Below are 56,125 nucleotides of genomic sequence, written 5' to 3'. Positions count from 1 at the left end.
GGCGCGGCGGGCATCACCATCGGCACCGGCGGCTACGTCGACACCGGCAGCATCGCGGCCTTCGCCGACATCAACCTGGACCTGACGGAGCGTCTGCACCTGGGTCTCGGCGCCCGCTATACGCAGGACACCAAGACCGGCCACGTCAATCGCGCCACCTTCCTCGGCGTCGGCCGGACGCCGCTGACCGGAGGTCCCGACGCCACGCCGCTGGTGCAGAACACCCTCTATACCAACGAGAAGGACTTCACCGACTTCTCGCCGCGGGTCGCCGTGTCGTACGACCTGTCGGACGACGTGACCGGCTACGTCTCGTGGTCGAACGGCTTCAAGTCGGGCGGCTTCGACATGCGCGGCGACGCCAGACTGACCCCGGACACGGTCAACGGTTATGACCCGGAAACGGTGGAGTCGTGGGAAGTCGGCCTGAAGGGCTCGGTGTTCGACAACCGCCTGTCGTTCAGTTCGGCCCTGTTCCACAACACCTATGAGGACCAGCAGGTCACCACCCAGGTGCCCGCCGGCGCCAACGTGGCCAGCTTCGTCGACAACGTCGGCCAGTCGACCCTGTCCGGGGCCGAGTTCGAAGGCGCGCTGTTCCTGACCGAAAACCTGACCGCCAACCTGGCGGTCGGCTATCTCGAGGCCGAGTTCGACGAGTTCATCCGCTACAATCTGGCCACCGCCACCTACGAGGACATCTCCGACCAGGTGGTGCTGCAGAACGCGCCGAAGTGGACGGGTTATTTCGGCCTGACGTGGCGCGGCGACCTGGGCGGCGGCGAGCTGGCGGTGACGCCGTCGGTTTCCTACCGGGACGACTACAGCCAGTTCGAGTTCCCGAACCCGATTCTCGACCAGGAGGCCTATTCGCTGGTCGACCTGTCGATCGTCTGGACCGATCCGACCGACCGCTACACGCTCGGCCTGTACGGCAAGAACCTGACCGACGAGGAGTACCGCGTGGGCGCCTACGCCTTCCCGGGCGCGCTCTTCAACAACTCGCTGATCGGCTACTACGGCCCGCCGCAGACCGTGACCGCCTCGGTGCAGGTCAAGTTCTGACCCCGAAGACTCCTGAAGCCTGATCGCATCTGATCATGGGCGGCGGTTCACCTGGGCCGCCGCCCTTTTTCTTTTACGGCGGGCCACGGCGTCGCTACCGTCCCGCCAACGAACAAGACCAAGTCGAGGGAAACGCCATGAGAGCCACGGCCGCCGAGCCCGTCCGCCCGGGCTATCGCTACTATGTGCTGGCCGTGCTGGTGCTGATCTATGCGCTGAACTTCCTCGACCGGCAGATCATCGGCATCCTGGCGGCACCGCTGAAGGCGCATTTCCAGCTCAGCGACTCTGAGTTCGGCCTGCTCGGCGGCATCGCCTTCGCCTCGGTCTACTCGACGCTGGCCATTCCGCTGGCGTGGCTCGCCGATCGCTTCAGCCGGGTGTGGATCATGACCGGGGCGCTGGCGGTTTGGAGCGGCTTCACCGCCCTGTGCGGGGTGGCCACCTCATTTACCCAGCTGTTCCTGTTCCGGATGGGGGTGGGCGTCGGCGAGGCCGGCGGGGTCGCCCCGGCCTATTCGCTGATCTCGGACTATTTCCCGCCCTCGCAGCGGGCCCGGGCGCTGGCGGTGTTCGCCTTCGGCATCCCGATCGGCACGGCGGCGGGTACCTTGGTCGGCGGCCTGCTCGCGGCGGCCTACGACTGGCGCGTCGCCTTCGTCGTGGTGGGCCTGCTGGGCCTGCTGCTCGCGCCGTTGCTGCGCCTGACAGTGCGGGACCCCAAGCGGGGCGGGACCGATGCGGCGGCCGCGGCCGAGGCGGCGGCCCGGGTCGCGCCTGAGGCGGCTGCCGCGGCGGCCGCTCCCGCAACGCCTGCCTCGAAGCGGGTCGGCGCCATCGCCTCCATGGTCATGCTGCTGGTCGGCGCCGGGGCGCTGTCGGTCGGCGCGGTGCTGTATCTGGTCACGGGCGAGCCGGATCCCGCCCGGACCTGGGCCTTCGCCGGCCTGCTGGCGACGGTCATCGGCATCTCGCTGTGGATCGCCCGCATCACCGCCTCGGCGGTGATCCCGAAGAAGAGCTTCTGGCTTCTGGCGCTGGGCGCCGCCTCGTCGTCGATCTGCGGTTACGGCGTGGCCGGCTGGCTTCCCCTGTTCTTCATGCGCAGCTTCGGGCTCAGCCTCGGCCAGACCGCCTGGTACTACGCCGGGATCGCGCTCGTCGGCGGCACGCTCGGCATCTGGCTGGGCGGCTTCTTCGCCGACAAGCTGTCGAAACGCGGCAAGGGGGCCTATCCCTTGACCCCGGCCGTGGCCTTCCTGATCTCGGCGCCGCTGTTCATCGCGGCGATGAACTCGCCGTGGCTGATCGGCCTGGTGCTGCCGGGTGGCGGCACCAACGCCCAGCAGCTGATCCTCGCCTTCCTGATCTTCCTGGTCCCGACCGGCCTGAACCTGGCCTGGCTGGGGCCGATCACGGCGGCGGTGCAGCACCTCGTTCCGGCGGCGATGCGCTCGACCGCTTCGGCGCTGTTCCTGCTGATCAACAACCTGCTCGGCCTGGCCGTGGGCTTCTATTATTTCGGCTGGATGAGCGACCTGCTGGCCCCGCGCTTCGGCGACGAGAGCCTGCGCTGGGCGATCTATACCGGCATGGGCTTCTACCTGCTGGCCTCGGCCCTGCTGTTCGGGGCGTCGCGGACGCTGAAGCGGGACTGGGTCGCCTGAAGCCGGGCGCGTCCCGGCCTTATTGACGCTGCTTTTCGAGTCAGATTGACCTCGATCGCGGGCCGCCGTGTGCGCCCCGCTCTCCTCCCCCACGCCACCAAGAGAGTTCGTATTGATGATCGCCACGCTTCTGTTCGCCGCCGCCGTGACCGCCGCCCCGGCGCCGGCTGACGACTTCAAGTCGCTGTGCGTCGCCACCAAGGGCGACGTCGCCGCCGTGACCGCCGCCGCCGCGGCCCAGGGCACCTGGTCCGAGCCGGCCCAGCAGGACGGCATGACCGTCTGGACCCACACCGGGGAAGGCGTGGCCCGCAACCTGGTGGTCGGCGAACAGGCCGCGCCGGACGGCAAGCGCCAGGCCTGCATGCTGACCAGCCAGCCGGCCCAGCCGGACCTGACGGCCGGGATCACCGGCGTGCTGGGCGGCGTGTCACTGCCGGTCGACGCCGGCGCCGGGCTCTACGCCTACGCCCCGAGCGAGGACGCCTACCGCGCCGGCGACGTGACCTTCGTCCAGGTCACCACCGAGGCGGACAGCACCAGCCTGACCGCCATCCGCCCGATCAGGTAGCCGGGCCCGGACGGCCGCGTCCGTCCGACCGAACACAGAGCGCTCTCCGCCCCGAAGGCGGGGAGCGTTTCGCTGTCCGCCGCGTCCCGGTCGAGACAGGCTGTTGCACCTGCGAAGGCGCGGGTCCTATAAGCACGGCCGACTCTCCCCCCGAAGGCGGCATCCATGAACATTCACGAGTATCAGGCCAAGCAGGTCCTGAAGGGTTTCGGCGCACCGGTCGCGGCCGGCGTGGCCATCACCTCGGCCGATGAGGCCGAAGCGGCGGCGAAGCAACTGCCCGGGCCCCTGTACGTCGTGAAGTCGCAGATCCACGCCGGCGGACGCGGCAAGGGCAAGTTCAAGGAACTGCCGGCCGACGCCAAGGGCGGCGTGCGCCTGGCCTTCTCGATCGAGGACGTGGTCAAGAACGCGAAAGAGATGCTGGGCAACACCCTGGTGACCGCCCAGACCGGCCCGGCCGGCAAGCAGGTCAACAGGCTCTATATCGAGGACGGCGCCGACATCGACCGCGAACTGTACTGCTCGCTGCTGGTCGACCGTTCGACCGGCCGGGTGTCGTTCGTGGTCTCGACCGAGGGCGGCATGGACATCGAGGCCGTTGCCCACGACACGCCGGAGAAGATCGTCACCATCGACATCGACCCGGAAGCCGGCGTGACGCCCGCCAATGTGGCCGAGATCAACACCGCCTACGGCCTGACCGGCGCGGCGGCCCAGGACGGCGAGACCCTGTTCCCGACCCTGTACCGGGCCTTCGTCGAGAAGGACATGTCGATGCTGGAGGTCAATCCTCTGATCGTCATGGAGAACGGCCGCCTGCGGGTGCTGGACGCCAAGGTCAGCTTCGACGGCAACGCCCTGTTCCGCCACGAGGACATGAAGGCGCTGCGCGACGAGACCGAGGAAGACGCCAAGGAGATCGAGGCCTCGGAATGGGACCTCGCCTATGTCGCGCTGGACGGCAACATCGGCTGCATGGTCAACGGCGCCGGCCTGGCCATGGCGACGATGGACATCATCAAGCTGTACGGCAAGGAGCCCGCCAACTTCTGCGACGTCGGCGGCGGCGCCTCCAAGGAAAAGGTCGCGGCGGCCTTCAAGATCATCACCGCCGACCCCGCCGTCCAAGGCATCCTGGTCAACATCTTCGGCGGCATCATGCGCTGCGACGTCATCGCCGAGGGCGTGGTCGCCGCGGTGAAGGAAGTCGGGCTGAAGGTGCCGCTGGTCGTGCGCCTGGAAGGCACCAATGTCGCCGAGGGCAAGAAGATCCTCAACGAGTCGGGCCTGGCCATCACCGCCGCCGACGACCTCGACGACGCCGCCCAGAAGATCGTCGCGGCGGTCGGCTGAGCCGTCGAGCTCGCCACCGACCGTCCCGCTGACCGAACAATCAGAGCAAACCCATGTCCATCCTCGTCGACAAGAACACCAAGGTCATCGTCCAGGGCCTGACCGGCAAGACCGGGACCTTCCACACCGAGCAGGCGCTCCGTTACTACGGGACGAAGATGGTCGGGGGCGTGCACCCGAAGAAGGGCGGCGAGCTGTGGCACGGGTCCGAGGGCGAGACCCTGCCGATCTTCGCCACCGTCGCGGAAGCGAAAGAGGCCACCGGCGCCGACGCCTCGGTGATCTATGTCCCGCCGGCGGGCGCTGCGGACGCCATCATCGAGGCGATCGACGCCGAGGTGCCATTCATCACCTGCATCACCGAGGGCATCCCGGTGCTGGACATGGTGCGGGTCAAGGCGCGGCTGGACCGCTCCAAGTCCCGGCTGCTGGGCCCCAACTGCCCGGGCGTCCTGACCCCGGAAGAGTGCAAGATCGGCATCATGCCGGGCTCCATCTTCAAGAAGGGCAATGTCGGCATCGTGTCGCGCTCGGGCACCCTGACCTATGAGGCGGTGTTCCAGACTACCAACGAGGGCCTGGGCCAGACCACCGCCGTCGGCATCGGCGGCGACCCGGTCAAGGGCACGGAATTCATCGACGTGCTGGAGCTGTTCCTGGCCGACGACGAGACCACCTCGATCATCATGATCGGCGAGATCGGCGGCGGCGCCGAGGAAGACGCCGCCCAGTTCCTGATCGACGAGGCGAAGAAGGGCCGCAAGAAGCCGATGGTCGGCTTCATCGCCGGCCGCACCGCGCCCAAAGGCCGCACCATGGGCCACGCCGGCGCCGTCGTCTCGGGCGGCAAGGGCGATGCGGAATCCAAGATCGCCGCCATGGAAGCCGCAGGCATCAGGGTTTCCCCGTCGCCGGCGCGCCTCGGGACGACCCTGGTCGAGGTGCTCAAGGGCTGAGACTATGTCCCGGTAGTGGGGCAGGCCGGGGGCGAAATTCCCGGAATTAGGGACAAATTCACCCCTCTTGCCTCCATTCGGTCATGACCGAACAGGAAACAGCGCCTATATCAGCGGCGCCGGTTCGCGCAGGCGTGCGCGCACCGTTCAAGGGACGTGACGAGAACCATGGCGGACGATGCGGGTCGGCTGAATCAGGTCTTTGCCGAGACCAGCTTCCTGTATGGCGCGAATGCCTCGTTCATCGAGGATCTGCACGAGAAATGGGCCGCCGATCCGGCGTCCGTTCCGGGCGAGTGGCGGGCCTTCTTCGACCAGCTTCGGGACAACGCCGAAACGGTGAAGGCGGCCAGCGGCGCCGGGGCCTGGGGCCGCTCGCCGGTGTCGGAGCCGACCGAGGACGCTGCGGTGTTCGACGGCCGCTGGCCCGCGCCGAAGCCGGATCCGAAGAAGGCTGCGCCCGGGCCGGCGAAGGCTGTCGAGGCCGTGACCCCCGCGGGCGTCTCGAGCGAAGCCATCCGCGCCGCCGCCCACGACTCCATCCGCGCCCTGATGCTGATCCGCACCTATCGCGTGCGCGGCCACCTGCAGGCGACGCTGGATCCGCTGGGCATTGAGCAGCCGACCGAGAACCCGGAGCTGACCCCGGAATTCTACGGCTTCAGCGAGGCCGACCTCGACCGGCCGATCTATCTGGACGGGGTGCTGGGGCTGCAGACGGGCACCATCCGCGAGGTGCTGGCGATCCTGAGGCGCACCTACTGCGGCCACATCGGCATCCAGTTCATGCATATCGCCGAGCCGGAGGAGAAGGCCTGGTTGCAGGAACGCTTCGAGGGGCCGGACAAGTTCGAGCAGAACGCCTTCACCCCCCAAGGCAAGCTGGCCATCCTCAACAAGCTGATCGAGGCCGAGGGCTTCGAGCGCTTCCTGCACAAGCGCTTCCCGGGCACCAAGCGGTTCGGGCTGGACGGCGGCGAGGCCATGGTCCCGGCGCTGGAGCAGATCATCAAGCGCGGCGGCGCCCTGGGCGTTGACGAGATCGTGCTGGGCATGGCCCACCGCGGGCGGCTGAACACCCTGGCGGCGGTGATGGGCAAGCCCTACCGCGCCATCTTCCACGAGTTCCAGGGCGGTTCGACCGTGCCGTCGGACATCGAGGGTTCGGGCGACGTCAAATACCACATGGGCGCCTCGTCGGACCGCGAGTTCGACGGCAACACCGTCCACCTGTCGCTGACCGCCAACCCGTCGCACCTCGAAATCGTCAATCCGGTGGTGCTGGGCAAGGCGCGGGCCAAGCAGGCCTTCGACATCCGCGAGGCCAACACCGGCAAGCCGTCGGAGCAATGGGCCCTGGACCGCTCCAAGGTCGTGCCGCTGCTGATCCACGGCGACGCCGCCTTCGCCGGCCAGGGCGTGGTGGCCGAATGCTTCGCCCTGATGGGATTGAAGGGCTACCGCACCGGCGGGACGCTTCATTTCGTCATCAACAACCAGATCGGCTTCACCACCAGCCCGCGCAACAGCCGGTCGTCCCCCTATCCGTCGGACGTGGCGCTGATGGTCCAGGCGCCGATCTTCCACGTCAACGGCGACGATCCGGAAGCGGTGGTCTTCGCCGCCAAGGTGGCCACCGAATACCGCCAGAAATTCCACAAGGACGTGGTGGTGGACATGTTCTGCTACCGCCGCTTCGGCCACAACGAAGGCGACGATCCGACCTTCACCCAGCCCCTGATGTATTCGAAGATCCGGGCGTTGCAGTCGACGCGCGAAATCTACGCCGCCCGCCTGATCGCCGAGGGCGTGGTCGACCAGGCCGCGGTCGACGCCGAGGTGGCGCGGTTCGAGGCCTTCCTCGACGCCGAGTTCGAAGCGGGCAAGTCATTCGAGGCCAAAAAGGCCGACTGGCTGGACGGCCAGTGGCAGGGCATCGGCCAACCCGACGGCGAGGAGCGCCGCGGCGCGACATCGGTGTCGGCGGCCAGGCTGACCGACATCGGCCACCGGCTGACGACCATTCCGAACCAGGTCGACATGCACAAGACGCTGAAGCGCGTCATGGACGGCCGGCGCGAGATGATCGCCTCGGGCCAGAACATCGACTGGGCCACGGCCGAGAGCCTGGCCTTCGGTTCGCTGCTGGACGAGGGCTTCCCGGTCCGTCTGTCGGGCCAGGATTCGGTGCGCGGCACCTTCAGCCAGCGCCACTCGGGCATCGTCGACCAGACCACCGAAGCCCGCTACGTCCCGCTCAACAACCTGCGAGAGGGCCAGGCGGAGTTCGAGGTGATCGACTCGGCCCTGTCGGAAGAGGCCGTGCTGGGCTTCGAGTACGGCTACGCCCTGACCGACCCCAACACCCTGGTGATGTGGGAGGCCCAGTTCGGCGATTTCGTGAACGGGGCGCAGGTGGTGATCGACCAGTTCATCACCTCGGGCGAGCGAAAATGGTTGCGCATGTGCGGCCTGACCATGCTGCTGCCGCACGGTTACGAAGGGCAGGGCCCGGAGCATTCGTCGGCCCGTCTGGAGCGCTTCCTGCAGCAGTGCGCTGAGGACAACATCCAGGTCGCCAACTGCACCACGCCGGCCAACTATTTCCACATCCTTCGCCGCCAGATGCACCGGCCGTTCCGCAAGCCGCTGATCATTATGACGCCCAAGTCGCTGCTGCGGCACAAGAAGGCGGTCTCGACCCTCGCCGACATGGCCGAGGGCAGCTCCTTCCACCGCGTGCTGCACGACGACGCCCAGACGCGGCCAGAAGTCGCGGGCGTCAAGCTGAAGGCCGACAAGGCCATCCGCCGCGTCGTGCTGTGCTCGGGCAAGGTCTATTACGACCTGCTGGACCGGCGCGAGAAGGACGGGATCGACGACGTCTATCTGATGCGGCTGGAGCAATTCTATCCGTGGCCGATGAAGTCGCTGATGACCGAACTGGCCCGCTTCCCCAACGCCGAACTGGTCTGGTGCCAGGAAGAGCCGAAGAACATGGGCGGCTGGACCTTCGTCGATCCGTGGATCGAACTGACGCTCGAGAAGCTGAACGTGAAGTCGAAGCGGGCCCGCTACGTCGGCCGCCCGGCCTCGGCCTCGACCGCCGCCGGACTGATGAGCCGGCACCTGAAAGAACTCGACGCCTTCCTGACCGACGCCTTTGCCTGATAGCGTTCCGGATGACGGCGTCGCCGTTTCCGGAATGACGTTGCTGTAACGACCGACACGAAAGCCTGATCGACATGGCCGATATCCTGACCCCCGCCCTCGGCGAATCCGTCACCGAAGCCACCATCGGCAAGTGGACGAAGAAGGCCGGCGATCCGGTGAAGAAGGACGAGGTCCTGGTCGAGCTGGAGACCGACAAGGTCTCGCTGGAGGTGGTGTCGCCGGCCGACGGCGTGCTGTCCGAGATCAGGGCGCCTGATGGCGAGACGGTGACGCCGGGGGCCGTGCTGGGCGTGGTCAGCGAGGGCGCCAGCGCCGCGCCGGCGGCGCCGCAAGCCGCTCCGAAAGCTGAAGCGCCGAAAGCTGAAACGCCGAAGGCCGAACCGGCCGCGGCCGCGCCCGCTGCTCCTGCCGCGCCCGCCGCTTCGGGCGGTTCGGTCCCGATCTCCACCCCGACCATGGGCGAGAGCGTCGCCGAGGGCACGATGGGGACCTGGCTGAAGAAGTCGGGCGACACCGTCGCCAAGGACGAACTGCTGGTCGAGATCGAGACCGACAAGGTCGCCGTCGAGGTCTCCGCCCCCGCCGCCGGCGTCCTGACCATCAGCGCCGACTCGGGCGCTACCGTCACGCCCGGCCAGCAGATCGGCAGCATCGGGGCCTCGGGCGCCGCCCCGGCCAGTGCGCCCGCGCCCGCCGCATCCGCCAACGCCGGCTCGGCCCAGGTCAAGGCGGACGAGCCGCACCTGTCCCCCGCCGTGCAGCGCGTGGTCAGCGAGAACACCCTCGACCCGAAGGCCATCGCGGCCACCGGGCCCAAGGGCAACATCACCAAGGGTGACGCCCTCGCCGCCATCAACGCTGCGCCGAAGGCCGCTCCGGCCGCCGCCGCTCCCGCCGCGCCCCGCGCCGACCAGCCGCGCGAGGAGCGGGTCAAGATGACCCGGCTGCGCCAGACCATCGCCCGGCGCCTGAAGGAATCGCAGAACACCGCCGCCCAGCTGACCACCTTCAACGAGGTGGACATGACCAACGTCATGGCCCTGCGCGCGCAGTACAAGGAAGCTTTCGAGAAGCGCCACGGGGTGAAGCTCGGCTTCATGAGCTTCTTCACCAGAGCCATCGTCCAGGCCCTGCACGAGATTCCGGCGGTCAACGCCGAGATCGACGGCACGGACATCATCTACAAGAACCACTACGACATCGGTGTCGCCGTCGGCACCGAGAAGGGCCTGGTGGTGCCGGTGCTGCGCGATGCGGACACGCTGACGCTGGCGGGCATCGAGAAGGGCATCGCGGCGCTGGGCAAGGCGGCCCGCGACGGCGACCTGACCCTGGACCAGCTGCAGGGCGGCACCTTCACCATCACCAACGGCGGCACCTACGGCTCGCTGATGTCGACGCCGATCCTCAATGCGCCGCAGTCGGGCATCCTCGGCATGCACAACATCGTCCAGCGGCCGATGGCGGTGAACGGCGAGGTCAAGATCCGGCCGATGATGTACCTCGCCCTGAGCTACGATCACCGCATCGTCGACGGCAAGGAGGCGGTGACCTTCCTCGTCCGCGTCAAGGAACTGCTGGAAGACCCGGCGCGGGCGCTGCTGGACCTGTAGGCCGGTCAACGGGGGATCGGGTCATGGATCGACTGGAAGTGGCCCGGTTCTCGACCCTGCCCGAGGCCGAGCTGGCGACGGAGCTGCTGCGCAGCCACGGCGTCGATGCGCGGGTGACGGACCGCGAGATGGCCAACAACGCGGCCCATCTGCAGATCGCGATGGGCGGGGTTCGCATCACCGCGCCGGACTTCCAGATCGTTCAGGCCCGCGACCTGATCGCCCGCGCCCGCAGGGGCGAGTTCGGCGGCGTCGACGCGGAGGAAACCGACGAGTGGATGGTCGGTCATACGCCGGGCAAGGTCGGCGAGCTGGACGAGCACGAAATCCGCGGCGTCATGGGTTCGGCCAAGCGGGCCGGCATCGCGGTGGTGGTGGTCTTCTTCGTGGGCCTGCCGCTGGTCGGCTGCGTGGTCATGGCGCTGAGCGGCGGCTGATCGCGGCCGCGCGCTGAACCGGCCGTCCGCTTCTGGCGGAGCGGAACGCGCCATGCCAAGCTCGCCCGTATGAGCCTGCGCGAGATCGCTCGTTTCGCCGACGTCTATGAGGCCGAATTGGCCGGGGCTTTCCTCGCCTCGCACGGCATCGACGTCACCGTGACCGAGCGCTTCCAGACCACGGTCGATCCGCTGATGCAGAGGGCGCTGGGCATCCGGTTGATGGCCCCGGCGTCGACAGTCGAGGAGGCGCGGGCGCTGCTAGCGCGGGTCCGGGCGGGGGAGTTCGCCACCGAGGACGGGGACGACCTCGAGGAGATGGACGGCGGGACCCGGGCGGCCGGCACCGTCATGGCCCTGGCGGCCTTCGCCGCCGGCGGCTTCTGGGGCAACAGCCTGCCGCGTCGGTTCCGGCCTGTCGCCTGGCAGGGCATGTTGCTGGTATTCGCCGCGCTCGTGGCTGCGATGATCGCCATCGTGCTGGCCGCGGAACTGATCCTCAACCCGCCCTGATCCTATCGGCCCAGCCGGGTCGGCCCCAGAACCTCCTCGGTATGCTCGCCCAAGGCGGGCGGCGCCCGGTCATAGGCGACCGGCGTGGCGGACATCCGGATCGGCGAGGCTACGGTGCGGATGGGGGCGGAGAGGTCGGCGCGGGTCTGCGTCACCTCCAGCCCGCGGTGTTTCGCCTGCGGCTCTTCGAAGACCTGATCGATGGCGTTGACCGGACCGCAGGGCACGCCGGCCGCCTCCAGAGTCGCCATCAGCGCCTTCATGGTCTGTCCCGCCGTCAGGGCCGAGAGTTCGGCGGTCAGGACGGCGCGGTGCTCGATGCGCAGGGCGTTGGTGGGAAAGCGGGGATCGGCGCCGAGGCCGGGGGCTCCCAGCGCCGACGCCAATGACCGGAACTGGCCGTCATTGCCGACGGCGATGACCACCATTCCGTCCGTGCACGGAAAGGGCTGGTAGGGGGCGAGGTTGGGGTGGGCGTTGCCCATCCGCGTGGGAGCCTGACCCGAGACGAAGAAGTTGCTCGCCTGATTGGCCAGCATGGCGGCCTGGACGTCGAACAGGGCGATGTCGATATGTTGGCCCTGTCCTGTCGCCCGCGCGTGCAGCAGGGCGGCCATGATGGCGTTCGAGGCGTAGAGGCCGGTGAACAGATCGACCACGGCGACGCCGACCTTCATCGGCTCGGCGCCGGCCGCGCCGTCGGGCTGGCCGGTGATCGACATCAGCCCGCCCATGGCCTGGATCATATAGTCGTAGCCGGCCCGGTGGGCGTCCGGTCCGTCCTGGCCGAAGCCGGTGATGGAGCAGTAGACCAGCGTCGGATTGACCGCCGACAGGGCCGCATGGTCGAGGCCGTACTTCTTCAGCCCGCCGGTCTTGAAGTTCTCGACGAGGACGTCGCAGGTCTTCGTCAGTTCACGGACGATAGCGGCGCCTTCGGAGGTGGCGATGTCCAGTTCGACCGACTTCTTGCCCCGGTTGGCGCAGAGGAAATAGGCCGCGTCGCCCTTCGATCCATCGGTCCGGGTGGTGAAGGGCGGTCCCCAGTGACGGGTGTCGTCGCCGACGCCGGGCCGCTCGATCTTGATCACCTCGGCCCCGAGATCGGCCAGCGTCTGGGTCGCCCACGGGCCGGCGAGCACGCGGCTGAGGTCGAGAACGCGAACGCCGGAAAGGGGGCCTTGGGTCATGGCCCTGCTTAGCCGTTCGTCCGCGCCGGCTAAAGCCCCGGATCCCACACGCCCGCGTCGCGCATGCGGCATTCGCGGGCTTCCTTCGCCCGGCCGTCCAGTTCTTCGGCCATGCAGCAGACGGCTCGGGAAACGGTGGCCTTGTGCACGCCCGGCACCAAGGCGTGCATGAAGGCGCAGGAGGCGAGCTTCAGCAGGCGGAAGCCGAACCGCGACGACGCCGCCATGTGGTGCAAATAGCTCTCCTCGACCTCGCGCGGGTGGTCGACGAAGAGACGATTCCAGGTGCGTATCATGAGCGCAGCATAGCTTGAGACGGGCGCGGCCTCTACCCGTCGGCGCCATTCTGGCCTAAACCGCCCGCCGGAACAGGGGGCGCCCGTCACCATCGCGTGACGCTAACGGCGGCCCCGGCACGCTCAGGAAAGACCACCCATGGCCGACGGCTCCGCTTCTCCCGCCAAGACCTTCCGCTGGGACGACCCGCTGGACCTGTCGGGCCGGCTGACCGACGACGAGCGGATGATCCAGGACGCGGCCCGGTCCTACGCGCGCGAGAAGCTGCTGCCGCGCGTGGTCGAGGCCTTCCGCGACGAGGTGTTCGACAAGTCGATCATGACCGAACTGGGCGAGATGGGCTTCCTCGGCGCCACCCTGCCCGAACAGTACGGCGGCTCGGACGTCAGCCACGTGGCCTACGGCCTGATCGCGCGCGAGATCGAGGCGGTCGACAGCGGCTACCGCTCGGCCATGAGCGTGCAGTCGTCGCTGGCCATGTACCCGATCTACGCCTTCGGTTCCGAAGAGCAGAAGATGCGGTTCCTGCCGCGCATGGCCGCCGGCGAGCTGATCGGCTGCTTCGGCCTGACCGAGGCCGATGGCGGCTCCGATCCCGCTTCGATGAAGACCAAGGCGGTCGCGGTGGCCGGAGGCTACAGACTCAACGGCGCCAAATACTGGATCACCAACTCGCCGATCAGCGACCTGGCGGTGGTCTGGGCCAAGCTGGACGACGTGATCCGCGGCTTCATCGTCGAGCGCGGCATGGACGGATTCACCACCGACAAGATCGGCGACAAGCTGTCCTTGCGCGCCTCGATCACCGGCGACATCGGCCTCAACGACGTCTTCGTGCCCGAAGAGAACCTGCTGCCGGGCGTGAAGGGCCTGCGCGGGCCGTTCTCCTGCCTGAACAAGGCGCGCTACGGCATCGCCTGGGGGGCCATGGGCGCCGCCGAGGCCTGTTTCCACCTGACCCGGGACTATGTCGGCGAGCGCATGCTGTTCGGCCGGCCGCTGTCGTCGCGCCAACTGGTGCAGAAGAAGCTGGCCGACATGCAGACCGAGATATTCCTCGGCTTCGAGGGCGCGCTGGCGCTGGGCCGGCTGCTCGATCAGGGGGCCTGGGTCCCCGAGGCCATCTCGATGATGAAGCGCAACAACTGCGGCAAGGCGCTGGCCATCGCCCGCGAGGCCCGCGACATGCACGGCGGGGCCGGCATCACCGGCGAGATGCATGTCATGCGCCACGCCATGAACCTTGAGACGGTCAACACCTACGAGGGCGCCCACGACGTCCACGCCCTGATCCTCGGCCGCGCTATCACCGGCCAGAGCGCCTTCTGATGGGCGAAGCGCCCGAGAGCCCGTCCGGGCCGCAGGGCCGGCTGGTCGGCCGCGTCATCGCCATGCCGGCGGACACCAACCCCGAGGGCGACATCTTCGGCGGCTGGCTGCTGGCGCAGATGGACCTCGCGGGGGCGACCCCGGCCTTCGAGATGGCCCAGGGCCGCTGCGCCACCATCGCGGTGGACGGCATGGTCTTCCACCAGCCGGTGGCGGTCGGCGATGAGGTGTCGCTGCATGCCGAGGTCGTGAAGACCGGCCGCACCTCGATCCGGGTGCACGTCGAGGCGTGGAAACGCTCGCGCAACGAGGCCCGCAGCCAGGCCGTGCGGGTGACGGAAGGCGTCTTCACCTATGTGGCCATCGGGCCGGACAAGAAGCCCCGGGTGCTGCCGGGCGTCGCCGCATAACCGAGCGCCGCGCTGGGAAATCTTGACGTCCGGGCCCGCTCCCCCTACCTCCCGCCCATGACCGTTCGCCGCATCCTCACCATCGACAACGCCGCCGATCTGGCGGTGCTGAAGCAGGTTTCCCGTCCGGTCGAAGGGCCGGTGACGGACGAGCTGCGCGCCCTGATGGACGACATGCTGGACACAATGTACGCGGCGCCCGGCATCGGCCTGGCCGCGGTGCAGATCGGCGACACGCGACGGATCATCGTCATGGACCTGGGCGACCGCGAGGTCGCGGGCGAACTGGACGAGGACGCTTCGGACGAGGCGCGCGCCGCTGACGAACAGGCGCGCCGCAACCCGCGCTACATCGTTAATCCCGAGATCCTGTGGGCCTCGGAGGAACTGTTCCAGTACGAGGAAGGCTGCCTGTCGGTGCCGGATGTCTACGACGCGGTCGAACGCCCGGCCCGGGTGCGCATCCGCTACATGGACTATGCCGGCGAGACGATCGAGGAGGAGGCCGAAGGCCTCTACGCGGTCTGCATCCAGCACGAGATGGACCACCTCGAGGGCGTGCTGTTCATCGACCATCTGTCCCGGCTGAAGCGCGAACGCGCCGTGGCCAAGGTCAAGAAGGCGGCGAGGCTGGCCGCCTGATGGCCCGTCTCAAGCGCAACCGCGACCGCATCATCGATCCCAACGGCCGTCGCCGCCTGACCCGCAACGAGAAGGTCGGGGTGGCCAGCGTCATCGCCCTGCTGGGCGTCGCGGCCGTCGGCGTGGTGGCGGGCATGCTGCTGGACCGGCTGCTCGATTTCGACGATGTGCTCGACGCCGGCGGCGAATGGGACGAGGGCGGCGGCGTCTTCACGCGCTGGGAGTAAGTCTTTCTTGGGCGCTATTGCGCTTCGCGCTAGTTGAGCGCGGACGATCCGTCTTGCTTCCGGACCCGCTCTGATGCGCCTCGCCTTCATGGGAACTCCCGACTTCGCCGTGCCGTCGCTGGCCGAGCTGATCGCCAGCGGCCATGAGGTCGTGGCTGTCTATTCGCAGCCGCCGAAGCCGCGGGGCCGGGGCCAGAAGCTGACCCCGTCGCCGGTGCACGCCTTCGCCGAGACCATGGGCCTGCCGGTTTTCACCCCGGACTCGATGAAGGCGGGCGAGGCGATGGAGACCTTCCGGAGCCTCGACGTGGACGCGGCCTGCGTCGTCGCCTACGGCCAGATCCTGAAGCGCGAGGTGCTCGACGCGCCCCGACTGGGCTGTTTCAACCTGCACGGCTCGCTGCTGCCGCGCTGGCGCGGCGCCGCCCCGATCCAGCGCGCCATCATGGCCGGCGACAAACAGACGGGCGTGCAGATCATGCGCATGTCCGAGGGCCTCGACGAGGGCCCCGTCCTGCTGTCGGAAGTGCTCGACATCCGGCCCGACGACACCGCCGCCACCCTGTCCGAACGCATGTCGCACATCGGGGCGAGCCTGTGGCCGCGCGCCCTGGCCGCCATCGAGCGCGGTGGCGTCGAGGGCGTGCCGCAGGTCGGCGAACCCACCTACGCCCGCAAGATCACCCCCGCCGAGGCGCGCATCGACTGGACCCGCCCGGCAGGCGAGATCGACGCCCACATCCGCGGCCTGTCGCCCTTCCCCGGCGCGTGGTTCGAGGCGCCGGGCCCCGACGGGCCGGTGCGGATGAAGGCGTTGATGTCGCGGGTCTCCGGGCCCGGAACCGGCGCGCCCGGCGAGGTGCTCGACGGCGGCCTGCGCGTGGCCTGCGGAGAGGGCGTGTTGCGGCTGCTGACGGTGCAGCGGCCGGGCAAGGCGGCGCAGGCGGCCGACGAGATGCTGCGCGGGTTTCCGATTCCGGCCGGAACGGTGCTGACCTGATGCCCCGCTACCGGCTGACGCTGGAGTACGACGGCTCGGGCTACAACGGCTTCCAGGCCCAGACGGATCAGCCGACGGTGCAGGGCGCGGTCGAAACCGCCATCACCGCCTTCTGCGGCGAGACGGTGCGCATCGCCGCGGCGGGGCGCACCGACACCGGCGTGCATGCGACGGGGCAGGTGGTCGGGATCGATCTGGAGAGGGCGTGGCCCGCCGCCACCGTGATGAACGCCCTCAACGCCCATATGGTCGACGAGGCGGTGTCGGTGCTGGACTGCGTCGAGGCGGAGCCGGACTGGCACGCCCGCTTCTCGGCCACCGGGCGGCGCTACCTCTACCGCATCCTCAACCGGCCCGGCCGCCCGGCGCTGGACCGGGGCCGGGTCTGGCACGTCCGCAAGCCGCTGGACGCCGCCGCCATGCACGCGGCGGCCCAGGCGCTGGTCGGGCTGCACGACTTCACCACCTTCCGCGACATCAACTGCCAGTCGAAGTCGCCGCTGAAGACGCTGGACGTCGCCCGGGTCTCACAGGTCGGCGAGGAGGTGCATCTGGTGTTCGAGGCGCGGTCGTTCCTGCACCGGCAGGTCCGCTCGATGGCCGGCACCCTGGCCGAGGTCGGGCTGGGCCGCTGGGCCGTCGAGGATGTGGCGGCGGCGCTTGAGGCCCGCGACCGCGCGGCCTGCGGTCCCGTGGCGCCGGCCACAGGGCTCTATCTGACCGGCGTCAGCTACTGACGCCGTCCCGCTAGCGCTTCAGAAAGCCGCCGATCATGTCGCCGACGCCGCCGGGCAGCTTGTCCAGCAGGTCGTCGGCGCCGTCCGCCGTGCCGCCAGGCGTCAGCCGGTCCACCGCCTCGGGCAGCAGGCCCGCGAGGGTCTCGCTGGCCTGCTCGGGCGAGACGCCCAGCTTGCGCGCGAAGTCCGCGATCGGGCCGGAGCCCAGCACCTGGCTGATCTGCTCGGGCGAGATATTCATGTTGGCGCCCTTGCCGACCCACGAGCCGGCCACGTCGCCGAGGCCGTTCTGACCGAACTTCTCCATCAGGCCGCCGAGGCCGCCCTGACCCTTGAGGAGGTCGGCGATGCCGCCGCCCGCGTCCTTGCCGAGACCGCCCATCACGTCGTCCAGCATACCCATGGTCCGTGCCCTTTCGGCGTTGGGGGTGAAGGCCTGAGGGCCCGCCCCGGGGATGATGCGAGACCGGGGCCCGGGCCACGCGGCCCGGGGCCCCGTCGCATCAAATCAGTTCTTGGCGTCGTTGGCGGCGCCGGCGACGGCGGATCCGGCGGCCTGGACGTCGCGGCCGACGCCGGCGACGGTGTTGCAGGCCGAAACCGCGAGCGCGGCGGCCACGAGGCTGAGCGCGATGATCTTTTTCATGGGAGGTGCCCTTCGACGTTGAATGCCATCGCTCAAACGCCAAGCGTGGCCGTGGGGTTGCATGGCCAACTCTGGAGCCGTCTGCTAACCCGCCGGGATGACCCAGCAACCACAGAATACCGCCGCCCGCCGCCTCGTCGAGACCCTTGTCGTGAACGGGATCGACCGCGTCTTCTGCGTGCCGGGCGAAAGCTATCTCGCGGTGCTGGACGCTCTGGCCGACGTGCGCGACCGCATCGAGGTCATCGCCTGCCGCCACGAGGCGGGCGCAGCCAACATGGCCGAGGCGTATGGCAAGCTGACCGGTAAGCCCGGCGTATGCATGGTCACGCGCGGTCCCGGTGCGACCCACGCCTCGATCGGCGTGCACACGGCGCATCAGGACTCCACGCCGATGATCCTGTTCGTCGGCCAGATCGCCTTGGCCGACCGGGGGCGCGGCGCCTTCCAGGAGGTCGATTACCGCGAGGTGTTCGGCGGACTGGCCAAATGGGCGACCGAGATCGAAAGCCCGGAACGCACCGTCGAGGTCGTCGAGCGCGCCTTCGCCACCGCCCTTCAGGGACGGATGGGGCCTGTGGTCATCGCCCTGCCCGAGGACATCCTGCATGCCGACGGCGGCCCGGCCCCAGTCCGGCCGGTGACGCCGGCGAAGGCGGCGCTTGATCCCGCCTTCGTCAAGGCGGTGCGCGACCGGCTGGCCGGGGCCGAGCGGCCGCTGCTGGTGCTGGGTGGTTCCGGCTGGAGCGAGGAGGCCGCGGCCGCCATCGGCGACTGGGCTGAACGCATCGGCCTGCCCGTCGCCCTGTCCTTCCGCCGCAAGGACCTCCTGTCCAATGACCGCTCCAACTATGCCGGCGATCTCGGCCTGGGGCCGAACCCGAAACTGATCCAACGGGTCAAGGACGCCGACCTGATCATCGCCGTGGGCGCCCGGCTGGGGGAGAATCCGACGCTGGGCTACACCCTGCTGGACCGCGAGCGGACCGCCGGGACCCTGATCCACATCCATCCGGGACCGGAAGAGCTGGGCCGCGTCTGGCCCACGCTGATCGGGGCCACGGCCAACTGTTCGCTGGCGGCTCTCGCCCTGTCGGCCATCGAGCCGGGCCGCGACTGGAAGGCGCAGGCGCAGGCTGCCCACGCCGACTATGAAGCCTTCATCCAGCCGGTCCAGGTGACCGGTGCGGTCAACATGAGCGAGGTCATCCGCCATCTGGCCGAGGTCCTGCCCGCTGACGCCATCCTGACCAACGGCGCCGGCAATTTCGCCGCCTGGCTGCACCGTTTCCATCGTCACCGGGCCATGCACACCCAGCTGGCGCCGACGTCCGGCGCCATGGGCTACGGCTATCCCGCCGCCGTCGCCGCCAAGTCGGTTCACCCGGACCGCGATGTGATCTGCATCGCCGGCGACGGCGACTATCTGATGACCGGGCAGGAGCTGGCCACGGCGGTCCAGTACGGAATCAATACGGTGACGGTGGTCGTCGACAACGGGACCTACGGCACCATCCGCATGCACCAGGAAACGCACTACCCGGGCGCCCAGCGGACCATCGCCACCGACCTGAAGAACCCCGACTTCGTCAAATACGCCGAGGCGTTCGGGGCGTTCGGCGTGCGCTGCGAGCGGACGGAGGACTTCCCGGCCGCGCTGGCGGCGGCGCGGAACGCCGGCCGTCCGGCCCTCGTTCACCTGATCACCTCGGCCGAGGATATCGCCCCCAACCGCACCATCACCGGCCTGCGCTCGAAATAGGGAGCCGCCCATGCGCGCCTTCGCCGCCATCGCCGCCGTCCTGACCACGCTGTCGGCTTGCGCGCCCCTCGAGCCGCCGCCGCCGGAAGCGGGTGCGGAGGTAACGGTCCCCGCGGGCGAGCTCGGCAACGACTGCGCCGTCATCGCCGCCGTGGCCCGGGACCACTACCGGTTCAACACCACCGACAACCTGCCGCCCCCGCTGTGGCTGGACGGCGAGGGCTCGGACTGGGCCCCGCATTGCGACTGGAGCCGTTACGGCCTCCGCTTCCCCTCGACCTTCGACCCCGAGCACCGGCCGCAGCCGCAGCGCGTGCAGTGGGTGTCGTTCAAACAGCCCCGCTACGACAGCAGCGGCGCTATCGTCGAGACGGGCATCCTGCACGGCCCGCTGGCCGGCATGGGCTACGAGTGCCGCGTCTATTCCGGCTTCAACGGCTGGACGGCCGGCGAGTGCAAGAACACCTGGATCTCCTGACGCACGGGCGGTGACGGCGGCGGCGCGCCCGCCTATGTTCGCGCCATGACCGACGCGCCCGCTGAAACCATCGACCGCCCGTTGACCCAGGACGGCCCCGCGCTGCGGCTGTGGATGATCGACGCCTCGGCCTACATCTTCCGCGCCTATCACGCCCTGCCGCCGCTGACGCGGAAGTCGGACGGGCTGCCGGTGGGGGCGGTGCAGGGGTATTGCAACATGCTGTGGAAGCTGTTGCGGGACATGAAGGGGACGGATGGGCCGACGCATCTGGTGGCGATCTTCGATCATTCGGAGAAGACGTTCCGGAACACGCTGTATGATCAGTACAAGGCCAACCGCAGCGCGCCGCCGGAGGACCTGATCCCGCAGTTCCCGCTGGTCCGGCGGGCGACGGCGGCGTTCGGGGTGCATTGCGTCGAACTGCCCGGCTACGAGGCCGACGACCTGATCGCGACGTACGCCTGCAAGGCCCGCGACGCGGGCGGCGAGGCGGTGATCGTCTCGTCCGACAAGGACCTGATGCAGCTGATCGGCCCCTCCGTCGTCATGTGGGATCCGATGAAGGACCGCCGCCTGGCCGAGGAGGCGGTCTTCGAGAAGTTCGGGGTGACTCCGGACAAGATGATCGACCTTCAGGCCCTGATCGGCGACAGCGTCGACAACGTCCCGGGCGCCCCCGGCATCGGTCCCAAGACGGCGGCCCAGCTGCTCGACGAATACGGCGACCTCGACACCCTGCTGGCCCGCGCCGGCGAGATCAAACAGCCCAAGCGCCGCGAGACCCTGCTCAATTTCCGCGACCAGATCCTGCTCAGCCGCGAGCTGGTGACCCTGACCTGCGACGCCCCCGCGCCCGAGCCAATCGACGACTTCGCCGTCCGCGACCCCGACCCCGAAATCCTCGCCGCCTTCCTCGACGAGATGGAGTTCCGCTCGCTGCGCACCCGCGTCGGCGACGGCAAGACCCCGGCCCGCGACGGCCCCTCGGCCTTCGCGCCGAAGCCGATGACGGCGCCGGTTATCTCGCCCCGCTACGCCCCGAGCGCCCCAACCGCGCCGGTCGAGGGCCAGACCTTCGACATGGACGCCTACGTCTGCGTCCAGACGCTGGAGGAGCTGGACCGCTGGATCGACCGGGCGACGCTGGCGGGGGTCGTGGGCTTCGACTGCGAGACGGATGCGCTCAGCGCGACGCATGCGGGGCTGTGCGGGGTGTCGCTGGCGATCGGGCCGAACGACGCCTGCTACGTCCCCCTGACCCACGAGCATGCGCCGATGGCCGGGGCGGGCGGGCTGGATTTCGGCGGCGAGACCGACCAGCGGGAGCCCCTGACGCAGATCGCGAAAGCCGAGGCGCTTACACGTTTAAAGGGAATTCTGGAGAATCCGGCGGTTCTCAAGGTCGTCCAGAACGGGAAGTACGACCTGGCGGTCATGGCCCAGCGGGGCATCCGGGTCGGGCCGATCGACGACACCATGCTGATCTCGTACGTGCTGGAAGGCGGCCTGCACGGGCATGGGATGGACGAACTCGCGAGGCTGCATCTGGGGCACGAGCCGATCGCGTTCAAGAGCGTGGCCGGGACGGGCAAGGCCCAGAAGTCGTTCAAACACGTCGAGCTCAAGCCGGCCACCTGCTACGCGGCCGAGGACGCCGACGTGACCCTGCGGCTGTGGCGCATCCTCAAGCCGCGGCTGGGCGAGGCGAAGCTGACCACGGTCTACGAGACCCTGGAGCGCCCCCTGCCCGCGGTGCTGGCCGACATGGAGCGCGCCGGCGTCCGCGTCGACCCCGACCGGCTCAAGCGGCTGTCCAGCGAGTTCGGCCTGCGCATGGCCGAGCTGGAACAGCGCGCCCACGAACTGGCCGGCCGCCCGTTCAACGTCGGCTCCCCGCGCCAGATCGGCGACATCCTGTTCGGCGACATGGCCCTGCCCGGCGGCAAGAAGACCGCCAGCGGCCAGTGGGGCACCGAGGCCTCGACGCTCGAGACCCTGGCCCTGACCCACGAACTGCCGCGCGTCCTGCTGGACTGGCGCCAGCTGGCCAAGCTGAAGGGCACCTATACCGACGCCCTGATCGAGGCCGCCGACGACCGCACCGACCGCGTCCACACCTCCTACCAGCTGGCCGCCGCCACCACCGGCCGCCTCGCCAGCAGCGACCCCAACCTGCAGAACATCCCGATCCGCACCGAGACCGGCCGCCAGATCCGCCAGGCCTTCATCGCCGCCCCCGGCCATGTCCTGATCAGCGCCGACTATTCCCAGATCGAGCTGCGCCTGCTGGCCCACATCGGCGACATCCCCGAGCTGAAGCGCGCCTTCGCCGCCGGCGTCGACATCCACACCGCCACGGCCAGCGAGATGTTCGGCGTCCCCGTCGACCAGATGGATCCCGAGACCCGCCGCCGCGCCAAGGCGATCAATTTCGGCATCGTCTACGGCATCTCGGCCTTCGGCCTGGCCAACCAGCTGGGCATCGACCAGGGCGAGGCCGGGGCCTACATCAAGACCTATTTCGAGCGCTTCCCCGGCATCCGCGCCTATATGGACGCGACCCGCGCCGAGGTCCGCGAGCGCGGCATGGTGCACACGGTGTTCGGCCGCCGCATCCACATCCCGGCCATCCATTCCAAGTCGGGCGCCGAGCGCCAGTTCGGCGAACGCGCCGCCATCAACGCCCCGATCCAGGGCGCGGCGGCCGACATCATCCGCCGGGCCATGGTGCGGATGCCGGGGGCGCTGGCGGCGGCGGGCCTGTCAGAGGTGAAGATGCTGCTGCAGGTCCACGACGAACTGGTGTTCGAGGCCCCGGCAGGGATGGCGGAGGCGGCCATCGCGGTGATCAAGCGCACCATGGAAGGGGCGGCGGAACCGGCCGTGGCGCTGACCGTGCCGCTGGTGGTGGAGGCGCGGGCGGCGGGGAACTGGGACGAGGCGCATTAGGGCCGCCGTGGACACGCGGGGGGCCGCGTGCTCGGATGTCGATACAACCGGAGGGGGCTGTATGAGGCGAGCGATCACGACATTGTCTCTGGCGGCGTTGCTGGCGGCTCCCGGCGGGATTGCGGCGGCGCAGGAGCGGACGAATGCGCGTTGGTCCCGTCCGGTGCAGCCGGACGTGGCCTCCGATCTCTATCCGGGCTTCGCCGGCATGCTGGGAGAAGCCGGCCGCGTGCTCCTCATCTGTCCGATCGAGGCCGATGGTCATCCGGGACCCTGCGAGGTGGCCCGGGAGGCCCCGCATGGCATGGGTTTCGGCGCGGCGGCGCAGGCCATGGTGGCCACCGGGGAATTCACCGCGGCGCGGCGGGACGGCGAAATCGTCCCGACCCGGATCCAGACGACCGTTCGTTTCCGGCCGCCGGATCGGGAGCCCTTCGGCGGCTGGACCGGCCCCGAGCCGACGCCGGCCGCCCTGGCCCTGGCCCGCGACATGTTTGACGAATTGGCGGCGGGCAGTCAGCTGCCAGCCTCCTACCGCGACGAGATGATGGACGGCCTTGATTCCGACCGGCGCGCCGTGGTGGGGCCGTGGCTCGATGAATTGTTCCCCCGCGACGACGCGCGCGAGAAGGAAGTGACCTCCATCCAGATGGCGCGCCTGTTCGGCGAGGAGGGATTGCGCCGACTGCGGGGCCGGGGAGCCGGTCGACTGGCCGACGGAGGAAGAGGTCTATGCGGCCTGTCCCGACCCCACGCCGGCCGAAGAGGCAGCGTTTGAAGAGCTCCGGCGCCGGTACTGCGAGCGCGTGCGGGGTCGACCCGGAGGCGTAGCGGGGCGGGACACGGGAAAGGGCTACCCAAGGTCCACGACGAACTGGTCTTCGAGGCCTCGGAAGGGGGTGGCGGAGGCGGCCATCGCGGTGATCAAGCGGACCATGGAGGGGGCGGCGGAGCCGGCCGTCGCTGTCAGTGCCGCTGGTGGTGGGGCGCGGGCGAAGGGGAACTGCGACGAGGCGCATTGAGGGGGAGCTAGTCGTCTGTGTCCCCTTCGATGATCAATCCCTTCTGAAGTGCGTCCGCAATAATGGAATTTGGAGTCGCGTCGCGATTTAGGACAACGACCACTCTGTTTTTGGCTCTGGATATCGCAAGATACATTTCGCGAAGCGTTTGCTGCTCCAGCGCCGCTGAAAGCGGAGGGTTGTCGGTGACCCTTGGGGGTGTGACACCCTGCTCAAGCCCAACGATAATCACAGCATCGAACTCTTGACCTCCGACAAACGCTGGGCGGCTCAGAACAACGAGCGGTTGGTCTGGAGACAGCTTTTCGCCCCGTTGGGAAATCACGTGCAGAGGGAGTTGCGATGCCTCAAGCTCTGTGCGTATTGAATCCCAATAGCGATCCGCGTGACAAATGACGGCGATTTGGCGGACGTTTTTGGCTCTGAGCTTTTGTACTGCCTTCAGCACGAAGCGAGAAAAGCTTTTCGCTTCCTCATTGCACTTGACTAGAGCGGGCTTAAGACCAGAGGCTCGGGCTGATGCATCGGCACCCGAACTTGCGAAATCGGGGAAGTCTGCACCAAACAGGTCGGTGGTCCGCTGGATAACAAAAAACGCAAGCGCCACTACTTCCTTAGTAGATCGATGATTTGAAGGAAGAGTCTCGCTCTCGATGTCCTCAATTCCTAAAGTCGCCAACCCCGCCGTGCTAAAACCAAACGGTTCTTGAGCTTCATCAAGTGCTAACACTATCGGAACATGAGCGGTTGTTCCCTTACCTAGATATGCAAAAACCCGACGCTCGTTCTCATTGAATAATTGTGCTTCGTCCACAAAAATGAAGTCAAATCCTTCCATTTTCCTGCGAAGCTCCCAAAGTGGAGTTCTCAGTCGACCGGAAAGTGAGAGCGCCACATCATCGGAGTCCAGCATTTCGAACCCTTCAAAAACAACTTCATGATACTTTTTGAAGACTTCGAACACGAATCGACGCTCGTTCGCCGTCATGATTCCGTGCAAACGGCTGAACGGTGCTTCAGCAGCAATATATCGCTTCTCGTCGCCCACTAATCCGCGGCCCTTTATAACGGTCGATATTTCCGCCATTATGAGCGCTGCGAAGACGGTGCGAAGCGTCTCGTTGGCTACTATTTCAGAGATGAACTTACTCGTCTCAGTGAGATCAGTCCGTTTAACTGCCGTGTCCGCCAAGGCTTCGCGGATCTGATCGAACTGAAACATCTTGGTTTTGTGGGCATCCTTGTCGATCACCGATGATTCAGACACGCCAATCATGTTTCGGCCATACTCAGCAAGAGTAGTAACCTGTAGGCTATATGTCCCTGATGTTAGGTATTCTTCAGCGCCCAAGGCTCTCAAGCGATCTACTACGGCCGAGGCCATGGGGGCGTTGTGAACGACGTATAGGATTTTGGTAGGGCGTTCGTCGGCTTGGGCAGCCCGAAGATACCTTAGTGCCAAGAGTTGCATCAGCAATGTCTTCCCGGAGCCCGCCGGTCCAATGATGCGCACGGGGTGTCGGGTCAAAGAGTCGGCCTCTAGGACTCGCCGTTGGACCTCGTTGAGTTGGCCGCTCTCAACCCATTGATCGTAGCTCCAGTGGATGGTTTCGTACGGACTGACTCCGTCTGCGGCGGGCGCGTATTGTGTCGCTACGCTGACATCCTGAAGACTTGAGGAGTCTGCGTTCGAAGGAGAGAGCGCAGATCTAATGGTTTGGAAGGCGGGGGCGTCGACTAGCGGGCGGCGGCGCGTTCCTTCCGTAAGCGAGTTGGCGAGCACCAGCAGCTTGTTGAGGCCAGAGGCTTCATCCGCGACGGCTTTGGTGAGGTCTCCAAAATCGTGCTGCGGACCAAGGACCATTATAGCCCGGGCACCAGAGGAGCCGGTTCCGCCCATCTCGATGTATCCGATAGAATATTTCCTGGCTTCGGAGCCTCGCCCAGCAAGGCAGGTGTGCGTGCCGTTAGGTTGCGCCCTGTGAATCAGCTCGCTGTCGATGACCAGTCCAAGCAGCCTTTGATTCGCAACGTATATTGTCCGTTCAAATACTTGATGGCCGATTTCAGGCCTATCCAGCAGTCCGCAAGGGCTTTCGAGACGAAATACCGCCCATTCTTCAGAGCCAGTGCCGGTAAGGTGCTCGCGATTCCAGATCGCTAGTAGCCTGCCATCGGCGGAACCGACCATACGCAGCGGCCCATGCGCTAGCTCTCCTGACCGTAGCGGCCGAAGGTCTTCTTCGAGAAGTGTTGTCGCTAGTGCCGAGGCGATGCCTTTGTGGGTTAACAGCCACGCACAGGTCCGCTGGGGAAGGGCGACGTACCTCATCTAAAGGTCTACCTCTTTTGTAATCCGCACCAGCGAATGGGCGCTAAAATCGGGCGATCCTACGCGGCTATAGACCGCGCAGTACCGCGTCAGAAGGTCAGCAAGAAACTCGCTCTTCAATGACAGGACCTTGAGCGGTTGGGCCGCACGAAAAGATTCTGACGCCGGATAAATCCCTGCAAGGCTGCTACACGCCGCCGGCCAAGATTCCTGAGGGGTAGCTTGCGCCAAATCCACCACCTCCGCAGGCACCGTCAGGGGATACCGAAATAAGACCAAGGAGTGGCTGGCCAGTCCCGCAAAGCCGCTATCCTGCTCGTCTTTGGGAAGGAAATGGATGTCGGACCGATATGAGTTCGTCACAATCTCAGTCTTTATTTTCTCCCAGTCCGCGCCGAACAGGTGGGGCAACTCCGGTCCTGAAGGCGCGCTGGGACTTCCTTGGGAGATTTGCCGGAGCACCGAGAACCCAGAGACAGCTCGTTCGAGGGCCGTAGCTTCCGCCCTTCCTCTTTGCTTAACCTTGAGGTGGGCAGTAACTGCCTCGACCGCGGAATCAACGGCTTCGACGGAGGGCGGTAGGAACTTGCCCGACGGCCAGTGAAGGCCAGGGTCGCACTTGCCAGCTTTCAGGAGACCAATGATCCGGCCCCTTACGTCGGGTAAAGCGCCTGAGCTACAGAAATAGCTCCTGACAGGTATAATAGGCAGGAAGATAATCGTCTCAGTCTTCCTGTTTGCCAGATCACACGCCGGTGAAATGACCAGACCGGAAATCGGAGACTTTCCAAGCAATCCTTGGGCAGGCAGTGAAGTCCAGATGTCACCGCAGCGATGGTTCAGATCTGGTAGGTACTCGTAGTACTGCTTGGCCCCAATTTTTCGCGTTTGCAGCACGATTTATCCCCGCCCCATCACCGGAGCTTATGAGTTGCGCGGCTAGGAGCGCAAGCACTTGAGTCGCGCGAGGATCGCTTCCGGGATCTCTAAAGTGGTTCTCCCGGGCACCGCGGTCCCTCACGTCATCGCCACACCCCCGCTCGCCCCGTGCGGCCGCACCCAGAAGGTGACCCGGCCCGGGCAGCCCACCCGCCGGCAGGTCGTGCTGCGCCCCCACAGGACGAAGCCGGTCCCGCGTTCGCGGGCGATGCGTTTCAGGTCGGCGCGGATGCGCAGTTCGCACAGCTCGCACTCGGTGTAGACCAGCCAGTGGTTGGCGAGGATGGCGCCGACCGTGCGGCCCGCCACCTGCCAGTCCGCCGCCGTGTAGCGGTCGGGATTGCGTCGGGTCATTCTTGCAAAGAGGGGGCGCTAACGCTCGCCGCGCGGCGGCTCGCGGCTGGAGCGCGGCTTGGTAAGTGAGGGCGCTGCCGCTCGGCCCGCGGGGCCTCGCTGCTTGAGCGCGGATGGATGAGAGGGGCCGCTACCGTCCGGCGTGCGGGGCCTCGCTGCTTGAGCGGACGTCGTCGGGACGCGATGCGTTCCTCCTCCACCCCGCCCGCCGCAGGTCGATGCCCGCGGCCTGCTGGAGCACGGCGTCGGGGGAGAGGCGGGCGATTTCGGCGAGGAGGGTGCGCAGGCCGGCGCGGCCGTCGGCGCTGGTCAGGTCGATGCCTTGCAGCGCCTGAGCAGGCGGGGGTCGAGGGGGAGAGGGTCGGCGGCGGGGACTGGTGGCACGGGGAACTCCTTGAACGCGAACGCCGACCCGGGTCGACGTAGCCACGCCCCGGGCGGGCCGGCAAGTCGAATGTTCCCGTTTTGTTCGAGCATCCACAGGGAGCCGGCCGGCGCGCTCCGGCCCGGAAAGGCGGTCGCCTCAGTCGTTGGCGGCGGGCGCCGAAATCACGCCGTCGTTCAAGGGCGGCGTCTCGTCGTCGACGACCTCGACTTCGCGGCGACCCTGGGCCCCCTGGGTGGCGACGGCGTCGGAGATAAGCTGGAGGCCGTAGTTGATGCCGCAGTCGAGATCGTAGGAGGTCATCAGACTGACGATCGAGCTGTGGCCCCAGCGGTCGAAATCGCCATCGTGGGCGGCGTCGAGGTAACGGTCGCGCTGGGCCCGGCGGCCGTTGCGGATGGCGGCGTAGAGGACCGGATAGTCGCGGCCCGCGAACACCGTGTCGCTGAGCGACTGGCGCGCGCCCGTCGCAAGGGTGGAGAGGGCGGACAGGAGATTGGCCGAGTCCTCCGGCGTGGCGACGCCCCCGGCAGTGCCGAGGGCGAGGCCGGTCAGATCGAAGCCGGCGCGCGTGCTGTTGGCCGAGACGCTGACGCCGACGAGGTAGTTCTCGCAGCGGACGTCGGAGACGGCCAGCAGGGTGGCGACCATCTCGCGGCGCAGGTCGCGGCGCGCCTTGTCCGTCGTGGCGGCGGTCTCATCGCCGAAGCGTTTCGCGAAAGCGTGGGTGAGGGGCAGATTGATCAGGGCCGTGCCGTTCACCTTCTCGCCGATCGCGCGATAGTCCGGCGTCAGGTGCTGGCAGGCGGTCAGGCCCAGGGACGCGGCAAGCGCCAGTCCGAGTGCGGCGATCTTCATTAAATCCTCCCCCAAGGCTATGCAGCAGAGGTTGCAGCCAAGGCGAGCGTTCATCAACCAATGGTAGATGAACCTTGATCAGGGAGCGTTCTGGAGGCGCCGGCGGCGCTCCGGGCTGCGATGTGGGATCTGCCGGCTAAAACTTTATTGCCGGCGCCCGGTTTGCTGCTGTCATGGGCCTTTGCGGGGCGCGGGAGGGGTTTTGCCCGCCACAGGAAGCGGCCGGGCTAGAGTCCGCGCATGGGCAAGCCGGGCAAACATGCGGACGCGGTCTGGGACGCGGCCTTCGAGCGGGAGAAGGCGGGGGAGCGGCGGCGCGACCTGGCGGTCGAGCTGGGGGTGTCGATCAGCACCATGAACTGGCAGGCGAAGAAGCGGGGGCTGAAGCGCGGGGTGACGCCGGGATGGGTCGATCACCGGAAGCGGCCGGAGGGGGGCTGGCCGGCGGACCATGTGTTCGCCCAGAGCCGCAGCGGGATGACGCCGGGGCGCTGGGGCGGGCTGCTGACGCGCTATGTGGCCGGGGAGCCGATCGAGGCGCTGGCCGTGGAGCATGGCGTGGCCGAGGCGACGATCTCGCGCCAGGCGACGGCGCGCGGGATGCGCAAGATGGACCGGCCGGAGGCGGTCTGGCGGCCGCGCGGGCCGGCGGCGGCGGCGGCGGGGTCGGGGGCCGCGTCGGCGGGACGGGCGGGGCTGGCGTTCGACTATGATCCCGACGACCCGGAGGCCAATGCGGCGGCGCTGACGGCGCTGGAGACGGCGGCGGCGCGCGAGGGGCGGGCGTCGGACTTCCTGACCCTGCGACGGATGCGGCGGGCGGCGGGGCTGAAGCCGCCGCCGAAGGCGCTGTCGCCGGGCGCGGGGTTCCGCCTCGACTGGAACGATCCGGAGGGGACCTGTGTCGAGATCCTGAACGCCATGCTGCGGGCGATGGAGGCGGGCCGGCAGGCCGACGTCCGGCAGTTGGAGCGGATACTCGAAGAGGTCGAGCGGACGTTTCGGGGGATGGGGCAGAGGCGTGGACGCTAGCGCTCGCGGGGTTTTTTGGGCGCGTCACGCCGTCCGGATCATCCCGTCGGCGACCGTGACCGGCCAGGGCGTCAGCCGGCCGCCGGCGCAGGGGCCGCCGGTGCACAGGCCGGTGAGGGGCTCGAACACCGCGCCGTGCCAGCCGCACAGGATGCGCTCGCCGTCGGGGGTCAGGTAGCGGTCCAGCTCGAGGGCCAGGGGGTAGCCCTGATGCGGGCAGCGGTCGACGTAGCCGGCGACCCGGCCGGCCTTGCGGACCACGAAGCCGTGGAAGAAGGCCTCGCCGATCTGCAGCACGAAGCTGCGCGCGCCGGGGTCGGCGAGCTCGGCCTCGGGGCACAGGGGAACGTTGGGCGGGGTGGTCCAGACGCGCTTGCGCTCCGCTGGGGCCGGGTCGCTCAATGCCGCTCGGCCTTGAGCGGGCGGGACAGCAGGGCGTCGATCATGCCCTGCACCGTGGTCTCGCCGGCGAGCAGGGCGGCGACGGCCATGGAGATGGGCATGTCGACGCCCGTCTTCTCGGCCAGTTCGCGCACGGCGGGGGCGGACTCATAGCCCTCGGCCACCGAGCGCTTGCCGGCCAGGGCCTGTTCGACGCTCTGGCCCTGACCGAGGGCGAGGCCGAGGCTCATGTTGCGCGACTGGGGGCTGGAGCAGGTCAGGACCAGGTCGCCGAGGCCGCACAGGCCGGCCACGGTCTCGGCCTCGCCGCCGAGGGCGACGCCCAGGCGGGTCATCTCGGCGAAACCGCGGGTGATCAGGGCGGCGTGGGCGCTGCGGCCCAAGCCGCGGCCCTCGCTGATGCCGCAGGCGATGGCCAGCACGTTCTTGATCGCCCCGCCGACCTCGGCGCCGATCAGGTCGGCGGCGAGGTAGGGGCGGAAGGCGGGGGCCGACAGGGTCTCCATCAGCGCCTCGCCGAGGGTGGTGTCGGCGCAGGCCAGGGTGACGGCGCTGGGCAGGCCGCGGGCCACCTCGGCGGCGAAGCTGGGGCCGGACAGGACGGCGGCGGGGGCGGCGGGGATGGTCTCGGCCAGCACCTCGGTCATCAGCTTGAGCGAGCCGCGCTCGACGCCCTTGGAGCAGAGGACGACGGGGACGCCGGGGCGGTGGTGGGGGGCGAAGGCCTGCAGCGTCGAACGCATGTGCTGGGCCGGGGGCACGGCGAGGATGACGTCGCAGCCGGCCAGATCGGCCAGCTCGGTGGTGACGGCGACGCGGCTATCGAGGACCACCCCGGGCAGGAAGGCCTCGTTGATGCGGCGTTCGCGGATGCTCTCGGCCACCTCCGGCTCGCGCGCCTGCAGCAGGACGTCGAGGCCCGCCCAGCCGGCCACCTGGGCCAGGGCCGTGCCCCAGGCGCCCGCGCCGATCACTCCCGCCGTGCGAAATTCCATGGGTGCTCCCTAAGCCTTGGCGCCCTTGCGGCCCGGCTTGTGGGCCGGGTCGGCGAGCGCGCTCTTCTCATCCAGCGGCCAGCGCGGGCGGGCGATGGCGTCGATGTCGGAGACCCAACCCTTCTGCAACCGTTCCGCTCCCGCCAGGGCGATCATCGCCGCGTTGTCGGTGCAATAGGCCATGGGCGGGGCGAGGAAGGCGAATCCGTTCTTCGCCGCCGTCGCTTCGAGGGTGGATCGGACGGTGCGGTTGGCCGCCACACCGCCGGCCACGACGAAGAGGCGGTGGTCGTGAGCCTCGGCATAGGCCTTCATGGCGCGGTCCGAGCGGTCGCTGAGCTGGCGGGCGATGGCGGTCTGCACCGCGTCGGCGAGGTCGGCCCGGTCCTGCTCCGTCTCGCAGGCGTGGGCGAGGCGCGAGGCGGCGGTCTTCAGGCCCGAGAAGGAGAAGTCGCAGTCCTTGCGGCCCAGCAGCGCGCGCGGCAGGTCGAACCGCGCGCCGTCGCCGGTTTCCGCCAGTTTCTCCAGCGCCGGGCCGCCGGGGTAGCCGAGGCCCAGCGCCTTGGCGATCTTGTCGAAGGCCTCGCCGGCGGCGTCGTCGATGGTCGTGCCCAGCCGGGTCATGTCGCCGACCCCGCGCACCTCCAGCAGTTGGCAATGGCCGCCCGAGACCAGCAGCAGCAGGAAGGGATAGGCCACCATGGCGCCGAGCCGGGCCGACACCGCGTGGCCCTCCAGGTGGTTGACCGCCACCAGCGGCAGGTCCCGCGCCAGCGCCACCGCCTTGCCGAAGCTGAGGCCGACCATGACCCCGCCGACCAGCCCCGGCCCGGCCGTGGCGGCGACCCCGTCGAGGCCGTCGTAGCCGAGGCCGGCTTCGGCCATGGCCCGCGACGTGACGCCGGCGATCATCTCGACATGGCTGCGGGCGGCGATCTCGGGCACGACCCCGCCATAGGCCGCGTGGTCGTCGATCTGGCTGTGCACCACCGACGACAGCACCGTCGCCGCGCCGTCGGGGGTCAGCCGCACCACCGAGGCGGCGGTTTCGTCGCAGCTGGTCTCGAGGCCGAGCACCGTCAGCACGCGGCGGGGAGTCGCGGTTGCCCGGCTCCCCTGGCTGCTATAGTCGGCGGACCTGTCCATCGGGTCGAGGTAACGACCCCGACCCCCCGGCGCAACGGCTGTCTCATGGCTCCTCTCGTCCGCATCGGCACGCGCCGCTCCAAACTGGCCCTGACCCAGTCGGGCATGATGCAGCGCGCCATCGGCCGGGCCCTGGGCGTGGCCGACGCCGATCTGGCCGAGGCCGTGCCGCTGGTCGAGATCGTCACCACCGGCGACCGGGTGCAGGACCGGCGGCTGATGGAGATCGGCGGCAAGGCCCTGTTCACCAAGGAGATCGAGGAGGCGCTGCTGGAGGGCCGCGTCGACGTAGCGGTGCATTCGATGAAGGACGTGCCGGCCGAGCCGCCGCCCGGCCTGTGCATCGCCGCCGTCCCGCCGCGCGAGGATCCGCGCGACGCCTTCGTCAGCGACGCCTTCGCCAGTTTCGCCGACCTGCCCGCGGGCGCGCGGCTGGGCACCGCCTCGCTGCGCCGCCAGGCCCAGGCGCTGGCGCTGCGGCCGGACCTGACCATCGAGATGCTGCGCGGCAATGTCGACACCCGGCTGCGCAAGCTGGCCGACGGCGAGTTCGACGCCATCCTGCTGGCCGCGGCGGGTCTGAACCGGCTCGGCTTCGAGGGGGTGATCCGCGAGCGGCTGTCGCTCGACGACTTCCTGCCCGCGCCCGGACAGGGGGCGCTGGCCCTGCAGACCCGGGCCGACGACCGGGGCGCCCCGTGGGTGGCGGCGCTGGACGATCCGGCCACGGCCCTGGCGGTGGCGGCCGAGCGGGGGGCGATGACGGCGCTGGAGGGGTCGTGCCGCACGGCCATCGGGGCCCATGCCGAAATCGCCGCCGGCCGGCTGCGGCTGACCACGGAGATGCTGGCCCCCGACGGCTCGGTGCGCTGGCGACGCGCCGGCGAGATCGGCGACGTCGAGGCCGCCGACGCGACGGCGCAGGCCCGGGCTCTCGGCCTGCGCCTCGGCGCCGAGGTGCGGGCCGCCGCGGGCGAACCGGAGGGCGCGCCCTGAGGCCGATCCGCCGCGTCTGGGTCACCCGCGCCGAGCCGGGCGCGTCCCGCACCGCCGCCCGGCTGGAGGCGCTCGGCTTCGAGCCGGTGGTCGCGCCGCTGCTGGCCATCCACCCCCTTCCCCGGCCCGGTGCGGACCTGAGCGGCGTCTCGGCCCTGGCCTTCACCAGCCGCAACGGCGTCGCCGCCTTCGCCGCCCTGTCGGACGACCGGGCCCTGCCGGTGTTCACGGTCGGCGACGCCACCGCCGAGGCGGCCCGCGCCGCGGGGTTCGTCCGCGTCCGTTCGGCCGCCGGCGCCATCGACGACCTGGTCCGGCTGCTCTCGGCCGAGGCCCCGGCCGGCGGCCTCGTCCTGGCCCCCGGCGCGCTCGAACCGGCCGGCGACCTGCCGGCGCTGCTCTCCGGCCGCGTCGAGGTCCGCGCCCTGCCGGTCTACAAGGCGGTCGGGACGGGCGCCGCCGCGCCCGCGGCCTTCGACGCCGTGCTGGTCCATTCCCCTCGGGGCGGAAGGGCGCTGGCGGCGCTGCTGACGGCCGGAGGGTCGGGGGGACGCGCCGCCGTCGCCATATCGGAGGCCGCCGCCGCGCCGCTGACCGCCGTCGCCGGACTGGACATCCGCGTCGCCGCCCATCCGGATGAGGCGGCGCTGTTCGAGGCGCTTGGCAAGCCCGCGCCCCGCGTATAAAGAGCGCCTCTCGCGCGGGCGGGCATCCGCCGCCGCGCCAAGGCCGCTTTAGCTCAGCTGGTAGAGCATCGCATTCGTAATGCGGGGGTCAGGTGTTCGAGTCACCTAAGCGGCACCATTTTTCTATTGAAAAATCAGCAACCTAGAAGCCCCAGCGGGCCGAGCGTATGGTAGCGCCCAGACCCGTGGAAGCAACGTGGAAGCATGAGGCTGAAAAGCCGCTTATCCACAGCTATCAGGCGGCTGCGGCTTGGGCTGTGTTCATGAACGAGTTTCGGTCCATGAAGTCGAGCAGATCAGGGAGCCGGTAGCGAACCAATCGTCCAAGCTTCACGAAGCGCGGCCCACGGCTCGTCAGCCGCCAGTCCTCAAGCGTCCGATGCGAGATTCCAAGTTTGCGGGCGGCTTCCTTGTTGGTCAGCACGATGCGAGCGTCCGCGCTGTCGCGGCTGTTCGAGGTAGCGTAGGTCATGGGTAGGTCTCTAGGGACGGAACTCGCGTCCCCGGCGCGCCAATGGCGGGCCTAGCGGCGAACCGCTGATTTGTTAGTCGGCCTCAGCCGACGCAGGCCGTATGTCGACGATTTTGGGCGGGATTTTGACGGTGGAACAACCTTCTGCAATCTGCGGCGGGCACTTGGGCGAAATTCGCCTTGGGATGAAATGACCTCCGCCATTCAGAGGCCGAACTAGGACGCTCCGGTCGTTGTGAGAGCGACGGCTCGCCTATAGGGTGAACAGCAGGGGGGACGCTGAATGGCTGAACAGATTATCTGGGGGATTCACGCGGGTAAGACCGGGGACGCGGAGTCGCTCTTCACCCATCAGAACTGCGTGGCCGTCGGTTGGCCTGCCATGGGCGATCTTTCGGGGCTCAAACTTACCCGCGAAGCCTTCAAAGCCCGCTACTCCGAAGTCTTCCCCACCAAGAGCGCCGGGCATGTTCCGGTCGCTGCGGGCCAACTGTTCCGCTTCGTCCAAGAGATCAAGCCGGGCGATCTGGTGGTCTTTCCTGCCAAGCTCGACCGGACCGTGAGGATCGGGCGTGTGACGGGTGGCTATGCTCATCGCCCCGATGCTTCGAAGGCTTATCCGAACCAGCGATCTGTGGAGTGGCTGAAGTCTTTTCCCCGGACCAAGTTCAGCCAAGGCGCGCTTTATGAGATCGGGTCCGCCCTCTCGCTGTTTCAGGTCAAGAACTTCGCAGACGAGTTTCGCGCCGCGCTGACCGGCGAGGCCTTCGTCGCTCCGGTGAGCGAGGACGAAGCGGTCGCAGCCGTCGTCATGGAGAGCGAGCAGAGCACGGAGGATTTCGTGCTGAAGCGTCTCGCCCACGAGTTCAAAGGGCATGCGCTTGAGCACTTCGTCGCGCACCTCCTCGAAGCAATGGGCTTCCGCGCCCGGGTTACCAAGAAGTCGGGCGACGGCGGCGTGGACATCATCGCACACAAGGATGCGCTCGGCCTCGAACCCCCGATCATCAAGGTGCAGGTGAAGAGCACAGAGGGGTCGATCGGGGAGCCCGAGGTCAAACAGCTCAAGGGCAATCTGTCGGGCGGTGAAAAGGGATTGCTGGTGACACTGGGCACCATCAGCCCGAAGGCCGAGTTGTTCGCCCGGACGGTCCCGGACATTCGTCTGATCGACGGCGAGAACCTCGTGAAGCTCATCTTGGAGCACTACGAACAGTTCGACAGCCGCTACCGCGCAGCGGTTCCGTTGAAGCGCGTATATCTCCCCGCCCCGCCCGAGGGTGAGGGCGCCTGACCTCATGATCGGCACCAGAACTGTCGCGGATTTGGACGGAGGCCAGCCTTGAAGGCGAAGGAGGCGTCCGCTCGTATCAAGATCAACCGGCTCCTGGAGGCGTCAGGGTGGCGCTTCTTTGACGACGAAAGTGGTCCGGCCAACATCGTCCTGGAGCCGAACACCAAGATCACCGAAAAGCAGATCAATGCGCTCGGCGAGGACTTCGAGACCGTCAAGAACGGCTACATCGACTTCCTCCTGCTCGATCGCGGTGGTCGGCCCCTAATCGTTCTGGAGGCCAAGTCCGAGGACAAGAACCCTTTGTCCGCTAAGGAGCAGGCTCGCCGGTACGCACGCGAGCAGGACGCTCGGTTCGTCATCCTCTCCAACGGCAACGTCCACTACCTGTGGGATTTGAAGCAGGGCAATCCGAGCCTCATCACCAAGTTCCCCAGCCCCGACGACATCAAGGATCACGAGGCCTTTCAGCCTGATGCGGACAGGCTCGCGAATGAGGTCGTCGAGAAAGACTACATCGCCCTCACACAGATGCCGGCCTATGCCAGCGAGGCGGGCTGGAAGAACGAGGAAGAGCGGCCATCATTCCTCGACAAGAACAAGCTCCGCTTCCTGCGGGAGTATCAGAAGCGCGCGGTCCAATCCGTCCAGCGAGCCGCGAAGAAGGGGGCGGTTCGCTTCCTCTTCGAAATGGCTACCGGCACCGGCAAGACGCTGACATCGGCTGCGCTCATCAAGCTATTCCTGAAGACGGGCAACGCTAGGCGGGTACTGTTCCTCGTCGACCGGATCGAGTTGGAGATTCAGGCTGACAAGGCGTTCAAGGCGCTTCTGAAAAACGACTTCACCAGCGTCATCTACAAGGCGCAGAAGGATGATTGGCGGAAGGCCGACATCGTCGTCACCACCGTCCAGTCGCTTCTGTTCAATGACAAGTTCCGGCGGGCGTTCGCCCCGACCGACTTCGATCTGGTTATCTCGGACGAAGCGCATCGTTCCATCGGTGGCAATGCGCGTGCCGTGTTCGAGTATTTTGTTGGCTACAAGCTGGGCCTGACTGCCACCCCCAAGGACTATCTCAAACTGTCCAAGGGCGCGGCGCGAGACCCCCGCGAGACTGAGCGCCGGATGATGCTCGATACCTATCGCATCTTCGGCTGCGAGAGTGGGGAGCCCACGTTCCGCTACTCCTTGCTGGACGGGGTTCGCGACAAGTTCCTCATCAATCCCTACGTCGTTGATGCTCGCACTGAGATCACGACCCAGCTTCTTTCCGACGAGGGATTCGTCGTCGAGACCACCGACGAGAACGGCGTCGAGGTGAAGGAGGCGTTCGGTGGTCGGGACTTCGAGAAGAAGTTTTTCGCAGAAGCCACCAACGAGGTCTTCTGCCAGACCTTCTTGAAGCACGGCCTGCGCGACCCGGTTACCGGGGAGTTCGGCAAGGCGATCGTCTTCGCGGTCAGCCAGAACCATGCGGCGAAGCTGGCCCAGATTCTGAATGTCATGGCCGCTGTGATGTGGCCCGGCAAATATCAGTCGGACTTTGCATCCCAGGTCACCAGCGAGGTCATGAACGCGCAGAACATGACCGTGCAGTTCGCCAACAACAATCTCGGCGGGCGGAGCCCGTTCGACGAGAGCTATGTCACGAGCAAGACGCGGGTCTGCGTAACGGTGGGGATGATGACTACGGGCTACGACTGCCCGGATATCCTCAATCTCGCGCTGATGCGCCCGATCTTCAGCCCGTCCGAGTTCGTGCAGATGAAGGGGCGCGGCACGCGCAAGCATCGGTTCGCCGACGAGATGCGCGATCCGGCTCGCAAGGCCGAGCTGGCCAATGTCGAGAAGACCCAGTTCCGGCTGTTCGACTTCTTCGCGAACTGCGAGTTCTTCGAGGAACGCTTCAATTACGATGAGGAGTTGAAGCTTCCCAAGCTATCGGCCCAGCCGCTCCTGAGTCATGTCGAGTCGCCGGGGCGAACGTTTGAGGGTTTCGAGACTCCCCAGCCCGACGCCATCGCTCTCCAGACTGAGCAGCAGATCGGTGCGGAAGGAATGCGGGTCGACCGCGAGTTCTTCCAGAAGTTCGAGAGCGCGATCCGGGACGACGCCGCCCTGGCCGAAATGGTCGAGCAGCAGAACTGGGAAGCGGCGGTGCGCCGCGTGGTGGAAGAGGTATTCGACAAACCGAACGAGTTCTTCAGCCTCGACAAGCTCCGCCGCGCGGCGGGGCTGGATCGCCGCCTGAGCGTGCGAGAACTGATCGAGAAAGCGTTCGGCCAAATCCCCAAACTCAAGACTAGGGCGGAACTGATCGACGACGAGTTCCAGAAATTCCTGCTGGACCAGAAGCCGGAGCAGGCAGACCGCATAGCGCCCATGCGATACTTCTTCGCTGCTTATCTGACCGACCCCAACGTCCGCCGGATTATCGACGATGGGCGCATCGCGGACCTCAACGTCAATCCGGTGTTCAGCATGGCCGACCTGAAGGCGGTGCCGAAGGAGTGGGTCCGGGGCATCCCCGAATATGTGAAGGACTACGTGTCCCTGAACCCCTTCCTCCCCTAGAAGCGTCCGATGCTCGATTCAGATACCAAGCGCCGCATCAACACCTGTCGCGACATTCTCGTCGGAAAGGTCCCCGACCCGAAGAGCCAGGTCGAACAGATCACGATCGCCCTGATCTACAAGTTCATGGACGATATGGACCTCGAGGCGGAGGAGCTTGGAGGTGCGCGTAGTTTCTTCACCGGGGACTTCGAGCGCTATCGGTTCAGCAAGCTCGTTGCGCCGGGCGTCGGCGGGCAGGAGATGCTGAACCTCTATACCGAGGCTCTGACCAAGATGGTCGAGAACCCGGATCTTCCCGAGCTATTCCGCAGCATCTTCCGCAACGCCTATCTGCCCTATCGCGACCCGGAGACCCTTCGCAGCTTCCTGCGTGAGATCAACAGTTTCACCTACGACCACAGCGAGCGGCTGGGGGACGCCTTCGAGTATCTGCTGTCGGTTCTCGGCAGTCAGGGCGACGCCGGCCAGTTCCGCACGCCGCGCCACATCATCGACTTCATGGTTGAGATCATCGACCCGCAGAAGAACGAGGTCATCCTCGATCCGGCCTGCGGAACGGCGGGTTTCCTGATCTCAGCCTACAAACACATCCTCAAGCAGAACACGACCGGGGCCGGAAACGGCAATGGAAACGGGGTCGAGGGCGATGCGGCGGAGCAGGCCTTGGAGAGCCCCCAACGCTACAAGGGCGATCTGCTTTCTCCCGACGAACGCGCCCGGTTAGCGCGCAACATCAAGGGCTACGACATCTCGCCGGACATGGTGCGCCTCAGCCGCGTGAACATGTTCCTCCACGCTTTCAAAGAGCCGCTGGTAGAGGAATACGACACCCTGACCAGCGACGATAAGTGGGGTGAAACCGCCGACGTCATCCTCGCCAATCCGCCTTTCATGTCCCCGAAGGGCGGGATCATTCCCCACAACAAGTTTCAGGTGCCGTCGAAGCGCAGCGAGGTGCTGTTCGTCGACTACATCGCCGAGCACCTGACGCCGAATGGGCGCGCGGCAATCGTGGTGCCGGAGGGCATCATCTTTCAGAGCCAGAGCGCTTATGTGGCCCTGCGCAAGATGTTGGTGGAGGGCCACCTCGCCGCCGTCATTTCGCTACCCGCCGGCGTCTTCAACCCATACTCGGGCGTTAAGACGTCCATCCTCATCCTTGACCGGGCGTTGGCCAAGGCCAGCAAGCACGTCACCTTCTTCAGGATCGAGAACGACGGCTTCGCACTTGGCGCTCAACGTAAAGCGGTGAGGGGATCCCAGCTGGCGCAGGTGAAAGGCGAGCTTGGAGCATGGTTGCGCCTCGCTCGGGCGGGACAAGGAGAGACGCTAGAGAGCAACCTCGGAGCGGCGGTCGAGCGGTCTAAGATTGCGGAGGGTGGCGACTACAATCTGAGCGGCGATCGATACACGACCAAGCTGGAGAAAATGTCTAGCTTCCCGCTGCTTCCATTCGATCAGGTTTGCACCCTGGAGTATGGCAAAAGCCTCCCGGAGGCGGCGCGTATAGAAGGTCCCTTTCCTGTGATGGGCTCGAATGGTCGTTCGGGTTTCCACAACGAGTTCGTCGTCCGAGGACCTGGGATAGTCGTCGGGCGCAAGGGGTCTGCAGGAGAAGTCACTTGGGTCGACGAGGACTTCTTCCCGATTGACACGACCTATTACGTCAAGCTCGCGAACCCTGACGCTACTGACATCCGCTACCTCTATCGCGTGCTCCGGACGCTCGACCTCCCCAGCTTACGAGGCGGGGCTGGTATTCCTGGGCTGAATAGAAATGATGTCTATCAAAGACACAGCATTCCTCTCCCGCCGCTTGAAGTTCAGCGCGAGATAGTGGCGGAAGTCGAGGGCTACCAGCGCGTTATCGATGGCGCTCGGGCTGTAATCGACAACTACCGCCCCAATATCCCGGTAGCTCCAGACTGGCACCTCGACCAGCTGCAAAACCTTGTCGACACCATCACGCCGCCTCTCAAGCTTCAGACATCCGAATATGGCGCAGTTGGCGACATTCCAATCATCGATCAGTCTCAGGAATATATTGCGGGGTGGACGACCGACCAACGGGCGGCGATCAACCCGCAAGATGGCCTAGTTGTCTTTGGGGATCATACCTGCGCGGTGAAGTTCGTAGATCGCCCTTTCGCGCAGGGCGCCGATGGCATCAAAATCCTTCGACCGAGGCCCGGCCTACTCCCGAAATTTCTGGCCTTTTACTTGCAGGCCTATCCACTCGCGCAAGACGGTTATCGACGTCATTTCTCGAAGCTCAAAGAGCATCCCGTTCGAGTTCCGCCGTTGGAAGTTCAGCAAGGCATCATTACCGAGATCGAGGCCGAGCAGGCCCTCGTCGATGGCAATCGAAGTCTGGTGACGCGTTTCGACAGAAAGATCGACGCCGCCATTGCCAAGGTCTGGGGCGAGGCAACTGAAGTAGTGGCGAGATGATCGAAGAAGCGGCTCATCTGGAAGGATTTTTGCCCCTTTCCTACCGAACGCCGAAGGAGCGCGACTATGTCCGGTTCCTCTGGGAGACGTTCGAAACGAACGTCGAGCACGGCAAATATCAGTTCGCCTTCCTCGCCTACCACATGCTCGTAATGAGCTTCGTCTACTTTAACATCTGGCAGATCAGGCAGATCAAGCCGGAGGAGTTCGCGACCGCCTTGATCGGTTTCGGCAAGGACATGGAGAAGAGCCTCCTCGAAGCGACCAGCCCCTTCACCTTCCACGTCGTGAGCGAGAGCCACGTGATGCGCTTCCTGAAGCTCATCCAGTGCGACAACGGCAAGATCGGTGCCTACACCAAGCTGGTGAAGGATCGGAACGAGACTGCCCATTCCAACGGCAATATCTTCTTCAGCACCGAGGCGGAGCTCGTCATCAAGGTCCGCGAGATCATACGCGCCGTCACCGAAATCCAGGGGCACAGCGAGAGCATTATCGTGGAGGGCTACAGGCGCTTCCTGCTCGACTCCGCAGACCCGGAAGTCAGGGAGCATGCCGAGGTCGCGGATCAGGTCCGCGAGGTCCTTATCCACGGCAGCTACATGTCCCTCATCGATCTCGACTTCTGTGCTCAATTCGATATCGCCACCTTGGCCGACGATCCGAACTTCGCGGGAATGGAAGCCCTCCACGCCGAAGTGCGGAAATGGGTGGATGGGGATGACGCACTCGCTGCCTGACCACCGAGACGACCCAACGACTGGGCGTGATAGCCCTGACCCGACTGCAAAGAAGGTCTAACGGAGCGCGCTTGTGGCAACGATATTTCAGGGGCTCGGCTTCAACGTCCACGGCTACGACTATGGTCGGAGCCTGATGGTTCTCGAAGACACTCTCGTTGAAGCGGAACGAGGGCTAACTCAAAAGCGCGAACGAACCCTCGCTGAAGCCGCCGAATACGAAGCCAAGGGAGAACGCATCGGCGAGTGGGCGGACGACGGACGAAAGATTTGGGACCAGTCCGATGCCTACAACTTCGATCTGGAGCTCATCGACGAAGGTCTCGCCAATATCCGCAAAGCCTTCGTGATCGCGCTCTATCATTCGTGGGAGCGAATGGTGGGTCGGTGGGCCGAAGTCGGAGCCAAGGCCGATCATGCAGAGCTTCGGAGAGGGGTGGAGAAGAAGGGGGTCGCTCCGCACGTCCGGCTAGATGCGGTGAGAGACCTGAACAACGCCCTCAAGCACAACAGCCGCAAGTATGGTGCCGATCTGCTGAACTCGTGGCCGGAGCTGACGCCTGAGGGGTTTGCCCTTCCTGACGGCTACGAAGGCGGCAACGGGTGGGTGGACTGGTTTTCTGTCATCACAATCGACGACAAGCAGATGCGCGAGATTATCTCCGCCCTCAGAGCTTCCGGTCCGGAAGCGTTTCCGCGCACGGCGGAACCGGTCGTGCAGGAGACGGGACAGGCCTAATCGCCACGCCGTTTCTAATTGACGAGATAGTCGACGGATTCCAGGCGGCGCTTCGCGGCCTCCACCACCTCGGGTGCAAACTTGCCTGGGTGCCGCAGGACGATGGCCTCTCCGGAGAGATCAAGCATGTCGCGCTCCTGGAGCATCTGGAAGCCCTCCGTCACCTGATTGCTGGTCGCCCAGCCCGCAAGTGTCGCGACGACGCCGTCCTTGAGCGCCTTGGGCCGCGTCCGTCCAAGCCGCGTTGTCTTGCCCCTCTCTTCGGTCAGGACATACTCGAAGGCCTGCACCATGCTCCAGAAGTCATGTTCGATGCTGCCCGGCTCGCATTCCGGGTGAAGCGAAATCAACCGGCGGAACGCCGCCTCTTCGACCTTCGGATACCCGAGGCGCTTCGCGTTCTGGATCAGTCTCTCCAGCCCCTTCTTGTCGTCAGTCCTATCCACGTAGGCCAAGGCAGTCTCTTCGCGGGTCATGATCGTCTTTCCTGTTCGGCGATGGATGGATGTTCAGGCGAGGGGCTGCTTCTGGCGGTCCGGGCCGCCCACTTTCTCCCATGCGGACTGTCGATGGGTCGCGGCGCCGTAGGAGATGTCCATCGCCTCGGATACGGCGTAGCGGGTCTTTCCAGCGTCGAAGAGCCGGTAGCAGACTTCGACACCCCGAGCGGTGAGCTTGCCATCTGGCAGCTTGTTCCGGGGGTCTTTTGGATCGGGTGTCGCCTGACTGGTTTGCACAAGAGCCTTGAGGCGATCCAGCTGTCCCTGAATGTTGGTGATCAGCGCGATGGCCGGGGCGGGGTCGTACGGGGTCATGGCTTTTGTCCTTGGGTAGAGGGTTGCCTATATAGATTATCCTCTACCCAAGATGCAAGAGCCTTATGTAGATATTTGCCGAAGATGGACTCTGGGCTCGTGTGGGCAGACTCCATTGGACGCCCCCAACCCCGTAGGCATGCGGCCCGGCCAACCCGTTGAAACCGCACTGGCGGGGAGGTCAGGCGTCAAGGTCGGGGGCGACCAAAATGCCGAAGAGAGCCCAACGACGTTTTTAGCGGCTATCTCGCGCCCGCCGCCTTCTTCCTGATCTTTCCGCTGGGCGTCGGACCACCGGGCCGAGGGGGTCGAGGTGCATCGTGCGGGTCATCGACGTTCATGTCGGGGCCGGACGGAGAGCGACGCCGCGTTTTCCACGACTGGCCGATGACCCCATCGACTTCCTCAATTACGCAGCGTCCAAACTCACTCGCGTCGTCGAACACGCCATTTTCCGGTGTCGCGTCCAGACGCCATTCCGAGCCGAGATAAGCGGCCCGGTCACGCCCGATAGACCCTTCGATAAAACCCCTCGCGAACCAGAGCGCGTCGTGATCGGACGGGGCCGCAAAGGGCTGCGGCATTGGAACGCCGAAAGTGATTATGGACAGAACGTATTGCTTCATTGTCGAACTCCTGTTGTCCGACTTTGATAGTTTCTCGCTCCGGATTTTAACAATGGGAAATATACATCCGCGATAATATGTCACGAAATACATTCACCCGTGATTATTTATTTAGGCACACTTAAACATTGGAGGCCGGCCCCTGAAGCCAACCTCCAATGCTCTGGTGTACTCTGCACTGGTGATCAGCCAGTTCCCATGCCCGTTTCGGCTTTTACCCACGTCGGGCCGGGGCTGTGCGCGGTGGGGCCACGCTTCTCCCGTATGTCGTCAGACGGCTATGGACACGGCCACCACCGTCAGACCCTGCGCCCCGTCGTACGCCGGGGCCGACCGCAGGGGTTTCGTCAAAATCTTGAATCGTTGGTCAGAGTTTTAGAAGTTCGAGGTGCGTGATGATGTCCGGTGTGATGCTTTGCTTGACTATGTAGGTGGCGGCTCGCCTCCAGTCGCTGGAAAGCGGTTGGAGGTCGAAGGTCGGGGTCGCGTCTCGACGCCTGATGAGAGGCCTTATCGGGCGAGCCAGGAGGGAAACTTCAGTCGGCAGGAGGAACTGGCGCATTTGCGCCGGGATGCCCGCTGGATGGGTCAGCGCCTTCAGGCCGCCCGCTCCGTCGGAGCAGTCCCGCCCGAAGCGCGACCTGAGAAAGCCGCGATAGCGGGGTTCCTCATCGGGCCGGAGACGGACGAAATAGTGAAGGTGGGGATCGAGCGAGCCTGCCCGGTCGTAGCGCTCTGCCACGCCGACCAAGAACGGCAGGTGATCGGCTTCGAGGGTTGAGCGGTGCGGAAGGTCGGAGCGATCATAGCCGTACTCCCGAAGGACCACCGCCAAGGGCTTCAGCAATTCGCGGTGGAGATCGATTGTCGACCGCCCGACTAGGCCCAACTTCAACGTTCCGAAGTGTGTGACCCCATTTGTCTCTGCGAGGTCATAGAGAGCGTCGGCGATTGCGGCACGTCGATATTTTGAGGGCAAGAGGGGTCAGTCCGGAGCGCGTCTCGCGTTGTTTTCTGGAGCGCATATTGTAGCGCGAGCTGCGTTAAATCGTAAGCGAGAACGCCCTTATAGGGAGCCGTTCCGAACGCGGCGGACTACGGAGAAGCGTTGATTGTCTCGCCCACTACCGATGACCTTCGCCACTTCCGATCCCGGACCGTCGCCGGCCATTAGGATTTGTCAGGTTGACCATTCAGGTTCGCAATCTGGTCAGCTTCACCAACCCCTTGCCATGACAGGGTTTGGGCCGGACGCGCCGGATCAAGGTGCATCCGTATAAGGGCTAACCAAACAGCTGGAGCCGATTATTGTTAGGTTTCATCAGGTAGATTTCGACCCGCGAATATAAGGCCCCAAACCTTATACCCCCGAATGAACAGGGGACCCCGGTCCATTAAGAGGTCGAAATCTCTAAGACTTCCGAATTCAGCGGCCCGCTCGCATCAGTTCTGTTGCCCTCGTGATGCCGTCCTTCTGGACCGTGAGGAAAAGCGAGGCATACCCGAGGGTGGTCGAAGCTTGCGTGTGTCCGAGGCTCTTTCCGACGGTCATCAGGTCGGACCCGGTGGACAGCATGAAGCTGGCATTCGTGCGCCGCAGATCGTGTCGCCGGTGGTGTCCAATGTCCGCGCTTTCGAGAATGCACTGCCAAGGCCGCTTCAGATCAACACGCGGTTTGGTCCCGTCCCTTCCGGGAAACAGGAAAGGCGTGTCCGGACGTTCTGATCGCATCCGGTGCAGCATTTCCACGGTCGCTGGCGCGAGCGGGAGGCGGTGAACAATCTTGGTCTTGGTGTGGCTCGACGGCTTTACCCAAAAACCTTGGTCTAGGTCGAACTGGTCCCACGTCGCCTTTGTCACTTCACGAAGCCGCGCGCCGGTGAACAGGAGGAGTCTGACGCCGTCGGCTGCGTGTTGATCGCGATAGCTGTCACAGGCGTCGAGAAGCGCGGTGACTTGGGCAGGAGAGAGGTAGTTCCACCGGCGGTCCTCCTGGAACTTCTCCACCCCTCGGCACGGGTTGTCGCTTCGCCATTCATTCTGGATGGCAAGCGTGAACATCCGACTCAGCACAGCGCGGAGCTTGTTCGCTTGGTAACGGCTGACCTTTTCGCGAGTGTCATTGTGAATGCACCGGATGTCGCCGACCGTGATCTCGATGACTTTCCGTCGTCCAAAGCGAGGCAGGGCGTAGCGGTCCAGCAGGCGGCGCGCGTCGCTGATCGTCTGTGCCTTCAGGCCCCGCTGCGGCCCATAGACCTCGCAGTAGTGAGTTGCGAGTTCGGATAGCGTGACCGCTTCCCGCGACCCTTTCCTGTCTCGGCTTGGGTTGCCTCCTTGATCGACAGATACTCGATATGCTCGGGCGATCTTGCGGGCCTGCTCCACGGTCATCACCGGATACCGACCGATGGTGAGGCGGCCCTGTTCCGAGCGGCTAGATCGGAACTGGAATACAAAGCTGCGACTTCCAGCGGGGGTCACGCGCAGGCCGAAGCCCGGCACCTCCGCGTCCCAAACAACGGAGTCGTTGGCGGCGTTGTCAATAAGGGTCTTGGTCAGTCGTTGGCTGGTTCTGCGGGGCAAGTCGATCTCCTTTCCTCAGGAGCTACGGCGGGCCTTTCGTGGAAGCAATATGGAAGCAAGCGGATCCGTTTTCGACAGTTGTGCCCCGTAGATCGTCGTGCGATCAGCGGCTACCGAACTGTATTTTCGTATCTTTCCGTCTGGCCCCGTCCAACCCCGTATATTTGACGCGACATTCGTAATGCGGGGGTCAGGTGTTCGAGTCACCTAAGCGGCACCATTTTTCGATCCATTGGAACCAGCGCCGGACCCGGCAAGCCGATGGCGGGCGTGCCGGCCGGGCTGCGCGTTTGCGTTGTCGCGGCCAAGCTTGTCGCGGACCCCTTCCTGGGGTCTAGTCAGAGGACCAGCCCATCTGTCGGGTCGGGGGGTCGCTCAAGGGGCGTTCGTGGTCAATCCGGCAAGGCGCCAGGGCGAGCCTTCCTTCGTCCACCGCGTCCGGAGCATGCTTCTCCCGGCCATCGTCGGCCTGGCCTGCGTCCTGGCCGTGCTCGCGGTGGCGCTGGTCGCGCTGAACGAGAGACAGCGTCGTCTTGACGGCGCGGTCCGGGATCTCAGCGCCCTGACCCGGCTTCTCGAGGGTCATGCCCAGGGCGCCTTGTTGACCGCCGACATCGCCCTGCAAGGCGTTGTCGAAGGCATGGAGCGAGATCCGGGACGCCCGGCCCACGATCCGGCTTTCGAGAATTCGCTCCGCAGGGCCCTGCGGAACCTTCCCGTCATCAGGGCCCTGTTCGTCGTCGGTCCCGATGGCTTCATCACCCAGGACAGCGACCGCGCGACGCCGCGCCGAAACCTGGCGGATCGCGACTATTTCCGGGCCCACCAACAGGCGGACGGCGGCGACGGCCTGTTTGTCGGGAAACCCTGGATCAGCCGGTCGACCGGCACATGGTTCATCGGCGTGTCCCGGCCGTTGAAGAGCCGGAGCGGCGCGTTTCAGGGCGTGGCCGTCGCCGCGCTCGAAACCCGCTTCCTCGAGCGGACCTACCGGGATCTGGACCTGGGCGATTCCGACGTCATAGGCCTGCTGTCCCCGGACGGCGTGGTGGTGGCCCGGCACCCGCACGCCGAGGGCACCGTCGGCGAGCCCTTGTCCGCAGGGGTGCGGTCCGCCCTGCTCGACGCGCTCCGCCGCAGCCCGTCCGGAACGTTCGGGGCCAGGGGCGCGGGCGGACGAGACCGGATCTTCGCCTATCGAAGTCTGCCCGACACGCCGCTGGTCGTCCTCGTCGGCCGGGCGCGCGCGGACGTGCTCGCGTCGTGGCGGCGCAGCGTCGTCGTCGCCGGCGGGGTGACGATCCTGGCGCTGGGCCTCGGCGTCCTCCTCTGCTGGATGCTGATCGCGCAGGCTCGCGATGCGGCGTTCCAGGCGGCGCACCTCGCGGAGGCCGAACGTCTCGAGGCGCTTGGCCGTCTTTCCAGCGGCGTCGCCCATGACTTCAACAACCTTCTGCAGTCCCTGTCGGCCTCCCTGTCGCTGCTGGGCAAACGCGCCGGCTCCGACGCGCGCGCGAAGGTCGTCATCGAACAGGGGCTGGGCTCCATAGAACGGGGGAGGGCTCTCGTCGCCCAACTGCTGGGCGTCGCCCGGCGCCACGACATTACGGCCCGGCCCGTCGACATCAACGTCCTGCTGACCAACATGGAAAGCCTGGTGCGCAACGCCGCGGCCCCCTGCGCGAGGGTCGAGTTCCGGCTCGATCCGGACTTGCCCACGTGTCGGGTCGATCCGTCACGGCTCGACGCGGCCATCCTGAACCTGGTCGTGAATGCGCGCGACGCCCTGCCCCCGGACAACGCAGATGCGGGCTGGGTGCGTATCTCCACGCATGCCTGCGAAGGCCTCCCCGGATCCGCAACCTCGCGCGCGAAGCCCGGCGCGTTCGTCTGCCTGACGGTCACCGACAACGGCGCAGGCATGACGCCGGGGATTCAGCGCCGCGCCCTGGAGCCGTTCTTCACGACCAAGGGCGAGGCGGGGACCGGTCTGGGGCTTTCCCAGGTGCGCGCCTTCGTGCGCGACTCCGGCGGAGACATAGAAATCGAAAGTGAAACGGGCGCCGGAACCGCCGTTCGCCTCTATCTTCCCTGCGGCTGAACCCGGGGCCGCGACGGGACTCCGGTCCGGCCAGCCGGCGGCGGTCGACTTGCCGCGGCGCCGCTTCCTGACGCTTCGCTACTGGACGGGGCCGTTGGCACGCCGTAGCTATTCCGCCTGTATCGGAGCGTAGAATGTCGCAGCGCCTCAGCGCCCGCCAAGAAGAATGTCTGAGGCTGACGGCCTTTCTGACCGACAAGGAAATCGCCGCCCGGCTTGGCCTGGCGGAGGCGACCGTCAAAAAACACGTGCACGAGGCCTGCCGCCGGATGGGCGTCAACCGGCGCAAGGCGGCGCTGGCCCTTCTGGAACGAAACGTACCAGGGCCGAAAGACCCCATTGGCGGCGGCCGCCGTTCCGCCGTTGATGGCTCCCTCGACAGGGAGACAGATCATGGCAATGAAGAGTACGCCGCTTCCCCACTGGACGTGGGAGGATCTGGAGGCGGCGCTGGACGCATTCAGCCCGATGGGCGCGAGCGATCCGGTCCGCAGCCATCTGCTGCGCGGCCTGGCGGACGACGCGGCGCAGTCGACTCCGCGGGAATTGCTGCAGCAGGTGTTGAGCGCGGGCTGGGTGATGGCGCAGGTGGGGGCCCAGAGCGGCGTTTCGGCTATCGCCCCCCGCCACGCGGCTGGGGCGTCCGCCTCCTGATCCTGCTCGTCATCGTCGTGGTGACGGCGGTGATGATGAAGGCGGTGGCGGACCTGGTGCTCGCCTATGCAGGACAGGCCAAGGAGATCGGAGAGGCCACGGCCTTTTCGCGGTGACAGAGCGGCGGTTGGCGCCGGGCCGACAGAAGCCGTGGCGCGCCCGCGTCAGGGATGAGATTGAGAGGCCGACGATGGGGAGCGCCGCATTACCACGCCCTTCTACATAGCGGCGCTCATCCTCGCCCAGATTTCGGTCACGGTCGGGTGGCTGAGAGGCGGCCATCCCGAACGTTTCGGGGCGGTGGTGTTGCTGCTTGACTATCTGATCGGCAATCTGACGAGCGAGTGGCCGTTTCGTGAACTCTTGATGCTCTCGGCGGCGCAAGATTTCGTGTTGATGATGATCTTCGGCTGGATGGCGCTCCGGGGCGACCGATGGTGGCCGATCGTGGTGACCGCATCCCTGGCGCTGAGCGTCCTGGCCCGCACCATCGGGATGTTGAACCCGGACCTGTCCGTGTACGCCACGCTCTCCGCGGTGCTGGGATTCTGGATTTTGATCTATGTGGTCGTGCTCGCCGGCGTCGGGGAGCGCTGGCTGGCCGGCGAAAAGCCCGTCAGCGGCGCGGCTGTTTGGCGCCGTCGACGCCCCGCGCCTTGAACATATAAACATATCTTTATATGTCTGGCGGCCATCCCGCGCCCCAGGAGTCCGTCTTGGCCCGATCGTCCTTCCTGTTCACCTCTGAAAGCGTGTCCGAAGGACATCCCGACAAGGTCGCCGACCAGATTTCCGACGCCATCGTCGACCTGTTCCTGTCCAAGGATCCGGAGGCGCGGGTGGCGTGCGAGACCCTGACCACGACCAATCTGGTGGTGCTGGCCGGCGAGATCCGCGGCAAGGGGATCATGGATGTCGACGGTGCGTGGGCCCCGGGGGTCAAGGACGAGATCGAGGCGACCGTGCGCAAGGTGGTGCGCGACATCGGCTATGAGCAGGACGGCTTCCACTGGCAGAAGCTGACCTTCGAGAACCACCTGCACCCGCAGTCGGCCCATATCGCCCAGGGCGTCGATGCGGGCGCCGACAAGGACGAGGGGGCCGGCGACCAGGGCATCATGTTCGGCTACGCCTCCAACGAGACGCCCGAGCTGATGCCGGCGACGCTGCAGTACAGCCACAACATCCTCAAGGCGCTGGCGGCGGCGCGGCACTCCGGCACGGAGCCGAAGCTGGAGCCGGACGCCAAGAGCCAGGTCACCCTGTTCTACCGGGACGGCAAGCCGGTGCGGGCGACCTCGATCGTGCTGTCGACCCAGCACGCGCCGGGCCTGTCGTCGGACGACGTGGCGGCGATCGTCAAACCGTACGTCCGCGAGGTGCTGCCCGAGGGCTTCATCACCAACGAGACCGAGTGGCACATCAACCCGACCGGGTCGTTCGAGATCGGCGGCCCGGACGGCGACGCCGGGGTGACCGGGCGCAAGATCATCGTCGACACCTACGGCGGCGCGGCCCCGCACGGCGGCGGCGCCTTCTCGGGCAAGGACCCGACCAAGGTCGACCGCTCGGCCGCCTACGCCGCCCGCTACCTGGCCAAGAACGTGGTCGCCGCGGGGCTGGCCGACCGCTGCACCATCCAGCTGAGCTACGCCATCGGGGTGTCGCACCCGCTGTCGGTGCACGTCGACCTGCACGGCACCGGGCGGATCGATCCGGAGGTGCTCGAGCGCGAACTGCCCAGGATGATCGGCGGGGCCACGCCGCGGGCGATCCGCGAGCACCTCGGCCTCAACAGGCCGATCTACCGCCGCACCGCCGCCTACGGTCATTTCGGCCGCGCGCCGGAGGCGGACGGCGGGTTCAGCTGGGAGAAGACCGATCTGGTGGAGACGCTGAAGGCGCTGGTCTGAAGTCGAGGCGGCAGGCAGTAGGAATCAGAGCGTTGGCGGCGGCCTCCGCGATTCTTCCCTGCTGCCTAATTCCTGCTGCCTGCCGCCTCCATCGCGGCTATAGCCTCGCGCCATGTCCTCCCCCGACGATCTGGCGCATCGCCCCCTCCGCTCGTTTGGCCGCATCAAGTCGCGCGCCTTGAAGCCGCGGCAGGCGGCGCTGTTCGACACCCTGCTGCCGCAGATCGCCCTGCCCGATCCGAAGGCCGGGCCCATCGATCCGACGGCCTTGATGCCGGATGCGAAAGAGGTCTGGCTCGAGATCGGCTTCGGCGGCGGCGAGCATCTGGCCGAGCAGGCGAGCCGCCATCCGGAGGCGTTGATGATCGGGTGCGAGCCGTTCCTGAACGGGGTCGGCTCGGCCCTGCGCCATGTGGACGAGCGGGGGCTGAAGAACGTGAGGCTGCACGCCGACGACGCCCGCGACGTGATGACGGCCCTGCCCGACGCCTCGCTGGACCGGGTGATGATCCTGTTCCCGGACCCCTGGCACAAGGCGCGGCACAACAAGCGGCGGCTGGTGCAGGACGAGACGGCGGCGGAAATCGTCCGGCTGCTCAAGCCCGGCGGGCGGCTGAGGTTCGTCACCGACTGGAAGGACTACGCCGACTGGGCCCTGGAGCGGTTCGAACGCACGCCGGGGCTGGAATGGACGGCGGAGCGGGCGGACGACTGGCGCGCGGCGCCGGCCGACCACGTGGTGACCCGCTACGAGGAGAAGAAGCTGGGCGACACGGCGCCGATCTTCCTGGCGTTCGTCAGGACCTGAAGGAAGTGAGGCGGCGCAGGGCGGCGGCGCAGGCGACCACCGCCGCCGACTTGACGGCCGCGCCGATCAGGAAGGGCGCGAAGCCGTGGGCGACCGCGTCCGATGCGCCGAGGCTGGTGGCGAGCCACAGGGTTCCGGCGGCGAGGATGAACAGGTGGGCGCCGATCATCAGGGCGAGGCCGGGCCCCGGTTTGCGGAAGGCCGGGCGTCGTCCGATCTCGCCGACCAGGAAAGCCGCGACCGGGAAGGCGAACAGATAGCCCGCGGTCGGGCCGGTGAACGGGGCGAGGCCGGAGCCGCCGTCCGACAGCACCGGCAGGCCGAGGGCGGCGAGGGCGAGGTAGAGCAGCACGGCCGCCGCGCCCCAGCCTCCGCCCAGCACGGCGCCGGCGAGCAGGACGGCGAAGGTCTGCAGGGTCATCGGCACCGGAACCATCGGCACGGCGACCTGGGCGCACAGGGCCGTCAGCAGGGCGAAGGCGACGACGGCGGCGAGCCGGAGGGGGGCGTTCATCGGCCGGTTCTGGCGGCGGGCGGACGCCTTGGCAATGCGACCCCGGCGGGGCGCGTGACGTCAGGGGCTGACAAACCGCATTGGCCGGTCTATATGCCCCCTCACATCGTTAGACCGGCGTCCAACGGCGCCGATTGAAGCGGCGGCCCTGGATGGCTCGCCGCTTTTTGTTTGGACCAAAGCCGTTGAAGGCCAAGACCGTCGAAGACCGCGCTCTGCTGGAGCTGATCGAACCCGTGGCGGAAAGCCTGGGCCTCGACATCGTGCGCGTGCGGCTGATGGGCGGCACCCTGCGCCGGCGACTGCAGATCATGGCCGAGCGGCCCAGCGACCACGACATCGCGGTCGAGGAATGCGCCCGCCTGAGCCGCGCGGTTTCGGAGGTGCTGGACGCCGCCGATCCGATCAGCGGCGAATATCTGCTGGAGGTGTCGTCGCCCGGCGTCGACCGGCCCCTGACCCGTCAGAGCGACTTCGACCTGTTCGAGGGCTGTGAGGCGCGGCTGGAGACCGATCGCATGATCGAGGGCCGGAAGCGCTTCAAGGGAACCATCGCCGGGACCGAGGGCGAGAACGTCGCCATGGACCTGGAAGGGGAAGAGGACACCGCCCTGATCCCCTTCGACTGGCTGGTCGACGCCAAGCTGGTGCTGACCGACGAACTGATGAAGGCGGGCGCCGAGAAGCGCGCCGCCCGTAACGACAACACTGAGACCGAGGACTAGACCATGGCTGTCGCCGGCGTTTCCGCGAACCGACTCGAACTCCTGCAGATCGCCGATGCGGTCGCGCGCGAGAAGAACATCGACAAGGAGATCGTCGTCGAGGCGATCGAGGAGGCGATCCAGAAGGGCGCCAAGTCGCGCTACGGCGCCCACCACGACATCCGCGCCAAGATCGACGTCAAGTCGGGCGAACTGGCCCTGACCCGTCACGTCACCATCGTCGAGGACGACTGGCAGCCGGAAGACGAGCTGGAAGAGTTCAACGACAGCGCCATGGTGCGCCTGAAGGACGCCCTGAAGCGCGACCCGGAGGCCTTCGTCGGCAAGGAATACATCGAGGACCTGCCGCCGTTCGAGTTCGGCCGGGTGCAGACCCAGATGGCTCGCCAGGTGGTCATGGGCAAGGTTCGCGACGCCGAGCGCGCCAACCAGTACGAAGAGTTCAAGGACCGCGTCGGCGAGATCGTCAACGGCACCGTCAAGCGCGTCGAATACGGCAACACCGTCGTCGACCTGGGCCGGGGCGAGGGCATCATGCGCCGCAACGACTCGATCCCGCGCGAGGTGTTCAACATCGGCGACCGGATCCGCACCTACATCTACGACGTCCGCGCCGAGGCCAAGGGCCCGCAGGTCATGCTGTCGCGCTCGCACCCGGGCTTCATGGCCAAGCTGTTCGCCCAGGAAGTGCCCGAGGTCTACGACGGCGTCATCGAGATCCGCGCCGCCGCCCGCGACGCCGGCTCGCGCGCCAAGATGGCGGTGCTGTCCAACGACTCCTCGATCGACCCGGTCGGCGCCTGCGTCGGCATGCGCGGCTCGCGCGTGCAGGCGGTGGTCGCCGAACTGCAGGGCGAGAAGATCGACATCATCCAGTGGAACCCGGACGAGCCGACCTTCATCGTCAACGCCCTGGCCCCGGCCGAAGTCTCCAAGGTCGTCCTCGACGAAGAGGCCGACCGCGTCGAGGTGGTGGTGCCGGACGAACAGCTGTCGCTGGCCATCGGCCGCCGCGGCCAGAATGTCCGCCTCGCCTCGCAGCTGACCGGCTGGCAGATCGACATCATCACCGAGAGCCAGGACTCCGAGCGCCGCCAGCGCGAGTTCAGCGAGCGCACCGCCCTGTTCCAGGAAGCCCTGGACGTGGACGAGGTCATCGCCCAGCTGCTGGTCACCGAAGGCTTCGCCACGGTCGAGGACCTGGCCTTCGTCGAGCCCTATGAAATCTCCGACATCGAGGGCTTCGACGAGGACACGGCGGAAGAGCTGCAGGCCCGCGCCCGCGACTTCCTCGACCGTCAGGCCGCCATCCTCGACGCGAAGCGCAAGGAACTGGGCGTCGAGGACGGCGTGCTGGAGGTTCCCGGCGTCTCCCTGCCGATCGCCGTCGCGCTCGGCGAGGGCGGTGTGAAGACCGTCGAGGACCTGGCCGATCTGGCGACCGACGAGATCCGCGGCGGCTACGAGGTCAAGAACGGCGAGCGGGTCAAGGTCCCGGGCGTGCTGGAAAGCTTCAACCTGGCCCAGGAAGACGCCGAGATGCTGATCCTGCAGGCCCGTGTCGCGGCCGGCTGGATCGACGCCTCCGAACTGCCCCAGCCGGAACCGGAGCCGGAATACGAGGACGAGGGCGAGTATGACCCCGAGGCCGTCTTCGCCGCGCCCGAGGGTGAGGAAGAGGCGGCGCCGGAAGGCGACGAAGACGAGGTCCCCGCCGGGGACTCCGAACAGCCCGAAAACGCGTGATGGGAGACCGGGTCCTCCATGAGTCTGCGCGAAGCGACGATCGATAGGGAACGCCGCGACCTGGTCACCCACCAGGTCATGGATGAATCTCGCCTGATCCGTTTCGTCGCCGCTCCGGACGGCACGGTCGCCCCCGATCTGGCGCGCAAGCTGCCGGGCCGCGGCCTGTGGGTCGCGGCCGACCGCGCCTCGGTCGAGGCGGCGGTGAAGAAGAACCTGTTCTCGCGGGCGGCCAAGGCGCCGCTGAAGCCGGCCGCCGACCTGCCCGACCTGGTCGAAAGCCTGCTGTTCCGGCGGTGCCTGGACCAGCTGGGGCTTGCCCGGCGCGAGGGCGTGCTTATCTCAGGCTTCGAAAAGGCGGCCGCCACGATCCGATCGGGCAAGGCCGCGTGGATCGTCGAGGCCGCCGACGGGTCCGCCGACGGTCGGGGCAAGCTGCTTTCCCTCGCGAAACACATGACTCCGCCCCCGAAAGTCTGCGGCGCCTTCACGGCGGACGATTTGAGTTTGGCCCTCGGGCTGGAAAATGCGATACACGCCGTCCTGCTTGAGGGCGGGCGGGCCGATCGCTGGACCTTCGAGGTCGAACGACTGGCGGGATTTCGACCGCTTCTGCCCCCCGAGTGGGGTGCGAGGCCGGCTGAGGACCCGGACAAGGATTTAAGCGGGCGGGGTTCTGCTCCCTGATCAGGGGGCGGGGCGCCGCACGACTTTTTGTGTTTGAACGAGACGATGGCGGATCATCCGCCATCCCGAATAAAGCGACCGGATGACTGACGAGAACGACAAGACCAACGACGGCCCGCAGACCCCGACCGGGACTCCGTCCCAGACGGGACCGCGCGCGCCCCTGAGCCTGAAGCCCCGGCAGGCGGGATCGGTTTCGACCGGCACCGTGCGCCAGAGCTTCAGCCACGGCCGCACCAAGACCGTGGTGGTCGAGACCAAGCGCCGCGTCGGCGCGGTCCCCGGACATCAGCGTCCGCAGGGCTTCGACGTCGCGCGTCCGAAGACCGAGGCGCCGGCCGCCCCGCGTCCGGCCGCTTCCTCACGGGAGGCCGGCGGCCTGTCCGCGTCGGAGCAGGAGGCGCGTCGCCGCGCCATCGAACTGGCCACCCGCCAGAACGCCGAGCGTGAAGCCGCCGCCGCCGCCGAACGCGCCCGCAAGGACGCCGCCGCCCGCGAACAGGC

At 66.9% G+C, this 56,125-nt stretch carries 54 protein-coding genes and 1 tRNA gene (1 of these 55 cut by a window edge); 37 read left to right on the top strand and 18 right to left on the bottom strand.

All coding sequences use genetic code 11. The annotated features are described in order from the left end of the window. From ACSQ1L_RS13300 to ACSQ1L_RS13260, 9 genes are all read left to right on the top strand, one after another. Positions 1-1,065, top strand: partial view of a TonB-dependent receptor gene (locus ACSQ1L_RS13300; protein ID WP_435995376.1) — the 3' portion only. It extends 1,146 nt beyond the left edge of the window; 1,065 of the gene's 2,211 nt are visible here — the last part of the coding sequence; the start codon falls outside the window, past its left edge; its stop codon occupies positions 1,063-1,065. 137 nt (positions 1,066-1,202) lie between these two features. Beyond that, entirely contained in the window at positions 1,203-2,732 is a 1,530-nt protein-coding gene (locus tag ACSQ1L_RS13295; protein ID WP_435995374.1) for a spinster family MFS transporter, read from the top strand. A gap of 115 nt (positions 2,733-2,847) precedes the next feature. Further along, complete coding sequence (locus tag ACSQ1L_RS13290; protein WP_435995372.1) at positions 2,848-3,303, top strand: hypothetical protein; 456 nt, start codon at positions 2,848-2,850, stop codon at positions 3,301-3,303. A 165-nt stretch (positions 3,304-3,468) separates the two neighbouring features. After that, complete coding sequence (sucC, locus tag ACSQ1L_RS13285; RefSeq protein WP_435995370.1) at positions 3,469-4,659, top strand: ADP-forming succinate--CoA ligase subunit beta; 1,191 nt, start codon at positions 3,469-3,471, stop codon at positions 4,657-4,659. A 53-nt stretch (positions 4,660-4,712) separates the two neighbouring features. Then, positions 4,713-5,615, top strand: a complete 903-nt coding sequence (gene sucD / locus ACSQ1L_RS13280) for a succinate--CoA ligase subunit alpha (protein ID WP_435995368.1) — start codon at positions 4,713-4,715, stop codon at positions 5,613-5,615. A gap of 168 nt (positions 5,616-5,783) precedes the next feature. Further along, complete coding sequence (locus ACSQ1L_RS13275) at positions 5,784-8,786, top strand: 2-oxoglutarate dehydrogenase E1 component (protein WP_435995366.1); 3,003 nt, start codon at positions 5,784-5,786, stop codon at positions 8,784-8,786. Positions 8,787-8,860: 74 nt separating this feature from the next. Continuing rightward, positions 8,861-10,402 carry a 2-oxoglutarate dehydrogenase complex dihydrolipoyllysine-residue succinyltransferase gene (gene odhB / locus ACSQ1L_RS13270; RefSeq protein WP_435995364.1) on the top strand — a complete coding sequence of 514 codons (1,542 nt, stop codon included), beginning with the start codon at positions 8,861-8,863 and terminating at the stop codon, positions 10,400-10,402. A 23-nt stretch (positions 10,403-10,425) separates the two neighbouring features. Beyond that, positions 10,426-10,839, top strand: a complete 414-nt coding sequence (locus tag ACSQ1L_RS13265; protein WP_435995362.1) for a hypothetical protein — start codon at positions 10,426-10,428, stop codon at positions 10,837-10,839. A gap of 69 nt (positions 10,840-10,908) precedes the next feature. Beyond that, positions 10,909-11,352 (top strand): putative signal transducing protein, encoded by a 444-nt coding sequence (locus ACSQ1L_RS13260; protein ID WP_435995360.1) that lies wholly within the window; start codon positions 10,909-10,911, stop codon positions 11,350-11,352. A gap of 2 nt (positions 11,353-11,354) precedes the next feature. Here the strand turns inward: ACSQ1L_RS13260 and ACSQ1L_RS13255 are convergent, their stop codons facing one another. Both ACSQ1L_RS13255 and ACSQ1L_RS13250 read right to left on the bottom strand, forming a co-directional pair. Then, positions 11,355-12,542 (bottom strand): CaiB/BaiF CoA transferase family protein, encoded by a 1,188-nt coding sequence (locus ACSQ1L_RS13255; RefSeq protein WP_435995358.1) that lies wholly within the window; start codon positions 12,540-12,542, stop codon positions 11,355-11,357. A gap of 29 nt (positions 12,543-12,571) precedes the next feature. Beyond that, entirely contained in the window at positions 12,572-12,838 is a 267-nt protein-coding gene (locus ACSQ1L_RS13250) for a DUF6356 family protein (protein WP_435995356.1), read from the bottom strand. Positions 12,839-12,977: 139 nt separating this feature from the next. Here ACSQ1L_RS13250 and ACSQ1L_RS13245 point away from each other — a divergent pair, with 139 nt between their 5' ends. From ACSQ1L_RS13245 to truA, 6 genes are all read left to right on the top strand, one after another. After that, positions 12,978-14,168, top strand: coding sequence for an acyl-CoA dehydrogenase (locus ACSQ1L_RS13245; RefSeq protein WP_435995354.1), 1,191 nt, complete (start codon positions 12,978-12,980; stop codon positions 14,166-14,168). Further along, positions 14,168-14,578, top strand: coding sequence for an acyl-CoA thioesterase (locus ACSQ1L_RS13240; RefSeq protein ID WP_435995352.1), 411 nt, complete (start codon positions 14,168-14,170; stop codon positions 14,576-14,578). The genes ACSQ1L_RS13245 and ACSQ1L_RS13240 overlap by 1 nt, the downstream gene beginning before the upstream one ends. 57 nt (positions 14,579-14,635) lie before the next feature. Further along, entirely contained in the window at positions 14,636-15,220 is a 585-nt protein-coding gene (gene def / locus ACSQ1L_RS13235; RefSeq protein ID WP_435995350.1) for a peptide deformylase, read from the top strand. Next, complete coding sequence (locus ACSQ1L_RS13230) at positions 15,220-15,447, top strand: hypothetical protein (RefSeq protein WP_435995348.1); 228 nt, start codon at positions 15,220-15,222, stop codon at positions 15,445-15,447. The genes def and ACSQ1L_RS13230 overlap by 1 nt, the downstream gene beginning before the upstream one ends. Positions 15,448-15,520: 73 nt before the next feature. Beyond that, positions 15,521-16,447, top strand: coding sequence for a methionyl-tRNA formyltransferase (fmt, locus tag ACSQ1L_RS13225; protein WP_435995346.1), 927 nt, complete (start codon positions 15,521-15,523; stop codon positions 16,445-16,447). Beyond that, the gene (gene truA / locus ACSQ1L_RS13220; protein WP_435995344.1) at positions 16,447-17,184 is read left to right on the top strand and encodes a tRNA pseudouridine(38-40) synthase TruA; all 738 of its coding nucleotides are present in this window, start codon (positions 16,447-16,449) and stop codon (positions 17,182-17,184) included. The genes fmt and truA overlap by 1 nt, the downstream gene beginning before the upstream one ends. 10 nt (positions 17,185-17,194) lie before the next feature. On the opposite strand, the gene ACSQ1L_RS13215 is transcribed toward truA, so the two are convergent. Beyond that, positions 17,195-17,587, bottom strand: a complete 393-nt coding sequence (locus ACSQ1L_RS13215; protein WP_435995342.1) for a YidB family protein — start codon at positions 17,585-17,587, stop codon at positions 17,195-17,197. 105 nt (positions 17,588-17,692) lie between these two features. Further along, positions 17,693-17,830, bottom strand: a complete 138-nt coding sequence (locus ACSQ1L_RS13210) for an entericidin A/B family lipoprotein (protein ID WP_435995341.1) — start codon at positions 17,828-17,830, stop codon at positions 17,693-17,695. Between the two features lie 97 nt (positions 17,831-17,927). On the opposite strand from ACSQ1L_RS13210, the gene ACSQ1L_RS13205 reads away from it, so the two are divergent. The 4 genes from ACSQ1L_RS13205 (at position 17,928) to ACSQ1L_RS13190 (ending at position 23,800) form a co-directional block, all read left to right on the top strand. Beyond that, entirely contained in the window at positions 17,928-19,592 is a 1,665-nt protein-coding gene (locus ACSQ1L_RS13205; RefSeq protein ID WP_435995339.1) for a thiamine pyrophosphate-binding protein, read from the top strand. 10 nt (positions 19,593-19,602) lie between these two features. Then, positions 19,603-20,070, top strand: coding sequence for a hypothetical protein (locus tag ACSQ1L_RS13200; protein ID WP_435995337.1), 468 nt, complete (start codon positions 19,603-19,605; stop codon positions 20,068-20,070). Positions 20,071-20,115: 45 nt separating this feature from the next. Further along, positions 20,116-23,022, top strand: coding sequence for a DNA polymerase I (polA, locus tag ACSQ1L_RS13195; protein WP_435995335.1), 2,907 nt, complete (start codon positions 20,116-20,118; stop codon positions 23,020-23,022). Positions 23,023-23,083: 61 nt separating this feature from the next. Beyond that, positions 23,084-23,800, top strand: coding sequence for an energy transducer TonB (locus ACSQ1L_RS13190; protein WP_435995333.1), 717 nt, complete (start codon positions 23,084-23,086; stop codon positions 23,798-23,800). Between the two features lie 251 nt (positions 23,801-24,051). On the opposite strand, the gene ACSQ1L_RS13185 is transcribed toward ACSQ1L_RS13190, so the two are convergent. The 4 genes from ACSQ1L_RS13185 to ACSQ1L_RS13170 form a co-directional block, all read right to left on the bottom strand. After that, complete coding sequence (locus tag ACSQ1L_RS13185) at positions 24,052-26,376, bottom strand: 3'-5' exonuclease (RefSeq protein ID WP_435995331.1); 2,325 nt, start codon at positions 26,374-26,376, stop codon at positions 24,052-24,054. After that, positions 26,377-26,787 (bottom strand): hypothetical protein, encoded by a 411-nt coding sequence (locus tag ACSQ1L_RS13180; protein ID WP_435995329.1) that lies wholly within the window; start codon positions 26,785-26,787, stop codon positions 26,377-26,379. Positions 26,788-27,393: 606 nt separating this feature from the next. Continuing rightward, a complete protein-coding gene (locus tag ACSQ1L_RS13175) occupies positions 27,394-27,669 on the bottom strand; it encodes a hypothetical protein (RefSeq protein ID WP_435995327.1) in 276 nt (91 codons plus the stop codon). A gap of 523 nt (positions 27,670-28,192) precedes the next feature. Then, positions 28,193-28,912: a hypothetical protein gene (locus ACSQ1L_RS13170; RefSeq protein WP_435995325.1), complete on the bottom strand. Its 720-nt coding sequence runs from the start codon at positions 28,910-28,912 to the stop codon at positions 28,193-28,195. 240 nt (positions 28,913-29,152) lie between these two features. On the opposite strand from ACSQ1L_RS13170, the gene ACSQ1L_RS13165 reads away from it, so the two are divergent. Next, positions 29,153-29,944 (top strand): hypothetical protein, encoded by a 792-nt coding sequence (locus ACSQ1L_RS13165; protein WP_435995323.1) that lies wholly within the window; start codon positions 29,153-29,155, stop codon positions 29,942-29,944. Positions 29,945-29,968: 24 nt separating this feature from the next. Here ACSQ1L_RS13165 and ACSQ1L_RS13160 read toward each other — a convergent pair whose 3' ends face one another. Genes ACSQ1L_RS13160 through tsaD form a run of 3 tightly spaced genes read right to left on the bottom strand, consistent with a single transcriptional unit; the run spans position 29,969 to position 32,487 of the window. Beyond that, entirely contained in the window at positions 29,969-30,346 is a 378-nt protein-coding gene (locus ACSQ1L_RS13160) for a Rieske (2Fe-2S) protein (protein ID WP_435995321.1), read from the bottom strand. Next, the gene (locus ACSQ1L_RS13155; protein WP_435995319.1) at positions 30,343-31,341 is read right to left on the bottom strand and encodes an NAD(P)H-dependent glycerol-3-phosphate dehydrogenase; all 999 of its coding nucleotides are present in this window, start codon (positions 31,339-31,341) and stop codon (positions 30,343-30,345) included. The genes ACSQ1L_RS13160 and ACSQ1L_RS13155 overlap by 4 nt, the downstream gene beginning before the upstream one ends. A 9-nt stretch (positions 31,342-31,350) precedes the next feature. Beyond that, a complete protein-coding gene (gene tsaD, locus ACSQ1L_RS13150) occupies positions 31,351-32,487 on the bottom strand; it encodes a tRNA (adenosine(37)-N6)-threonylcarbamoyltransferase complex transferase subunit TsaD (RefSeq protein ID WP_435995317.1) in 1,137 nt (378 codons plus the stop codon). A gap of 45 nt (positions 32,488-32,532) precedes the next feature. On the opposite strand from tsaD, the gene hemC reads away from it, so the two are divergent. The 3 genes from hemC to ACSQ1L_RS13135 all read left to right on the top strand — a co-directional run bounded on the left by hemC (position 32,533) and on the right by ACSQ1L_RS13135 (position 34,287). Next, positions 32,533-33,483 carry a hydroxymethylbilane synthase gene (gene hemC / locus ACSQ1L_RS13145; RefSeq protein ID WP_435995315.1) on the top strand — a complete coding sequence of 317 codons (951 nt, stop codon included), beginning with the start codon at positions 32,533-32,535 and terminating at the stop codon, positions 33,481-33,483. Then, positions 33,480-34,169, top strand: a complete 690-nt coding sequence (locus ACSQ1L_RS13140; protein ID WP_435995392.1) for a uroporphyrinogen-III synthase — start codon at positions 33,480-33,482, stop codon at positions 34,167-34,169. The genes hemC and ACSQ1L_RS13140 overlap by 4 nt, the downstream gene beginning before the upstream one ends. Before the next feature lie 42 nt (positions 34,170-34,211). Beyond that, positions 34,212-34,287 (top strand) — tRNA-Thr (locus ACSQ1L_RS13135). Positions 34,288-34,404: 117 nt separating this feature from the next. Here ACSQ1L_RS13135 and ACSQ1L_RS13130 read toward each other — a convergent pair. Further along, on the bottom strand, positions 34,405-34,641 hold the full coding sequence (locus tag ACSQ1L_RS13130; protein ID WP_435995313.1) for a helix-turn-helix domain-containing protein: 237 nt from the start codon (positions 34,639-34,641) through the stop codon (positions 34,405-34,407). Positions 34,642-34,924: 283 nt separating this feature from the next. Here ACSQ1L_RS13130 and ACSQ1L_RS13125 point away from each other — a divergent pair, with 283 nt between their 5' ends. The 5 genes from ACSQ1L_RS13125 to ACSQ1L_RS13105 all read left to right on the top strand — a co-directional run bounded on the left by ACSQ1L_RS13125 (position 34,925) and on the right by ACSQ1L_RS13105 (position 42,445). Beyond that, positions 34,925-35,935, top strand: coding sequence for a restriction endonuclease (locus tag ACSQ1L_RS13125; protein ID WP_435995311.1), 1,011 nt, complete (start codon positions 34,925-34,927; stop codon positions 35,933-35,935). Positions 35,936-35,983: 48 nt separating this feature from the next. Next, positions 35,984-38,512, top strand: coding sequence for a DEAD/DEAH box helicase family protein (locus tag ACSQ1L_RS13120; protein ID WP_435995309.1), 2,529 nt, complete (start codon positions 35,984-35,986; stop codon positions 38,510-38,512). 9 nt (positions 38,513-38,521) lie between these two features. Beyond that, positions 38,522-40,966: an N-6 DNA methylase gene (locus tag ACSQ1L_RS13115; RefSeq protein WP_435995307.1), complete on the top strand. Its 2,445-nt coding sequence runs from the start codon at positions 38,522-38,524 to the stop codon at positions 40,964-40,966. Next, positions 40,963-41,706, top strand: coding sequence for a hypothetical protein (locus tag ACSQ1L_RS13110; protein WP_435995305.1), 744 nt, complete (start codon positions 40,963-40,965; stop codon positions 41,704-41,706). Before ACSQ1L_RS13115 ends, ACSQ1L_RS13110 begins: the two co-directional genes overlap by 4 nt. A 136-nt stretch (positions 41,707-41,842) precedes the next feature. Then, positions 41,843-42,445: a hypothetical protein gene (locus tag ACSQ1L_RS13105; protein ID WP_435995303.1), complete on the top strand. Its 603-nt coding sequence runs from the start codon at positions 41,843-41,845 to the stop codon at positions 42,443-42,445. A gap of 14 nt (positions 42,446-42,459) precedes the next feature. Here ACSQ1L_RS13105 and ACSQ1L_RS13100 read toward each other — a convergent pair whose 3' ends face one another. From ACSQ1L_RS13100 to ACSQ1L_RS13080, 5 genes are all read right to left on the bottom strand, one after another. Further along, the gene (locus ACSQ1L_RS13100; RefSeq protein WP_435995301.1) at positions 42,460-42,921 is read right to left on the bottom strand and encodes a hypothetical protein; all 462 of its coding nucleotides are present in this window, start codon (positions 42,919-42,921) and stop codon (positions 42,460-42,462) included. Between the two features lie 33 nt (positions 42,922-42,954). Continuing rightward, positions 42,955-43,260 (bottom strand): hypothetical protein, encoded by a 306-nt coding sequence (locus ACSQ1L_RS13095; protein ID WP_435995299.1) that lies wholly within the window; start codon positions 43,258-43,260, stop codon positions 42,955-42,957. 242 nt (positions 43,261-43,502) lie between these two features. Beyond that, positions 43,503-43,886, bottom strand: coding sequence for a hypothetical protein (locus ACSQ1L_RS13090; RefSeq protein WP_435995297.1), 384 nt, complete (start codon positions 43,884-43,886; stop codon positions 43,503-43,505). Positions 43,887-44,253: 367 nt separating this feature from the next. Continuing rightward, on the bottom strand, positions 44,254-44,721 hold the full coding sequence (locus ACSQ1L_RS13085; RefSeq protein WP_435995295.1) for a hypothetical protein: 468 nt from the start codon (positions 44,719-44,721) through the stop codon (positions 44,254-44,256). Between the two features lie 591 nt (positions 44,722-45,312). Beyond that, complete coding sequence (locus ACSQ1L_RS13080; protein WP_435995293.1) at positions 45,313-46,473, bottom strand: tyrosine-type recombinase/integrase; 1,161 nt, start codon at positions 46,471-46,473, stop codon at positions 45,313-45,315. A gap of 388 nt (positions 46,474-46,861) precedes the next feature. Between ACSQ1L_RS13080 and ACSQ1L_RS13075 the strand changes: the two genes are divergently transcribed. From ACSQ1L_RS13075 to trmB, 5 genes are all read left to right on the top strand, one after another. Beyond that, positions 46,862-48,574 carry an ATP-binding protein gene (locus tag ACSQ1L_RS13075; RefSeq protein ID WP_435995291.1) on the top strand — a complete coding sequence of 571 codons (1,713 nt, stop codon included), beginning with the start codon at positions 46,862-46,864 and terminating at the stop codon, positions 48,572-48,574. A gap of 134 nt (positions 48,575-48,708) precedes the next feature. Then, positions 48,709-49,344 (top strand): helix-turn-helix domain-containing protein, encoded by a 636-nt coding sequence (locus ACSQ1L_RS13070; RefSeq protein ID WP_435995289.1) that lies wholly within the window; start codon positions 48,709-48,711, stop codon positions 49,342-49,344. A 190-nt stretch (positions 49,345-49,534) separates the two neighbouring features. Further along, positions 49,535-49,888 carry a hypothetical protein gene (locus tag ACSQ1L_RS13065; protein WP_435995287.1) on the top strand — a complete coding sequence of 118 codons (354 nt, stop codon included), beginning with the start codon at positions 49,535-49,537 and terminating at the stop codon, positions 49,886-49,888. Positions 49,889-49,944: 56 nt separating this feature from the next. Next, positions 49,945-51,141, top strand: coding sequence for a methionine adenosyltransferase (metK, locus tag ACSQ1L_RS13060; protein ID WP_435995285.1), 1,197 nt, complete (start codon positions 49,945-49,947; stop codon positions 51,139-51,141). 112 nt (positions 51,142-51,253) lie between these two features. Further along, positions 51,254-51,949 carry a tRNA (guanosine(46)-N7)-methyltransferase TrmB gene (gene trmB, locus ACSQ1L_RS13055; RefSeq protein WP_435995283.1) on the top strand — a complete coding sequence of 232 codons (696 nt, stop codon included), beginning with the start codon at positions 51,254-51,256 and terminating at the stop codon, positions 51,947-51,949. Here trmB and ACSQ1L_RS13050 read toward each other — a convergent pair. Further along, positions 51,939-52,463, bottom strand: a complete 525-nt coding sequence (locus ACSQ1L_RS13050) for a biotin transporter BioY (RefSeq protein WP_435995281.1) — start codon at positions 52,461-52,463, stop codon at positions 51,939-51,941. The two genes, trmB and ACSQ1L_RS13050, sit on opposite strands and share 11 nt — an antisense overlap. A 185-nt stretch (positions 52,464-52,648) precedes the next feature. Between ACSQ1L_RS13050 and rimP the strand changes: the two genes are divergently transcribed. The 4 genes from rimP to ACSQ1L_RS13030 all read left to right on the top strand — a co-directional run. After that, the gene (rimP, locus tag ACSQ1L_RS13045) at positions 52,649-53,188 is read left to right on the top strand and encodes a ribosome maturation factor RimP (protein WP_435995279.1); all 540 of its coding nucleotides are present in this window, start codon (positions 52,649-52,651) and stop codon (positions 53,186-53,188) included. 3 nt (positions 53,189-53,191) lie between these two features. Next, positions 53,192-54,934, top strand: a complete 1,743-nt coding sequence (gene nusA, locus ACSQ1L_RS13040; protein ID WP_435995277.1) for a transcription termination factor NusA — start codon at positions 53,192-53,194, stop codon at positions 54,932-54,934. An 18-nt stretch (positions 54,935-54,952) separates the two neighbouring features. After that, positions 54,953-55,621, top strand: coding sequence for an RNA-binding protein (locus tag ACSQ1L_RS13035; RefSeq protein WP_435995275.1), 669 nt, complete (start codon positions 54,953-54,955; stop codon positions 55,619-55,621). Positions 55,622-55,703: 82 nt separating this feature from the next. Next, a partial coding sequence (locus ACSQ1L_RS13030; RefSeq protein WP_435995273.1) for a translation initiation factor IF-2 associated domain-containing protein occupies positions 55,704-56,125 on the top strand: 422 nt, incomplete at its 3' end.

Source organism: Brevundimonas sp. LjRoot202 (assembly GCF_964253355.1).
Lineage (GTDB): Bacteria > Pseudomonadota > Alphaproteobacteria > Caulobacterales > Caulobacteraceae > Brevundimonas.
This window is presented reverse-complemented; position numbering and strand designations above follow the sequence as displayed.

Excerpts from the sequence above, each read along its gene's own strand:
- ACSQ1L_RS13165 (WP_435995323.1), top strand. The coding sequence starts at position 29,153 with ATGGGCAAGCCGGGCAAACATGCGGACGCGGTCTGGGACGCGGCCTTC.
- ACSQ1L_RS13185 (WP_435995331.1), bottom strand. The coding sequence starts at position 26,376 with ATGAGGTACGTCGCCCTTCCCCAGCGGACCTGTGCGTGGCTGTTAACC.
- ACSQ1L_RS13230 (WP_435995348.1), top strand. The coding sequence starts at position 15,220 with ATGGCCCGTCTCAAGCGCAACCGCGACCGCATCATCGATCCCAACGGC.
- ACSQ1L_RS13175 (WP_435995327.1), bottom strand. The coding sequence starts at position 27,669 with ATGACCCGACGCAATCCCGACCGCTACACGGCGGCGGACTGGCAGGTG.
- ACSQ1L_RS13295 (WP_435995374.1), top strand. The coding sequence starts at position 1,203 with ATGAGAGCCACGGCCGCCGAGCCCGTCCGCCCGGGCTATCGCTACTAT.
- sucC (WP_435995370.1), top strand. The coding sequence starts at position 3,469 with ATGAACATTCACGAGTATCAGGCCAAGCAGGTCCTGAAGGGTTTCGGC.
- hemC (WP_435995315.1), top strand. The coding sequence starts at position 32,533 with ATGGCTCCTCTCGTCCGCATCGGCACGCGCCGCTCCAAACTGGCCCTG.
- ACSQ1L_RS13105 (WP_435995303.1), top strand. The coding sequence starts at position 41,843 with ATGGTTCTCGAAGACACTCTCGTTGAAGCGGAACGAGGGCTAACTCAA.
- fmt (WP_435995346.1), top strand. The coding sequence starts at position 15,521 with ATGCGCCTCGCCTTCATGGGAACTCCCGACTTCGCCGTGCCGTCGCTG.
- ACSQ1L_RS13205 (WP_435995339.1), top strand. The coding sequence starts at position 17,928 with ATGACCCAGCAACCACAGAATACCGCCGCCCGCCGCCTCGTCGAGACC.
- ACSQ1L_RS13290 (WP_435995372.1), top strand. The coding sequence starts at position 2,848 with ATGATCGCCACGCTTCTGTTCGCCGCCGCCGTGACCGCCGCCCCGGCG.
- ACSQ1L_RS13130 (WP_435995313.1), bottom strand. The coding sequence starts at position 34,641 with ATGACCTACGCTACCTCGAACAGCCGCGACAGCGCGGACGCTCGCATC.
- ACSQ1L_RS13275 (WP_435995366.1), top strand. The coding sequence starts at position 5,784 with ATGGCGGACGATGCGGGTCGGCTGAATCAGGTCTTTGCCGAGACCAGC.
- ACSQ1L_RS13115 (WP_435995307.1), top strand. The coding sequence starts at position 38,522 with ATGCTCGATTCAGATACCAAGCGCCGCATCAACACCTGTCGCGACATT.
- polA (WP_435995335.1), top strand. The coding sequence starts at position 20,116 with ATGACCGACGCGCCCGCTGAAACCATCGACCGCCCGTTGACCCAGGAC.
- ACSQ1L_RS13245 (WP_435995354.1), top strand. The coding sequence starts at position 12,978 with ATGGCCGACGGCTCCGCTTCTCCCGCCAAGACCTTCCGCTGGGACGAC.
- ACSQ1L_RS13190 (WP_435995333.1), top strand. The coding sequence starts at position 23,084 with ATGAGGCGAGCGATCACGACATTGTCTCTGGCGGCGTTGCTGGCGGCT.
- ACSQ1L_RS13090 (WP_435995297.1), bottom strand. The coding sequence starts at position 43,886 with ATGAAGCAATACGTTCTGTCCATAATCACTTTCGGCGTTCCAATGCCG.
- ACSQ1L_RS13095 (WP_435995299.1), bottom strand. The coding sequence starts at position 43,260 with ATGACCCCGTACGACCCCGCCCCGGCCATCGCGCTGATCACCAACATT.
- ACSQ1L_RS13155 (WP_435995319.1), bottom strand. The coding sequence starts at position 31,341 with ATGGAATTTCGCACGGCGGGAGTGATCGGCGCGGGCGCCTGGGGCACG.
- ACSQ1L_RS13250 (WP_435995356.1), bottom strand. The coding sequence starts at position 12,838 with ATGATACGCACCTGGAATCGTCTCTTCGTCGACCACCCGCGCGAGGTC.
- ACSQ1L_RS13170 (WP_435995325.1), bottom strand. The coding sequence starts at position 28,912 with ATGAAGATCGCCGCACTCGGACTGGCGCTTGCCGCGTCCCTGGGCCTG.
- ACSQ1L_RS13215 (WP_435995342.1), bottom strand. The coding sequence starts at position 17,587 with ATGGGTATGCTGGACGACGTGATGGGCGGTCTCGGCAAGGACGCGGGC.
- ACSQ1L_RS13125 (WP_435995311.1), top strand. The coding sequence starts at position 34,925 with ATGGCTGAACAGATTATCTGGGGGATTCACGCGGGTAAGACCGGGGAC.
- tsaD (WP_435995317.1), bottom strand. The coding sequence starts at position 32,487 with ATGGACAGGTCCGCCGACTATAGCAGCCAGGGGAGCCGGGCAACCGCG.
- nusA (WP_435995277.1), top strand. The coding sequence starts at position 53,192 with ATGGCTGTCGCCGGCGTTTCCGCGAACCGACTCGAACTCCTGCAGATC.
- ACSQ1L_RS13070 (WP_435995289.1), top strand. The coding sequence starts at position 48,709 with ATGTCGCAGCGCCTCAGCGCCCGCCAAGAAGAATGTCTGAGGCTGACG.
- ACSQ1L_RS13260 (WP_435995360.1), top strand. The coding sequence starts at position 10,909 with ATGAGCCTGCGCGAGATCGCTCGTTTCGCCGACGTCTATGAGGCCGAA.
- trmB (WP_435995283.1), top strand. The coding sequence starts at position 51,254 with ATGTCCTCCCCCGACGATCTGGCGCATCGCCCCCTCCGCTCGTTTGGC.
- truA (WP_435995344.1), top strand. The coding sequence starts at position 16,447 with ATGCCCCGCTACCGGCTGACGCTGGAGTACGACGGCTCGGGCTACAAC.
- ACSQ1L_RS13050 (WP_435995281.1), bottom strand. The coding sequence starts at position 52,463 with ATGAACGCCCCCCTCCGGCTCGCCGCCGTCGTCGCCTTCGCCCTGCTG.
- ACSQ1L_RS13240 (WP_435995352.1), top strand. The coding sequence starts at position 14,168 with ATGGGCGAAGCGCCCGAGAGCCCGTCCGGGCCGCAGGGCCGGCTGGTC.
- ACSQ1L_RS13265 (WP_435995362.1), top strand. The coding sequence starts at position 10,426 with ATGGATCGACTGGAAGTGGCCCGGTTCTCGACCCTGCCCGAGGCCGAG.
- ACSQ1L_RS13210 (WP_435995341.1), bottom strand. The coding sequence starts at position 17,830 with ATGAAAAAGATCATCGCGCTCAGCCTCGTGGCCGCCGCGCTCGCGGTT.
- ACSQ1L_RS13035 (WP_435995275.1), top strand. The coding sequence starts at position 54,953 with ATGAGTCTGCGCGAAGCGACGATCGATAGGGAACGCCGCGACCTGGTC.
- ACSQ1L_RS13255 (WP_435995358.1), bottom strand. The coding sequence starts at position 12,542 with ATGACCCAAGGCCCCCTTTCCGGCGTTCGCGTTCTCGACCTCAGCCGC.
- ACSQ1L_RS13100 (WP_435995301.1), bottom strand. The coding sequence starts at position 42,921 with ATGACCCGCGAAGAGACTGCCTTGGCCTACGTGGATAGGACTGACGAC.
- odhB (WP_435995364.1), top strand. The coding sequence starts at position 8,861 with ATGGCCGATATCCTGACCCCCGCCCTCGGCGAATCCGTCACCGAAGCC.
- sucD (WP_435995368.1), top strand. The coding sequence starts at position 4,713 with ATGTCCATCCTCGTCGACAAGAACACCAAGGTCATCGTCCAGGGCCTG.
- ACSQ1L_RS13200 (WP_435995337.1), top strand. The coding sequence starts at position 19,603 with ATGCGCGCCTTCGCCGCCATCGCCGCCGTCCTGACCACGCTGTCGGCT.
- ACSQ1L_RS13110 (WP_435995305.1), top strand. The coding sequence starts at position 40,963 with ATGATCGAAGAAGCGGCTCATCTGGAAGGATTTTTGCCCCTTTCCTAC.
- def (WP_435995350.1), top strand. The coding sequence starts at position 14,636 with ATGACCGTTCGCCGCATCCTCACCATCGACAACGCCGCCGATCTGGCG.